Genomic DNA, 55,143 nt, shown 5'->3' with positions numbered 1-55,143 from the left:
CCGCGGCGACCACCGGGTAGCCGCGCAGGGTTTCCAGCTGCTGCACCACGTTCTGCAGCGCGAGCTGGTCGGCCTCGGCCGCCGGCCGGTGGCCGGCGAGCAGCAGCGGTGCCTCGCGTTGACGGCGCCGGAGCGTCGCTTCGCCGTGACGCAGCCAGCTCCCGAGCTGGTCGAGCCCGGCCGGGGCGCGGTCGAGCAGCGCCTTCATCGCGCCGCAGCCGGAGTGGCCGCACACCACGATTTCGGCGACTTCCAGCACGCCGACGGCGTACTCGATCGCCGCGCCGACCGAAGTGTCGGTGCCGCCGGGCGGGGGCACGAGGTTGCCGATGTTCCGCACGGTGAACAGGTCGCCCGGCCCGCTGGTGGTGATGAGGTTCGGCACGATCCGGGCGTCGCCGCAGGTGATGAACAGCGTGTGCGGCTGCTGGCCGTGCGCCAGCCCGTCCCACGTGTCGCGCAGCAGCGGCGCCGTGCGGCGCTGGAACTCCGAAGCACCGCGGCTCAACAGCGAACTGGCGGTTCGCTGGGCCGGCACCACGACGTGTTCGGCCTGCCACTGCGACCACGGCGCGAGCCACCGCGGCACGACCCGCGCGGCGACGCTGCGGCGCACGGTCGGCTCGCCCGAGCGGCCGCGTTCGAACCACGGGTGCCCGATCTCGTCCACGGTGACGCGCCCGGCGTGCGCCTGCTGCCAGCCGCGCAGGCAGTCGAACGCGGCGTGGTCGAGGTAGTCGACGAGCAGCTCGAGGGTGACGTCCGCGTGCGGCGGCACGTCGGCGAGCACGCGGGTCAGCCGCGGCACGGACAGGAACGTCAGCGCGCCTTCGATGACGACGCGGTGGCGGTCGCCGTCCCGTTCGACGTGGATGCCGGAGAAGATCATCCGCCGCAGCATCAGCGCCAGCGCCAGCAGGATCCCCGCCGCGACGCCGGTGAGCAGGTTGACGGCCACGGCACCGGCCAGGGTGACGGCGTACACCGGCAGGTCGCCGTGCCGCCGGACTTCCTTGAGCCCGTGGAGGTTCACCAGCTTCGTCCCGACGAACACCAGCAGGGCGGCCAGCGCCGCCAGCGGGATCAGCCGCAGCACGCCGGTGAGGGCCAGGCAGGCGGCGAGGATCCAGACGCAGTGCAGGATCGACGACAGCCGCGTGCGCGCGCCCGCCTCGAAGTTGGTCATGCTGCGCACGATGACGCCGGTGACGGGGAACCCGCCGAGCGCGCCGGCCGCGACGTTCGCCGCGCCCTGCCCGATGAGCTCGCGGTCGAGGTCGGTGCGCGGGCCGCCGCGGAGCTTGTCCACCGAGACCGCCGACAGCAGGCTTTCCAGGCCGGCGATGAGCGCGATGCTGAGCGCGGCGACGGCGAAGCTCCCCCAGCCGCCGTCCGGCAGCCGCGGGACGACGTGCAGGGCCGGCAGCCCGGCGGGGAGGTCGACGCGCGCCAGGGTCATGCCGGTCGCGACGGACAGGCCGGTGGCCAGCGCGACGGCGGCCAGCGGCGCGGGCACGCGGCGGACGGCTTTCGGCAGCCGCGGCCAGGCCAGCAGGACGCCGAGGGTGACGACGCCGATCAGCACGGCCTCGTCGTGGTGCGCGGCGACCTGCGCCGGCAGCGCCAGGACGTTGGCGAGCGCCGAGCCCTGCGCCGAGCCGCCGAGGACGACGTGCAACTGGCCGAGCACGAGCGTGACGCCGATGCCGGCGAGCAGGCCGTGGACGATCGCCGGCGATACGGCGAGCGCGGCGCGGGCGGCCCGGGTGAGGCCGAAGACGATCTGGAGCAGGCCCGCGGCGACGGTGATCGCGCAGGTGGCGGGCCAGCCGTGGGTGGCGATCGTGTCGGCCAGCACCACGGTCAGGGCGGCGGACGGGCCGCTGACCTGCAGCGGCGACCCGCCGAAGAGGCTCGCGACCAGCCCGCCGACGACGGCGGAGATCAGGCCGGAGAGCAGCGGCGCCCCGGCGGCGAAGGCCACGCCGAGGGAGAGGGGGACGGCGACGAGGAAGACGACGGTCGACGCGAGGAAATCGTGCTTGAGGTTCTCCCGTCGCTGGGAGGGCTGCGGGGGTCCGGTGTCGTGTTCACCACGAACGATCTCGATCATGGGGGCAGGATCGCCGAAATCGGGCGAAATGTCCGCTACGCAAGCATTTCTCGCGTTCGTCCGAGTACCGGGCGGACCGGCTTTCCCACGTCGGTCACACTCACCGCCTCCGCCGTTCGCGTGGTTTCAATCCGCGTGCGGCACGCACGGCGACGATGAGGGACCTTCGGGTCCCGGTGTGCCAGCGGTCACACCCGATGTCGTGAATTCACGCCTTTTCGGCGACGGCGAGCATCGCGCGGGTGATCACGGCGAGGTCGTCGCCGGTCGAAACGTACGGCGGCATGGCGTAGACGAGGTCCCGGAACGGCCGCAGCCAGGCGCCCTGCGCGGTGGCGACGTCGGTGGCGGTCGCCATGTCGACGGGGTGGTCGAGCTGCAGCACGCCGATCCCGCCGAGCACCCGGACGTCGGCGACGGCCGGCAGGTCGCGCGCCGGGGCGAGGCCGTCGAGGAGCGCCTTCTCGATCCGGCCGACGTCGCTGCGCCAGCCGCCGTCGGCGAGCAGCCCGAGCGAGGCGTTGGCGACGGCGGACGCGAGCGGGTTGCCCATGAAGGTCGGGCCGTGCGCCAGGACCGGCAGTTCGCCGCGCGCGATCCCGGCGGCGACTTCCGGCGTGCACAGCGCGGCCGCCATGCTGAGGTAGCCCCCGGTGAGCGCCTTCCCGACGCACATGACGTCGGGCGTGACCCCGGCGTGCTCGGCGGCGAACAGCGCGCCGGTGCGGCCGAAGCCGGTGGCGATCTCGTCGAAGACGAGCAGGACGTCGTGCGCTTCGGTGAGTTCCCGCAGGGCGCGCAGGTAGGCGGGGTGGTGGAACCGCATCCCGCCGGCGCCCTGCACGACGGGTTCGACGACGACGGCGGCGAGTTCGTCCGCGTGCTGCCCGATCGCGGCCGCCAGCGTGTCCACGTAGGACGGATCGGGCGGGGTGTCGAAACCGGACGGTGGCGCGGGCACGAAGACCTGTTCGGGCAGGACACCGCGCCAGAGCGAGTGCATGCCGCCGTCGGGGTCGCAGACGCTCATCGGGGTGAAGGTGTCCCCGTGGTAGCCGCCGCGCCAGGTGAGCAGCTTGTGCTTGCCGGTCCGGCCGCGGGAACGCTGGTACTGCAGGCACATCTTGACGGCGACCTCGACCGAGACCGACCCGGAGTCGCAGAGGAAGACGTGCTCGAGCCCGTCGGGCGTGAGGTCGACGAGGGTCTTGGCCAGGGTGACGGCGGGTTCGTGGGTGAGGCCCCCGAACATTACGTGGCTCATCCGCCCGGCCTGCGCGGCGAGCGCGGCGTCGAGGACGGGGTGCCGGTAGCCGTGGACGGCGGACCACCACGAGGACATCCCGTCGACGAGCTCCCGCCCGTCGGCCAGCTTCAGCCGGACCCCGCTCGCCTCGGTGACCAGCAGCGAAGGCACCTTGGCCGGCATGGGCGCGTAGGGGTGCCAGACGTGCCGGGCATCGAGGGCGAGCAGGTCGGCGGAGTCCATCCGCCGACCCTACGACACCCGCTCGGACCCGGTCGTCACAGCCGACCTCCGCAGCACCTCCTCGGCCGGGCCTCGCCCAGCCCACCTGCCCAGCGCAGCAACCATTCCCGGCCCGCCGGGCCCGGTAACCACTCCCAGCCACCGCCGCCGCAGCGGCACAGGAACTCCCCGGCCGGGCCTCGCCCATCCGACCCGCCCAGCGCAGCAACCACCCCCGGCCCGCCAGGCCCGGTAACCACTCCCAACGACCGCCGCCGCCGCGCAGGCACCATCCTGAGCGCGGCCCTCCCTGCCGCTCGCTCACCCCTTTCTCCGCCCGGCCGGCTCTCACAACCGCACCGGCAGCGCCTCCAACCCGTGCACGAGCGAGCTGGCCCGGTACACGAGCTCGGCCGGCTCGGCCGCCAACGCGATGTCCGGGAACCGGGCCAGCAGCCCGCCCAGCGCGATCTCCGCCTCGAGCCGGGCCAGCGGCGCCCCCACGCAGTAGTGGATGCCGTGGCCGAAGGCCAGGTGCCCGCCGACCGCGCGGGTGATGTCCAGCTTGTCCGGCTCCGGGTACCGCTCGGGGTCGCGGTTGGCGCCGAGCAGCGAGACCAGCACCAGCTCGCCCTTGGGGATCGTCACTCCGGCCACCTCGACCGGTTCCGCCGTGAACCGCAGGGTGGCCAGGTGGATCGGGCCGTCGAAGCGCAGGAACTCTTCCACCGCGCCCGGCAGCAGCTCCGGTTCCGCGCGCAGGCGGGCCAGCTGTTCCGGCTCGCGCAGCAGCGCCAGCACGCCGTTGGCGATCAGGTTGACCGTCGTCTCGTGGCCGGCCACCAGCAGCAGGAACGCCATCGACACCAGCTCGGGCTCGGACAGCGAATCCCCGTCGTCGGTCGCGTGCACCAGGTCCGAGAGCAGGTCCTCGGCCGGCTCGGCGCGCTTCTGGGCGATCAGGTCGGTCAGGTAGGCGAACATGCTCGCCGCCGCGGCCTGGACCTGTTCCGGGTGCACCGCCGCGCTCAGCAACGTCTTGGACCAGCCGGAAAACTCCGCGCGGTCCGCTTCCTGCACGCCCAGCAGCTCGCAGATCACCGTGATCGGCAGCGGCGCGGCGAACGCCGCCACCAGGTCGGCCCGCTCCTGCCCGGCCAGCGCGTCGAGCAGTTCGGCGGTGATTTCCTCGACCCGCGGCCGCAGCCGGGCCACCGTGCGCGCGGTGAACGCCTTGTTCACCAGCTTCCGCAGCCGCGTGTGGTCCGGCGGGTCCGAGTTCAGCATGTGCCAGCTCAGGTCCTGCCCCAGCCCGTTCTGCAGGGCTTCCGGCGGCAGCTTCGCTTCGAACACCTCGCGGATGCCCTGGCTGTTCTTCTGCAGCCGCGGATCGGCCAGCAGCGCCCGCGCCTCCGCGAACCCGGTGACCAGGTAGCACGGCAGCCCGCGCGGCGGCAGCCGCACCCGGCGCACCGGGCCGCCGCCGCGCAGTATTTCCGAGAACAGGTGCGCGTCCTGGGCGAAGTCCGCCGCCACCTCGACGATCTCGTCGGTCGTCATCTTCCAGCCCCCAGTCCTCACGGCGTCAGCGTTCGGCGAGTGCCGCCACGACGCGCTCGGTCACGTCCTGCCAGTATGCCCGCTGTTGTTCGCGTTCTTCCGCGCCCGCAAGCCATTCCTGGTGGAACCTCAGCGTCGTCTTGGCGCCCGAGCCGCTCAGCCGCACCTGCACGGTCGAGTCGTGGTCCCAGTCGCTCGGCCGCCACGTGAGCCGCACGCGGTCGCCGCCGACGAAGCTGCGGATCTCGCCGACCGTGCCGTTCGCCGTCTCGTACTCCGCACCCGGCTCGGTCGGCAGCTCGACGCCGGGACCGAGCCAGATCGCGACGCCCTCGCGGCTGACCAGGAACTCCCACACCGCTCCGGCCGGGTACGGCACGGTCCGCGAAACGCCGATGTTCCACCCGGCACCGGCTGTCTTCCCCACTGAAGAAGTCATGCCCGCATCCTCGCACCGGGGTACGACAAAACCGGCGGGCGGCCGGGGTGGAGGATGGGAACCTGTGCGCTACCGCCCGATCTCCCCCGCCGTCCTGGCCGAAGAACTCGCCGAGCGCATCGACGGGCTCGCCGGGCCGCGGCTCGCGGTCGCCGTCGACGGCGCAGCGGGCGCGACACCGGCCGCGGAACTCGCCGACGCGTTGGTCGATCCCCTGCGCCTGCGCGGCCGCGCGGCCGTGCGCGTGTCCGCGCGCGACTTCCTGCGCCCGGCGTCCCTGCGCTTCGAGCACGGGCGCACGAACCCCGACGCCCGCTACACCGACTGGCTCGACCTCGGCGCGCTCCGCCGCGAAGTGCTGGACCCGCTGAAGAACGCGGGCGAGGTCCTGCCGTCGTTGTGGGACGCCGACCGCGACCGCGCGACCCGCGCCGTGCGGGTTCCGGTGCCCGAAGGCGGGGTCGTGCTCCTCGACGGCGAACTGCTGCTGGGTGCCGGCCTGGCCTTCGACCTGGCCGTCCACCTGTGGCTCTCGCCCGCCGCCCTGCGCCGGCGGGTGCCGGACGCCTGGGCGGTCCCGGCCTACGAACGCTACGAAGAAGAAGCCGGCCCGAGCTCGCTCGCCGACGTCGTCGTGCGCGTCGACGACCCGCGGCACCCGGCGCTCTACACGCCTTAGCGGACGACGGCCACCGGATCGCCGTCCAGCAGGCCGGACAGCCGCCGCGCCATGACGTCCCACCGCCAGTTCGCCGTCACCCACTCGCGCCCGGCCTCGCCCATCCGGCGCGCGCGCACCGGGTCGGCGAGCAGGCTGACCAGGGTTTCGGCGAGCTGGGTGACGTCCCGGCCGTCGACGACGTGCCCGGTGACCTCGTCGAGCACCGTCTCGGGCGCCCCGCCGGAGTTGCCGGCGACCACCGGCAGGCCGGTCGCCGAGGCCTCCAGGTAGACGATCCCGAGCGCTTCGACGTCCAGCCCCTTGCCGCGGGTGCGCGCGGGCATCGCGAAGACGTCGCCCGCCGCGTAGTGCGCCGGCAGCTCGGCCCACGGCACCGACCCGGTGAGCACGACGTCGCGCTCCAGGCCCAGTTCGGCGACCAGCCCGGTGAGCGTCTTGCGGTACGGGCCGCCGCCGACGATCAGCAGCACCGCGTCCGGCACCCGCTCGCGGATCTTCGGCAACGCACGGATCAGCTGGTCCTGGCCCTTGCGCGGCACCAGCCGCGACACGCAGACGATCGTCGGCCGGTCGCCGAGGCCGTGCCGCGCGCGGATTTCGGCGCGCCCGGCCGGGTCCGGCCGGTACAGCTCGGTGTCGACCCCGGACGGCAGCAGCTCCAGCCCGGCCATCGGGCCGAACGCCGCGGCGAAGCGGCCGCGGGTGTACCGGCTGACGTAGGTGAGGACGTCCGCGGTGTCGCCGATGCGCCGCAGCGCCTGCCGCGACGCCGGCAGCATCGACCAGCCGACCTCGTGGCCGTGCGTCGACGCCACGACGCGGCGCGCCCCGGCCCGGCGCAGCGGGTGCCCCAGCAGCGCCAGCGGGGCCGCCGCCCCGAACCAGACGGCTTCGCAGTCCCGCGCCCGCATGATCTGCTTCGCCCGGCGAAGCACGTCCGGCGTCGGCAGCATCAGCGACGTCGGGTGGCGGACGACCTCGAACGGCGCTTCGGCGTCGAACTCCTCGTGCGACCCCGTCCGCGACTCCCACGAAGGCGCGTAGACGACCAGGTCGTCGCCCGGCAGCCGGGTGGCGAGGGAGTTCAGGTAGTTCTGGATGCCCCCGGGCCGCGGCGGGAAGTCGTTGGTCACCAGCAGGGTCTTGAGCACGCCCCAAAGGCTAGCCACCGACGAACCGGGGGCGGCACCGCGTCTGCGGTACCGCCCCCGGGATCGGGCACAGTGCTGGCGAAGGGTCACGCCGTCGGGCGGCGCGCTCCCGCGTACTGGCTCTGCAGCGGCGAGATCTTCACGACGTCACCGGTGTCGGGCGCGTGCACCATCTTGCCGTCGCCGATGTACATGCCGACGTGCGAAACGGGCGAGTAGTAGAACACGAGGTCGCCCGGCTGGAGCTGGTCCCGCGGCACCGCGGCGCCGAAGGTCGACTGCTCGCGGCTGGTCCGCGGCAGGGTGATGCCGGCCTGCTTGTACGCCCACATCGTCAGGCCCGAGCAGTCGAAGTTGGTCGGTCCGGTCGCGCCGTAGACGTAGGCGCTGCCCAGCTTGCTCAGCGCCGCGTTCAGCGCCGCCTGCGCGGCCGCGGTGGGCGCCTTGATGTCGGTGGGCGCCGACCCGCCGCGGTCCTTCTGCGCGGCCTTGTCGGAGGCGCTCAGGTTCTTGTTGGCCGCTTCGAGCTGGTCGATCTGGTCCTGCAGGTTCTTCTGCTTGGCCTCGATGTCCTGGGTCAGCTTGGCCGCGGCGTCCCGCGCGTCCTGCGCGCGCTTGGCGGCGTCACTGGCCTTGGCGGCCGCGTCGGTGGCCTGCTGGACGGCGCCGGTGAGGTTGCCCATCGCGGCGTTCTTGCCGGTCGCGATGACCTCCAGCGCCGAGGAGCGGTCGAGGAAGTCCTGGGTGGACGTGCCCGCCAGCAGCGCCGACAGCTTGTTCAGCTGGACACCGCTGGTGAACGACGCACCGGCGAACTTGTCGACCTCGGTCTGGTACTTCTTCTGGCTCTCGGAAGCCTTGGCGGCCTGTTCCTTGGCCGCGTTGACGTCGTTGTTGGCCTTGTCGAGCTCGCCCTGCTTCTTCTTCAGGTCGTCCTGGGCGGACAGCAGGTCCTCGTTGAGCTTCTCGGCCTGGGCCGCGAGGTCGCGGTACTTGGCGAGGGCGTCGGAACCGGTGGGTGGGGTCTGGAGCACGGGGACGGGGGCGGCGGTGGCCGACGGCTGCGCCACGGTGACGAGGGTGATCACCGAGGCCGCGGCCAGGGCACCTGAAACCACGCGCCTGAGGGAATGCGACTGCACGGTCGCGCGGGTCTCCTTTGCGTCTCGGCCGCCGACGGGGACCGGGGCACGAAGAGGCCGGGGAATTCCTCTTCACCGCTGTCCCGCCACCACGCGCCGGAGCCGTGCGCTTTTGCCGTGCACGAGCCGCAACAGGTGAAGCACGCGGTGGTGGTTCCGGTTCCCAGCTTCCCGACAAAGCTGCGTCCGGCGGCGATCCCGCGTCGCCGCCTCATCGACGGCCGGGGGCCACGAGATCTCGGACAGGTTACGAAAAGACCGCCACCGCGTCCACCACCTCGCCGCCAAAAACGCTGAGTGACAGCGCTGCACACCATCGGACCAGGGAAAGAGTCACGATGTGATGGGCGTTACACGCTGGGGTTTCTCCGGAGGGCCTTTCGGCTACTGACCGTTCACCGATTCAATCGACCATTCGGCGCGCCGTCACGAAACGGTGGAAATCAGGCGGTGCGCCGGATCGGTTCTTCGACCAGCCTCAGCCGGGGCACCATCCCGGCCTCGGCCAGCGCATCCACCGCCCGCCGCTCGTCGGCGTCCCACACCACCGCCGGTGGCGCGCCGAGCAGCACGCTCACGACGCAGTCGTGGCAGGAGATGCCGCGCACGGCGCAGCGGTCGCAGTCGACCACCAGGTTCTCGATGTCCGAAACGGCGATGTGCGAGACGTCCACTTCGGACAGCTCGGGGGTGTCGCTCACGTGTCCTCCTCACGTCGGTACCGACTCGAGGAGCACGGTAGGCGCCACCACCGACAATTTCGGGCGGTCAGACCCTCGACAAGCGGCTGACCAGCACCGATGAGGGTGCCGGGTGAGCGCCGCGGCCCCGCACGGAGTCCGCGACCGCGCGGTCGGACGTCGCGACGACCATGGGCCGCCCCGCGGGCTCGGCCGCGACGAGGTTGCGGATGACGTCGTCGGCCAGCACCCCGCGGTCGGAGAACAGCACCCGCACCCCGCGGGGCACCGAGGCGGGGACCGAGAGCACGCCGGCGCCGTCGAAGACGACGGTGACCTCGGCGGACGTGCGCGCGGCCAGCGCGGACAGCTGGTGGATCAGCCGGTCGCGCTGGTCGGCGAGGGCGAGTTCCGGGTAACCGGTCTTGGTGACGTTGTAGCCGTCGACGATCAGGTGCACGTTGGGCAGCGCGAGGTAGCGGTCCAGCGTGGACACGTCGGGGATCTTGCCGCCCTGGCCGGTCCCGGAGCTGGCGCCGCGGACCATGTCCGCCGGGCGGGCCCCGCGCGCGCCCAGGGCGAGCTCGCGGCGCAAGCCGGTCACGGCGCCGTCGATGGTGTCGATGAGCAGGGCGAGCCGCACTTCGTCGGCCTGCCGGGCCTCGCGCGCGGACTGGCGGGCGATCTCGGCGTCGGCGACGGCGCGCTCGGCGCGGGCGCGTTCCCCGGCGACGCGCTGGCGTTCGCGCTCGAGCTGGGTGGTGAGCGCGGCGATCTCGTCGAGGTGGGCGGCGGACCCGCGTTCGACGTCGGCGGCGGCCGCTTCGGCGGCGTCCCGGGCCTGGCGCAGCTGCACGCCTTGTTCGCGAAGGCGCTTCAGGAGCTTCTCGACTTCGCCCTCGCGCTCGCCACGAGCGTTCTCGGCGGCTTGCTTCGCTTCGGCGAGTTCCGCGCGGACCTGGGCGAGCTCGGCTTCGAGCCGCTGGGCACGGGCGAGCGCGGCGTCGCGCTCGGCGCGCAGGGCGTTTTCCCCGGCGTTCTTGGCGACCAGCCGGACGCGCCCGGCCGCCCCGGACTCGCCGAGCAGGACGGCGGCGGCCGCCGCGGCGACGGAGTCGGCGGCGTTGGGGTCGAGGGCGTCGGTGCGGTGCTCGCGCAGCCACTCGATGACGGCCGTCCGGAACTGGGACGAGTCGACGAGCGCGGCGATCAGGGCGGCGCCGCCGAGCTTGGCGCGCTTGGCCGGGGCGAACTTCGCGACCGGCCGCAGCTGGCGCGGCACGTCGGTGGCGGGCAGCTTGGCGACGGCGGCCGCGGCGAGCTCGGCGATGCGGTCGCGCACCGGTTCGGGCAGCGCCGGCCAGGTGGCGGGCTCGGGATGTCCGGCCTGGTCAGCGGCCTCCTCGGCCGGCTCGGCGCGCGACGCGACACCCGAGGGACCGACGGGGTCCCCCGGTGGCTCCGGCACGAGCGGCTGCGGGTGCATTGGTCCAGGGTAGTTCCCGGCCCGGCATCCCGCCCCGCGCGCCACACGGACCGTGCCGGGCCCGGCACGGTCCAAAACTGTCGGGGGTGGCCCCTAGAGTCCCGCCCATGCGTTCGGTCCAGGCTCAGCTCGCGTTCGACGAGCTCGGAACTCCCTTGCGGGACACGACTTTCGTCGTCTTCGACCTCGAAACGACCGGGGCCCCGCCCGGCCCGTCGGGGATCACCGAGATCGGGGCGGTGAAGGTGCGCGGCGGCGAGGTGCTGGGCGAGTTCGCGACGCTGGTGAACCCGGGCACGCCGATCCCCCCGCAGATCGTCTCGCTGACCGGGATCACCCAGGCGATGGTCTACGACGCGCCGCCGATCGAGGAGGTGCTGCCGGCGTTCCTGGAGTTCATCGGGGGCACGGTGCTGGTCGCGCACAACTCCGGCTTCGACACGTCCCACATGCGGGCGGCGTGCGAGGGGCACGGGTACGTGTGGCCGAAGCTGACGGTGGTGTGCACGGTCCGGCTGGCGCGGCGGGTGGTGCCGCGGGACGAGGTCGGGCGCTACAACCTGACGGCGCTGGCGCTGCTGTTCGGAGCGAGGACCCGGCCGACGCACCGGGCGCTGGACGACGCGCGGGCGACGGTGGACGTCCTGCACGGCCTGCTGGAGCGGGTCGGCAACCTGGGCGTCCACTCGCTCGAGGAGCTGATGGGCTACCTGCCGGAGGTGACCGTCGCCCAGCGCGCCAAACGGCACCTGGCGGCGGACCTGCCGTCGGCTCCGGGCGTCTACCTGTTCAAGGGCCCGAAGGAGGAGGTGCTGTACGTCGGCACCGCGAAGGACCTGCGGCGGCGGGTGCGGACGTACTTCACGGGTTCGGAGGGGCGGAGCCGGATCCGCGAGATGGTCGCGCTGGCCGAGCGCGTCGACCACGTCGTGTGCGCGCACGCGCTGGAGGCGGAGGTGCGGGAGCTGCGGTTGATCGCCGCGCACCGGCCCGCCTACAACCGGCGGTCGAAGAACCGGCACCAGGGCTGGTGGATCGGCCTGACGGACGAGGCGTTCCCGCGGCTGTCGGTGGTCCGCCTGCCGCGGCCGGGGGTGCTGGGCCCGTTCCGCAACCAGGCGGACGCCCGCACGACGGCGGACACGCTGGCCGGGGCGTCGGGGCTGCGGACGTGCACCCAGCGGATCTCGCCGCGGTCGGCGAACGGGACCCCGTGCGTGCTGGCGGAACTGGGGCGCTGCGGAGCGCCCTGCGCGGGACGGCAGAGCGTCGAGGCGTACAGCCCGGCGGTCGAGTCGGTTTCGGGGCTCATCGCGGGCCTGGACGGCAGCCCGCTGCACACGGCGGCGGCGCACGTGGAGCACTTGGCGGCGGGACGCCACTTCGAACAGGCGGCCCGCCACCGCGACGAGCTGGCGGCGCTGATCCGCACGCTGGGCCGGGCGCACCGCCAGTCCTCGCTGGCCTCGATCGCCGAGCTGATCGCGGCGGCCCCGGACGGCGCGGGCGGCTGGGAGCTCTCGGTGATCCGCTACGGCCGCCTGGCCTCGGCCGGCGTCGCCCGGCGCGGAGTGCCCCCGATGCCGGTGGTGGAGGCTTTGGTGGCGTCGGCGGAGACGGTGTTCCCGGAGCCGGGCCCGCTCCACGGAGCACCGCCGGAGGAGGTGGGCGTGCTGCTGCGTTGGCTGGCCCGCCCGGGCGTGCGGCTGGTCCGCACGACAAGGCCCTGGTCCGAGCCGGCAGCAGTGGCGGGCTGGCGCGGCTGGCTGGACCTGGTCGCCGAGGCCCACTCCCTGGAGCACGTCAGCTGACCACCCACCCCTCCCCCCGCCCTGCCCCGCCCCTCCCGGGCCCCGGCGTACCCGAAGGGTCGGCCCGCGTACCCAGAAGGTCGGCCTGCGTACCTGGAGGGTCGGTTTGTGCCGCAGCATCCAGCCGCACCTTCCGACCACCCGGCCACGCAAGCCGACCGCCCAGGTACGCGAGCCGACCCCTCAGGTACGCAAGCCGACCGTCCGGGTACGCGGGCCGACCGTCCGAGTACGCGGGCCTAATGGTGGGTGAGGCGGCCAGGTGCGGGAGGGGTTGAGCGGGTCAGGCGACTGAGGTGTTCCGCCCCCAGCGCGGCCGCGTGGGCCGCCACGAAACGGTCCAGCTCCGAGCCCGGCGCCGGTGCCGCTCCGGCCGCCAGCCGGGTGGCCGCCAGGGTGCACGCCTCGCCGACCTCCGCGTGGAGCGTGCCCAGGTCCGCGATGCGGTCGTGGGCCGCCAGCGTGCTCGCCTTGAGCTCGGACGCCAGCCGGGCGTCCGCCGCCAGCAGCACCAGCTCCGCGTACGCCACCACCTGAGCCGTCGTCGGGTGGGCCGGGGGTTCCGGGACGCTGATGTCGAGGAACATGCGGGCCGTGTCCGGCGGGATCGGCCCGGTCGTCATCGGACGCCACAGGCGGACCAGCGCCTCGTGCGCCGAATACCCGTCCTGGACCGCCGACAGCAGCTCGAGCCGCGCCGCGCGGTCGGCGGGCGCCGCTTCCGCGACCGCGTGGAGCACCGAACGCCGCCAGTTCAACGTCGCCAGTTCGCGGTCCAGCGCCGTCCGCTCGGCGGCCACGGCGTCGTCGAGGGACCGGCGGCCGGCGAGCACCTCGGTGATCGGGCGCAGGCCCAGCCCGAGCCCGCGCAGGCGGCGGACCAGGGTCAGCCGGTCGACCGCCGCGCCGTCGAAGCGGCGGTGGCCGCCCGCGCTGCGGACCGGCTCCAGCACGCCCTCGTCGCAGTAGAACCGGATCGTGCGGACGGGCACGCCGGTCCGGCGCGCCAGCTCGCCGATACCGAGGTGACTCCGATCACCTTCCGTCGAACCTCCAGCCGGATGGAATTCCTACGGTACGGCCATGGACAACGCCAGACTCGCCGAAGGACTCCGCGAGCACACCGCCGGGTTCGCCGGCGCCGTCGAGAACGCCGATCCCGAGGCGAAGGTACCCACCTGCCCCGAGTGGCCCCTGCGGGTGCTCGTCGGCCACATCGGCCAGGCCCACCGCTGGTCCGCGAGCATCGTCCGGGACGGGCCGTCGCCGGTCCCCGACCCGTTCGACGCCGACCCCGGCGAACCCGGACAGTGGCCGGGCTGGCTGGAGCAAGGCGCCAAGGACCTCGAAGACGCCGTCGAGGCCGCCGGCGACACCCCGGTGTGGACGTTCTTCGGTCCCCAGCCGGCGCGGTTCTGGCTCCGCCGGATGCTGCACGACACCACCGTCCACCACGCCGACGCCGCCCTGGCCACGGGCAAGACCTTCACCGTGGCGCCGGACTTCGCCGCCGACGCGATCAGCGAATGGCTGGACGTGCTGTCCGACCCCGGCACGGCGAACCTCAAGCCGGCCTTCGCCGAACTCCGCGGCACCGGCCAGACCCTCCTCCTGGACCCCGCCGACGGCCCGGGCTGGCTCATCACCCGCACCCCTGACGGCGTCCGGTGGGACCGCGGCACGGCGACCGCCGACGTCACCCTGGCCGGCCCGGTGGCCGACCTGCTGCTCGTGCTCACCCGGCGCCTGCCCGCGGACCGCGTCGCCATCACCGGCGACGCGGCGCTGGCCGAGCACTGGCTGGCCCGCACCGCGGCGTAGGGCTCACTAGGATCGCGGGCGACACCCGCAGACGAGTCTTGGAGGACCCAGGTGATCACCGCGATCGTGTTGATCCAGGTAGAGGCGGACGCGATCCCGGACGCGGCGCAGGCGATCGCCGACATCGAGGGGGTCGGCGAGGTCTACTCGTGCGCCGGGGACGTCGACCTCATCGCCACGGTGCAGGTGTCCACGCACGAAGGCCTGGCCGACCTGATCCCCGGCAAGATCGGGAAGGTGCCGGGCGTGCTGAACACCGTCACGCACATCGCGTTCCGGTCCTACAGCCGTGCCGACACCGAGTCGGCCTTTTCGATCGGCGTGGACGACTAGCGCCAGGAGGCCCCGGAAACGACGAAGGCCACCTCCCGGAGGAGGTGGCCTTCGTCGTGGGTGGACCTAGTGGTCCGACTGCTTCGCGCTCGACGCCACTTCGGCGGAGTCGAACTCGCCGTGCTGGCCGTGCTGGCCGTTCTCGGCTCCGGAGTGGCCGTTGCCGGTGGCCCGCTCCAGCGCCGCCGTCTCCTCGGCCGGGTCCGGGGACCAGAGCGTGCCCGGCACCGCGTGGCCGGCCGAGCCCAGCTTGTTCATCTTCTTCGGCACCGAAGCGCCCTGGTACTCGAGCGGGATCGCGTGGCCGTGGCTGTCGAGACCCGCCAGCGGCTGGTGGATCTCGATGAACTCACCGTGCGGCAGCCGCTTGATGATGCCCGTCTCGACGCCGTGCTCCAGCACCTCGCGGTCGGCCCGCTGCAGGCCCAGGCAGATGCGGTAGGTGAAGTAGTAGGCCAGCGGCGGCACGATCAGCACGCCGATGCGGCCCGCCCACGTCGTCGCGTTCAGGGAGATGTCGAAGCTGTCGGCGATGATGTCGTTGAAGCCGGACAGCTCGATGACCATGAAGAAGCCCAGCGCCATCGCGCCCAGCGCCGTGCGGACCGGTGTGTCACGGGGCCGCTGGAGCAGGTTGTGGTGCGCGGTGTCCTTGGACAGCTTCCGCTCGAGGAACGGGTAGGTCAGCAGCAGGCCGAACAGGATCGGCATGCCGATCGCGCCGGGGAAGAACACCGCCGGGATCGTGTAGTTCCCGAGGTAGACCTCCCAGGCCGGCCAGATCCGCAGCATGCCGTCGGCCCAGGCCATGTACCAGTCCGGCTGCGAGCCCGCCGACACCTGCGCCGGGTTGTACGGACCGAAGTTCCACACCGGGTTGATCTGGAACAGCCCCGACATCAGCGCCAGCACACCCACCACGAGCGTGAAGAACGCCCCGCCCTTGAGCGCGAAGTACGGCATGATCCGCACCCCGACGACGTTGGACTCCTTGCGCCGCACCCCCGGGAACTGCGTGTGCTTCTGGTACCACACCAGCGCCAGGTGCGCCCCGACCAGCGCGAGCATGATCCCCGGGATCAGCAGGATGTGCAGCGTGTACAACCGCGGGATGATCTGATCACCCGGGAACTCCCCGCCGAACAGCGCCCAGTGGATCCAGGTACCCGCCACCGGCACCGACAGCACGATGCCCGACAGCGTCGCCCGGATCCCGGTCCCGGAAAGCAGGTCATCCGGCAGCGAGTAGCCGAAGAAGCCCTCGAAGCAGCCCAGGATCAGCAGCAGCCCGCCGATCACCCAGTTCGCCTCACGCGGGCGCCGGAACGCACCGGTGAAGAAGATCCGCAGCATGTGCACGGCCATCGACGCCACGAAGATCAGCGCCGCCCAGTGGTGCAGCTGCCGCATGAACAGGCCGCCGCGGACGTCGAAGGAGATGTCCAGCGTCGTGCGGAACGCCTGCGACATCTCCAGGCCCTGCATGTTCTTGAAGCTGCCGTGGTAGACGACCTCCTGCATCGAGGGGTCGAAGAACAGCGTCAGGTACACACCCGTCAGCAACAAGATGATGAAGCTGTACAGCGCGATCTCGCCCAGCAGGAACGACCAGTGCGTCGGGAACACCTTGTTCATCTGGTGCCGCAGACCCTTGGCCAGCTGGTACCGCTGGTCGGCGTTGTTCGCGGCCTCGCCCACGGCCTTCTCGACAGCGCTCGACCCCTTGGTCGGCGTGGTGAGTGAACTCATGACTTACGCTCCCAAAAGGCCGGACCGATGGCCTCGATGAAGTCGCCTCGCGCGATCAAGTATCCCTCTTCGTCCACCGTGATCGGTAGCTGGGCCAGCGGCCGCGTCGCCGGGCCGAAGATCGGCTTGGCGTAGTGGAGGGCGTCGAACTGCGACTGGTGGCACGGGCACAGGATGCGGTTGGTCCGCTGCTCGTACAGGGAGGTCGGGCAGCCGACGTGGCTGCAGATCTTCGTGTACGCGTAGTAGTCGCCGAAGTTGAAGTCCTCCTGGCCGGCCCGCTTGACCACCTTCGCGGCGTCGGTCGGGCGCAGGCGGATCAGCATGACCGGGTTGTCGACGCGGGTCAGCGCCTTGGCCAGCGCCTCGGCGTCGTTGCGCTCGGACTCGCGGAACGGGAACACCGTCTCCATCGCGCCGGCGTCGAGGTCCTCGGCCTTGACCAGGGAGATCTCGGTCTGCTTGCCGTGCTCCACCTCGACCGGCTTGCCGGTGGCCCGGCGCATGTAGACCTTCTCGCCCGGGAAGTTCGGCTGCCAGCCGGTGTGCCACAGCGAGTCGCGGGACTCGCTGTCCTTCCACGGGTTCTTGATGAAGGACGCGACCGGCAGGGCGGCGGCGGCGAGGCCGAGCGTGCCGGCCCCGGCGATCGCCGAGCGCTTGATCAGCGAGCGGCGGGCGATGGTGCTGCGGTTCCCGGCGTCGGCCAGGTGCGCGAGGATCGTCGCGCGGTCGACCTCGGACGAGCCGGCGCCGTCCGCGTCGGTGCGCTGCTGGACCGCGACCTCGGCGGGCACGAACTTCTTCGTGTACAGGATCACGCCGATGCCCAGGCCGAGGATGGCCAGGCCGAGCGTGACGCCCAGCATCGGGGTGTACAGGCTGTACCAGAAGTGGGCGCTCTCGTTGTCCGGCGCCTCGTACTGCCACGGCCACCAGATGAGCGAGACGACGAACCCGATCCCGGCCAGCGCGGACAGCCCGAACCAGAACGCCACCAGGCGCTCGGCCCGCTTCTCCGCGCGGGTGCCCTCCACGGGCCACGGGGTCGGGTACTCGACGATCTCGACGCCGTCGAGCGCCCCGCCCAGCTTGACCAGCTGGTCCCGGTCCATCTCAGCCAGCTCCGCCTCCGTCGGCGGCTTCGGCCCCTCGGCACTCATGCCTTCGATCCAATCCACAGCGTCACGCCGATCAGCGCGGCGATCCCGACGATGAAGGCGATGACGCCCTCCGAAGCGGGGCCGACCCCGCCGAGGCCGTTACCACCCGGGTCATTGTTGCCGTCCGACACCGACTTCACGTAGGCGACGATGTCCTTCTTCTCCTCCGGCGACAGCTGCCGGTCGGAGAACTTCGGCATGTTCTGCGGGCCGGTGAGCATGGCCGTGTAGATCTGCTCTTCGCTGGCCGGGTCCAGGTTCGGCGCGTACTTGCCGGCCGACAGCGCGCCACCGCGGCCGGTGAAGTTGTGGCACGACGCGCAGTTGAGGCGGAAGAGCTCGCCACCGCGGGCCGGGTCGTCGCCGCGCAGGGCCTCGCCCTTCTCGGCGGGCCGCTGGACGCCGCCGCCGTGCGCCTGGATGTAGGCACCGACCGCGTCGATCTCGGCCTCGGTCAGCTTCGGCGGCTTGCGCTCGACCTGCGCCTCCTGGCGCGCGGCCGGCATGCGGCCCGAAGAAGTCTGGAAGTACACCGCGGCGTCGCCGATGCCGATCAGGCTCGGCCCGCGGTCCTGCACGCCCTCGAGGTTCGCGCCGTGGCAGGCGATGCAGGTGTTGTTGTAGACCTGCTCGCCGAGGCGCAGCTGCGCCGGCGTGCCCTGGGCCTGCGCGGTCTGCGGCTCCGGGGCGAACACGGCGTACAGGGCGCCGGCGCCCACCAGCGCGATGCCGAGCGCGAGCAGGCCGGCGAACCGCCTCCGCAGCTTCGACCGCGCGCGGTAGCGGCGCTCCGAGGATTTCGTGCTGGTGGTCATCTTGCGGCAACCCTTGCTGTCAGTTCAGGCCGATGGTGATGGTGGTGGCGGCGGGTGCGACCTACGGAAGGAGGTAGATCACACCGAAGAGGCCGACCCACACGATGTCGACGAAGTGCCAGTAGTAGGACACGACGATCGCCGACGTGGCCTGGGCGGGCGTGAACTTGCTCAGTTTCGTGCGGATGAGCAGGTACACGAAGGCGATGAGCCCGCCGATGACGTGCAGGCCGTGGAACCCGGTGGCGAGGAAGAAGACCGTGCCGAACGGGCCGGACGGGATCGTCATCCCCTCTTCGACCAGGTTGTGGTACTCGTTGGCCTGGCCGGCGACGAAGATCGCGCCCATGATCAACGTGATGATGTACCACCGGCGCAGCCCGTAGACGTCGCCGCGCTCGGCCGCGAACACGCCGAACTGGCAGGTCAGCGAGGACAGCACGAGGATCACCGTGAACGGGATCGCGTACGCCACGTTGAGGTGGAACTCCTCGCCGTGCAGCGGCGGCGGCCACTGGCCGGACGAGTTCTGCGCCTTGACGGTGAAGAACATCGCGAACAGTCCGGCGAAGAACATCAGCTCGCTGGAAAGCCACACGATGGTGCCGACACTGACCATGTTCGGCCGGTTCAGCGAGTGGACCCGCTGACTGATGGTGGGAGCTGCCGTTGTCACGCGTCGCATTATGTCCTCTCGCACCGCCGCTCCGCCGGGTGGGTCCACGGCGAGCCGTCTGCGTAACCGATCACACCGGATGCCCGCGAAGGGGAGAGCTACTCATGGGTTTACTCGACCGCCTGCTTGACCTGGTCAGGAAGCGGGAAACGCCCGGTCCGACGCCCGACGCGCCCGGGTTGAAGATCGTCGTGGAGGCCTTCGACCCGGTCGTCGCGGACTCCGCCGTCCTCGCCGCTTCACCCGGCTGGGTCAGCACGGCACCGGCCGTTCTGCGGCACCACCTGCTGCTGCCACCGGACCGGCTCGCCGAGGCCGCGTCGATCCTCGCCCAGGACGGCTACGACCTGCGGGAACAGAGTCCGGACGGCGAGCTGGTGCGCGTGCTCGCGCGGCGCGTCCAGGTGCTCGACGCCCTGCACTGCGCCCAGGAACGGTCCCGGATGGCCGGTCTCGCGCAACGGCTGGGCGGCGACGCGCTCGGCTGGGACGCGCAACAGCCGGAGCCGACCGCGTGATGTCGGTCTCGGCCGATACGATCGGGGTCGCGAAGCGTGCGGTAGCGATACGGAGGCGTGCCTGATGGGCGAGTCGATGCGGGTCCTGGTGTTCAGCCACAAGGCGGAGGTGCGCGAGGCGATCGTGAACGCGGTCGGCCGGCGGCCCGCCGCCGACCTGGCGCGCGTGGACTACGTCGAGGCGGCCGGCATCGCCGACGTGCTGGCCGAAGTGGACGCGGGGAACGTCGACCTGGCGATCCTCGACGGCGAGGCGCAGCCGACCGGCGGCATCGGCCTGTGCCGTCAGCTGAAGAGTGAAATCACCGACTGTCCCCCGATCGTGGTGGCCGTGCGGCGCAAGGACGACCGGTGGCTGGCCACCTGGTCGCAGGCGGACGCCGTGCTGGTGCACCCGCTGGACCCGCTGACCGCCGCGGAGACCGTCGCCGACGTGCTGCGCGCGCGACGGGTCCCCGTCGTGAACGGCTGAGCCCGGTGACCACCCCGGTCCCCCGCACCTGGCCACCCCTGCTCAAGCAGCTCGTCGCGGGCGTCGACCTCTCCGCGGAGGACACGGCGTGGGCGATGGACCAGATCATGAGCGGCGCGGCGAGCCCGGCCCGGATCGCCGGGTTCGCGGTGGCGCTGCGCGCCAAGGGCGAGACGCCCGAGGAGATCGCCGGCCTGGCGGCCACGATGCTGGCGCACGCCCGGCGGGTCGAGCTGGACCGCCCGGCGGTCGACATCGTCGGCACCGGCGGCGACGGCTCCAACTCGGTGAACATCTCGACGATGGCGACGATCGTCACGGCGGCGGCCGGCGCGCCGGTGGCCAAGCACGGCAACCGCAGCGCGTCGTCGAAGTCCGGCGCGGCGGACGTCCTCGAAGCGCTCGGGGTGACCATCTCGCTGCCGCCGGAGGACGTCCGGCGCAGCCTCGACGAGGTCGGCATCGGGTTCTTCCTGGCCTCGGCGTTCCACCCGGCCCTGCGGCACGCCGGCCCGGTGCGCAGCGAGCTCGGCATCCCGACGACGTTCAACCTGCTCGGCCCGCTGACCAACCCGGCCCAGCCGGGCGCGGCCCTGATCGGCTGCGCGTACCCGGACAAGACGCGGGTGCTGGCGGAGACGTTCGCCCGCCGCGGCACACGTGCCCTGGTGGTCCGCGGCGACGACGGCCTCGACGAGATCACCACGACGACGACGTCGACGGTGTGGGTGGTCTCGGACGGCGCGGTGGCCGAGCGCACCTTCGACCCGGCGTCGCTGGGCATCCCCCGCGCGACGGCGGAGGACCTGCGCGGCGGCGACGCGGCGGCGAACGCCGAGGTGGTCCGCGAGCTGGTGGGCGGCAAGCCGGGCCCGGTCCGCGACGCGGTCCTGATCAACGCGGCGGCGGCACTGGCGGCCTTCACGGGCTTCTCGGAGTCCCTGGAGGACGACCTCCGCGCCGGCCTCACGCGCGCCGCGGAGGCGATCGACTCGGGCGCCGCGGCCGCGCTCCTGGACCGCTGGATCGCCTTCCGCTGACCCGCTCGCCCGCCGGATCTCGCGTGACCGAAGCCGGAACTCGCGTGATCAGCGGCGGAACTCACGTGATCGGGGCCGGAACTCGCGAGTTCCGGCCCCGATCACGTTGGTCCCGTCTCTGGTCACGCGAGTCACGGGTCTGATCACGACCGGGAGGCCGGTTCTTCGCGGGTTTCGGGGGCCGGTGCGACGGCCGGGCGGCGGCGCTGGGGGGCCAGCGCGGCTGCCAGGACCGCGAGCATGCCCAAAGCCTCCGGCCAGCTCGGGCGGTGGCCGTAGAACGCGATGTCGACCACGACCGCGACCACCGGGTACAGGTAGGACAGCAGGGCCACCGTCGTGGTCGGCAGCTTGCCGATGCTCGCGTACATCAGCACGTACATCAGGGCCGTGTGCACCGTGCCCAGCAGCACCAGCCAGAGCAGGCCCGAGGTCGTCGACGGCAGCGGCGTAATCAGCAGCGTGGGCGCCAGCACCAGCGCGCCCACCGTCGTCTGCACCGCCGCCAGCAGGTGCGGGCGGATGTGCTTCAGCTGCTTCGCGACGAAGGACGCTCCGGCGTACAACACCGCCGCGCCGAGGGCCAGCGCGATCCCCGCCAGCTGCACCGGCTTGCCGTCCTCGCCGTGGGCGGACAGCGAGATCAGCGCCACCCCGCCGAACGCGATGCCGGCCCGGGCCAGGTGGCTCTTGGCCACCTTCTCGCCGAGGAAGGCCGCCGCCAGGCCGACCAGGATCAGCGGCTGCGTGTGGTAGACGACCGTGCTGACCGAGATCGACGACAGCGCGTACGAGGCGAACAGCAGCACCCAGTTGCCGACCAGGAACAGCCCGCCCAGCACGGCCAGCCCGAGGTCGCGGCGGGACGGCCGCCAGGCCTGCAGCCAGCCGCGCGAGAGGCACCAGAGGACCAGCAGGGCACCGCCGACGAAGCAGCGGGCGAAGGCCACCGCGGGCGCGGCCGCGCCGCTCTCCAGGACGACCGCGCCGATCGTGCCGGACATCGCCATCGCCGCGGACCACTGCAGCAGCGGGCGGGTTTCGGAGTTCGTCATGCCGACCAGGTTCGTCGCGTCCGGCACCCTCGACCAGTGTCAGAGATGACAGCGACCGCAAAACTTGTGACACACTGACCGGTATGGACGTCAACCGGGTCGCCGTGGTGCTCGCCGACCGCGTTTCGCCGTTCGAGCTGGGCGTCGCTTGCGAGGTGTTCGGCACCGACCGCACCGCCGACGGCATCGAAGGCTGGGACTTCGCCGTCTGCTCCCCCGGCGGGACCGCGGTCGAGAGCTGGTCCGGGTTCAGGCTGTCCGGCCTGGCGGACCTGGACTTCGCGGCGTCGGCGGACCTGCTGATCGTGCCGACGTGCGCGCCCCGGACCGCGCCACCGCCCGCACCGGTGCTGGACGTCCTGCAGGAGGCGGCCGGGCGCGGTGCGTGGGTAGCGGGGTTCTGCGCGGGCGTGTTCACCCTCGGCTACGCGGGCCTGCTCGACGGCCGCCGCTGCACGGTCCACTGGGTGTACGAGGCCGAGTTCCGGCGGCGGTTCCCGGCCGCCGAGGTGGACCCGCAGGCCCTCTACGCCGACGACGGCGGCATCCTGACCAGCGCGGGCACCGTCGCGGCGGTGGACCTGTGCCTGCACCTGGTCCGCCGGCTGCGCGGCGTCGCGGCGGCCACGACGCTGGCCCGGCGGATGGTCGCGGCCCCGCACCGCGCGGGCGGCCAGGCCCAGTTCGTCCAGGCGCCCGTGCCGGCGACGGCGGCGGGCGACGACGTCGTGGTCGCGGAGGCCCTGGAGTGGGTGGAGCGACGGCTGGACCAGCCGTTCACGGTGGCGGAGCTGGCCCGCCGCAGCGGTCTCGGCGAGCGGACCTTCCTGCGCCGCTTCTCCGCGGCCACGGGCACCACCCCGCACCGCTGGCTGACCGAACGACGCCTGGACCGGGCCCAGGCCCTGCTGGAGGAGGGCCGCCTGTCGGTGGAGGACATCGCGACGGCGTGCGGCTACGCCTCGGCGGCCGCGCTGCGCCACCAGTTCAGCCGCCTGCGGGGCACCAGCCCGTCCTCCTACCGGACGGCGTTCCGGGGCTGAAAACGGGACCGGCCGCCACGCGGGTGCGTCACGGCCGGTCCGGAAAAGAGATCGAGCTCAGTCGTGCGACGGGCCCGTGTGGTACTCGAACACCAGGCCGCCGATCGTGATGAGCAGCGCGACCAGGGCGATGACGAGCAGCCAGATGTGGAAGAACGCCAGCGCCACGGCGCCGAGCGCGGCGGTGGCCGCCATGCCGATGGGCCAGTAGCTGCCCGGGCTGAAGAAGCCCAGCTCGCCCGCGCCGTCGCTGATCTCGGCGTCCTCCCGGTCCTCCGGGCGGGGCTCGATGCGGCGGGCGACGAACTGCATGTAGCTGCCGGCCAGGAACGCGAGGCCACCGGTGAGGAACAGCGCGACGATGCCCACCGGCTCGGCCCCGTGGGTCGCGGCCAGCGCGGTCCACAGCCAGTAGACCCCCGCCATGAACACGGCGAAGATCGCCACGATGAAGAAGATGCGGGCTTCGACCTTCATGGGTCTTTTCCTACTCCTGTGTCTCGCCGGACGTCAGTTCGACGCGGTGCGCGCCGTGCGGTCGGTGTTGAACGGCTGGGTGGTCACCGCGTGCGGGGTGCACAGCTCGCCGCAGTTCATCTTCGCCAGCGCTTCGGCCGCGGTGAACGTCTGGCCGGTGGCCGGGTTCACCTGCTTGCGCAGCGCGATGTACTGGTCGAACTTGTCCGCCGACAGCGCGCGGACCTCGAAGTTCATCACCGCGTGGTAGGTACCGCACAGTTCCGCGCACCGGCCGACGAAGGAGCCTTCGCGGTCGATCTTGTTCTGGAAGGAACTGTCCTGGTTGTTCTTCTCCGGGTTCGGGAAGACGTCCCGCTTGAAGTGGAACTCCGGCACCCAGAAGGAGTGGATGACGTCGGTGGAGACCAGGTCGTACTGGATGGTCTTGCCGACCGGGAGCACCAGCAGCGGGATCTCGCCGGACGAGCCGACCGTGCTGACCTGGCCGCTGCCGTCGGGCTTGGCCGCGTTGGCGTCCTCGTACTTGAACTCCCAGTTCCACTGGAAGGCGACGACCTGGACCTTGACGTCCGGGTTCGGGATCTTGTCCAGGACCTTCGACTCCGTCGTCGCGGTGAAGAAGAACAGGACGCAGACCATGATCGTCGGCACGACGACCGTGAACAGCTCGAGCGGGATGTTGTACTGGAACTGCCGGGGCAGCTCCTCCGGCTCGCCGTCGGCCGTCTTCTTCTTGCGGTGGAACGTCGCGGTCCAGAAGATCAGGCCCCACACGATGACCCCGACGACCAGCGCGGCCACCACGGCCCAGGTCCACAGGTTGCGCATCTGGTTCGCCTGCTCGGTGACACCGACGGGCCAGCCGAACCGCAGGATCTCGTCGCCGGAGCAGCCCGTCGCGGTCAGCGCGACCAGCACGGCCAGCGCGGCGACGCGCACGGTCCGCTTCCCCAGGGTGCGCTCGGGTTGTCCCACTGCGCCTCGCCCTTTCACCCAGAGCCTCCTACGACCGATCTTCGTGACAGCCGGGAGCCTAGCCGAGTTCACGGGCTCCGCTGACCAAGGGGTAACCATCGACGCGCGTGGTACTCGCCACGGCGGCCCCGGCATACTGGGGCCTTCCCCCAGCCCGGTGAAGACCCTGAAGGTGTGTGAGTACCCGTGTGCGGCCTGCTTGGACTGATCTGCGCGACCGAGACCGGCGCGGCGAACGCGCGTGACGCCGTCGGCGCGGCCATGCGCTGCCAGCGCCACCGCGGCCCCGACGAGCAGGACACCTGGGCCGACGCCGAAGTCGTCTACGGCTTCAACCGGCTCGCCTTCATCGACGTCGAGCACGCCCACCAGCCGCTGGTCTGGGGCCCGCCGGAGGCGCCGGGCCGGTACACGATGAACTTCAACGGGGAGATCTACAACTACCTGGAGCTGCGGGCCGAGCTCGCCGAGCAGCACGGCGCGAAGTTCGAGACCGAGGGCGACGGCGAGGCCATCGTCGCCGGCTTCCACTACCTCGGCGCCGACTGGGTGAAGCGGCTGCGCGGCATGTTCGCCTTCATGATCTGGGACTCCCAGGAGAAGCGGGTCTTCGGCGCGCGCGACCCGTTCGGGATCAAGCCGCTGTTCTACTCGGCCGGCCCCGGCGGCGTGGCCTTCTCCAGCGAGAAGAAGAGCCTGCTGGAGCTGTCGGACACCCTCGGCGTCGCGCAGGAGCTGGACCGCAAGGCCCTCCAGCACTACCTGGTCCTGCAGTACGTGCCCGAGCCCGAGTCGCTGCACACGGCGATCCGGCGCGTCGAATCCGGCACGTCGTTCGAGGTGGTGCCCGGCGGTGAGGTGAAGTTCACCCGCTACTTCCACCCGCAGTTCAGCGCGAAGCCGGTCAACGGGCCTGGTGAGGCCGAGGAGCTGTACCAGCGGATCGCCGATGTGATGCGCGACTCGGTCGGCAAGCACATGATTTCCGACCCCGACGTCACGGTCGGCGCGTTCCTTTCCGGCGGCATCGACTCCACGGCCACCGCCACGCTGGCCAAGGAGCACAACCCGAACCTGATCGCGTTCACCACCGGGTTCGAGCGCGAGGGCTACTCCGAGGTCGACGTCGCCGCCGAGTCGGCCGCCGCGATCGGCGTGAAGCACGTGGTCCGCACGGTGTCGGCCGACGAGATGATGGCGGTGCTGCCGCTCATCGTCTGGTACCTCGACGACCCGGTGGCCGACCCGGCGCTGGTCCCGCTGTGGTTCATCGCCCGCGAGGCCCGCAAGCACGTCAAGGCGGTGCTGTCGGGCGAAGGCGCGGACGAGCTGTTCGGCGGCTACACGATCTACAACGAACCGATCTCGCTGGCGCCGTTCGAGAAGATCCCGGGCGGCATGCGGAAGCTCATCGGCAAGGTGTCGACGAAGATACCGGAGGGCACCCGCGGCAAGGACCTCCTGCGCCGCGGCGCGCTGCCGCTGGAGGACCGCTACTACGGCAACGCCCGCAACTTCCGCGACGACCAGCTGCGGAACGTCCTTCGCACGTACCAGGAGGGCGTCGGCTTCAAGGACGTCACGGCGCCTTGGTACGACGTCTCGCGCGGCTGGGACCCGGTGGCCCGCATGCAGCACGTGGACCTCTACACGTGGCTGCGCGGCGACATCCTGGTCAAGGCGGACAAGGTGACGATGGCGAACTCGCTGGAGCTGCGGGTGCCGTTCCTCGACGCCGAGGTGTTCAAGGTCGCGGCGTCGATCCCGCTGGACCAGAAGCTCGCCCACGGCACGACGAAGTACGCGCTGCGCCAGGCCCTGGCCAAGATCATCCCGGCGCACGTGCTGAACCGCCGCAAGCTGGGCTTCCCGGTCCCGATCCGGCTGTGGCTGCGCAACGAGATGTACGACTGGGCGCGCGGGATCATCAGCGACTCGAAGACCGAGGAGCTGCTGGACAAGAAGGCGATCCTGGCGCTGCTGGAGGAGCACAAGGCGGGCCAGCTGGACCGCAGCCGCCAGCTGTGGGCGCTGATCGTGTTCATGCTGTGGCACGGGATCTTCGTCGAGCACCGGATCAAGCCGGAGATCCCGGAGCCGGTGTACCCGGTCAAGCTCTGAGGCCCGTGTGACGAAGGCCCCGCACCGGCTCGGTGCGGGGCCTTCGTCGCGTCCGGGCTGCTTCAGGCGGCCGGAGCGGCCGGCCGGCGCGGGCGGGTGGTGCACTCCGCGCAGCGCGCGAGCCGGTTCACCAGTTCCGCGCCCCCGGAGCGGCGCACCGGACCACCTGAGCCGCGCCGGGCGCCTTCGCAGGTCTCAGCGCCCCTGCACCTCCGGGAAAGGCCCCGCACCGGCTCGGTGCGGGGCCTTCGTCGCGTCCGGGCTCAGGCGGCGGGCAGCACCGCCGAGATCTCCTCCGCCGCGTCCGGGCCGAAGGCCTCGCCGATGCGGGCCAGGGCCTCCGTGCGGTCGAACGTCCACTCCTGCGTGCCGACCGTCTCCAGCACCAGCACCGCGATCAGCGAGCCGAGCTGGGCCGCGCGCTCCACGCCGAGGCCGCCGTCGAGGCCGGCCAGGAAGCCCGCGCGGAAGCCGTCGCCGACGCCCGTCGGGTCCGCCTTCAGGCGTTCCGGGACCGCGCCGATCTGCAGGGCGATGCCGTCCTTGCCGACGATCTCGACGCCCTTCTCGCCCAGCGTCGTGATCCGGAGGCCGACCTGGTCGAGGACGTCGGCCTCGGTCCAGCCGGTCTTCTGGAGCAGCAGCTCCCACTCGTAGTCGTTGCTGAACAGGTACTTCGCGCCGGCGACGAACGCGCGCGCCTGCTCGCCGGTCATCCGGGCCAGCTGCTGCGAGGGGTCGACGGCGAACTCGTACCCGCGCTGACGGCATTCCGCGGCGTGGCGGATCATGCCCTCGGGGTCGTCCGGGCTGATCAGCACCAGGCTCAGCCCGCCGGCGCGCTCGGCGATCGGCTGCAGCTCGATGTTGCGGGACTCGGCCATCGCGCCGGCGTAGAACGTCGCGATCTGGCAGAGGTCCTCGTCCGTGGTGCAGACGAACCGCGCGGTGTGCGCGACCTCCGACACGTGCACGCCCGAGGTGTCCACGCCGTGCCGCTCCAGCCAGGAGCGGTAGTCGGCGAAGTCGGCGCCGACCGCGCCCACGAGGACCGGCTGGACGCCGAGCACCCCGAGGCCGAAGGCGATGTTCGCGCCGATGCCGCCCCGCCGGACCACCAGGTCGTCGGCGAGGAAGCTCAGCGAGACCCGGTGCAGCTGTTCGGCGACGAGCTGCTCGGCGAACCTGCCCGGGAAGTGCATGAGGTGGTCGGTCGCGATACTGCCGGACACCGCGATCCTGGCCTTTTCTGCCACCGGCTGCTCCTTCGTGTTCGACCTCACGGCAAAAGGCGCGAAGTTACCCCCGGGTCGTGACCCATCCGGGTAGTTCGCGCGTGCCCAGCCGACACTACCGGCTGGTACTCCTTCTCCAGTCGAGAGCGGATCAATAGCGTTACGAATCGTGAACGCCGTCACCGAACCCGAGACCCTGTCCGAGCTGATCGCCGACTGCGCGCTCATCCCGGCGACGCTCCAGGCCGAAAGCCTCCGGCTCGCGCCCGTCACGGCCCAGCCGTGGCAGGTCGACGAGGCGTGCCACGCCCAGGTGGCCGAGCTCGACGCGTACGTGTAGGTCCGCAGCGACGAAGAAGGCCCCGCCTCCCTGCCCGGGAGACGGGGCCTTCTTCACGCGTCACTCAGTGGAACGAATCGCCGCAGGCGCAGGAGCCGGTGGCGTTCGGGTTGTCGATCGTGAAGCCCTGCTTCTCGATCGTGTCCACGAAGTCGATGACGGCTTCCGACACGTACGGCGCGCTCATCCGGTCCACGGCGACCTTCAGGCCGTCGAAGTCGCGGAACAGGTCGCCGTCGAGCGTGCGCTCGTCGAAGAACAGCTGGTAACGCAGGCCGGCGCAGCCACCGGGCTGGACGGCGATGCGCAGGTGCATGTCGTCGCGGCCCTCCTGCTCGAGCAGGGCCTTCGCCTTGGAAGCCGCGGCGTCGGTCAGCGTGACGCCGTGGGTTTCCTCGGCGGTCTCGGCCTGCGTCGCGCCGGCGTGCTCAGCGGTCGTCATGGCACTCCTCATAAAGTCGAACTCGCTGCGGATACTCCTCGTGCTGACTGGTTCAACACGCGGGGCGTCCGATCTGTTCCCCCACCATCGTCGCACATGGATCGACCTGGTGAACGGCGGCGTGACGCCTGCAATACCCTGGTGAGGTGAGGTTCCTGCGCCGAAGCACCACAGACACCGCCGCCGAAGAGCCGGAGACGGCCGAAGCCGTCGAGGTCGCCGGCAAGTCGTACACCCCCGGCAAGGGCAAGGCGACGCCGAAGCGCCGCGACGCCGAGGCGAAGCGGCGCGGCCCGGTGGCGCCGCCGCCGACCACCATGCGCGAGGCGATGAAGCGCAACAAAGAGCTGCGCAAGGCGAACCCCCAGACCAAGGAGGAGCGCCGCGCGGCGACCAAGGCCAAGCGCGACGCGATGATGCGCGGCGACGACAACGCGCTGCTGCCGCGCGACCGCGGGCCGGTCAAGCGGTACGTCCGCGACCTGGTCGACAGCCGGCGCAACCTGCTGGGCCTGTTCATGCCGCTGGCGATCGTGGTGTTCCTGGCGCTGCTGGTGCCGCTGCCCCAGGTGCAGTCGTACATCACGCTGCTGTGCACGGCGATGCTGCTGGTGATGGCGATCGAGGGCGTCGTGAACGGCCGCAAGATCGCGAAGCTGGTGCGGGAGAAGTTCCCGAAGGAAGCGGTGAACGGCCGCTCGATCGGCTGGTACGCGTTCGTCCGGGCGTCCCAGATCCGCCGGCTGCGGATGCCGAAGCCGCGGCTGAAGCCGGGGGACCCGATCCCGGACTGAGCGGGTTTGGAGAAGCCGGGTCGAGCGCCGCTCGACCCGGCTTCTTGCTGTCCGAGACCCGGTGACCGAGACCGGGGTCACGCCGGGTCGTTAGCAACGCAAACGATTACCGCCTAAGCTCGTCACATGGAGTTTCGTCGTCTCGGCCGCAGCGGCCTCAACGTCAGTGAGATCTCGTACGGGAACTGGCTCACCCACGGTTCCCAGGTCGAGGAGGACCAGGCGCACGCCTGCATCCACGCCGCCCTCGACGCCGGCATCACCACCTTCGACACCGCCGACGTCTACGCCAACACCGCCGCCGAGTCGGTGCTCGGGCGCGGCCTCGAGGGGCAGCGGCGGGAAAGCCTCGAGATCTTCACCAAGGTCTTCTGGCCCACCGGTCCCAAGGGGCCCAACGACAAGGGCCTGTCCCGCAAGCACATCATGGAGTCGGCGCACGCCAGCCTGAAGCGGCTCGGCACCGACTACGTCGACCTCTACCAGGCGCACCGCTTCGACCGGCACACCCCGCTCGAAGAGACCATGCTCGCCTTCGCCGACCTCGTCCGCCAGGGCAAGGTGCTCTACGTCGGCGTCTCCGAGTGGACCGCCGAGCAGATCTCCCGCGGTGCCGCCCTCGCCCGCGAGCTGCACGTCCCGCTCGTGTCGAACCAGCCGCAGTACAACATGCTCTGGCGCGTCATCGAAGAGCAGGTCATCCCCGCTTCCGAGCGCGAAGGCCTGAGCCAGATCGTCTGGTCGCCGATCGCGCAGGGCGTGCTCACCGGCAAGTACAAGCCCGGCCAGGCCTACCCCGCCGGCTCGCGCGCCACCGACGAGAAGGGCGGCGCCGACATGGTCGCCCGCTTCCTCGACGAAGACGTCCTCAAGCGCGTCGCGCAGCTCGAACCGCTCGCCAAGGACGCCGGCCTGAGCCTCGCGCAGCTGGCCGTCGCCTGGGTGCTGCAGAACCCGAACGTCGCCTCGGCGATCATCGGGGCTTCGCGGCCGGAGCAGGTGCACGAAAACGTCAAGGCCGCCGGCAAGAAGCTCGACGCCGACCTGCTGACCGCCATCGACGACGTCCTCGGCGACGTCGTCGAGCGCGACGCGAGCCTGACCAAGAGCCCCTAGCCGATCCGGCCCTGGAACGGCACCCCGAGGTCGAACGCGTCCTCGGGGGCCATCCGGGGCTCCAGGCCGAACCCGCGCAGCAGGCGGCCGGCGCCCGCCAGGCGGTCGCCGCCGCGCCCGGGCACGCGCGCCGGGGTGAGACCGCGCGCGAGCAGCAGGCTTTCGACGTCGTCGATCAGCCGGTACGGGTCGTACTCACCCACGGACCCAGGTCTTCCCGGTGATCCGCTCGTAGACCTCGGTGTAGCGCTGCCGCGTCTGCTCGACGACGTCGGCGGGGATCTCCGGCCCGGGCGGGGTCTGGTCCCAGCCCGTCGACCGCGACCAGTCGCGCACGAACTGCTTGTCGAACGCGTGCTGCGGACGGCCCGGCTCCCACTCGTCGACCGGCCAGAACCGGGACGAGTCCGACGTCAGGACCTCGTCGCCGAGGGTCAGCGTGCCGTCGGCGTCGAAGCCGAACTCCAGCTTCGTGTCCGCGATGATGACGCCCTGGGCGGCCGCGTGTTCGGCGCCCTTCGTGTAGATCTCCAGCGTCAGCTCGCGAAGCCGCTTCGCGGTGTCCTCGCCGATCTCGTTCAGGACCTCCTCGAAGGTCATGAACTCGTCGTGGCCGGTGTCGGACTCCTTGGTCGTCGGCGTGAAGATCGGCTCCGGCAGCTTGTCGCCTTCGACCAGCCCCGGCGGCAGCGCGACGCCGGAAATCTCGCCGTCGCGCCGGTACTCCCGCAGGCCCAGACCGGCGAGGTAGCCGCGGGCGATGCACTCGACCTTGACCATCTTCAGCGGCTTGCAGCGCATCGCGCGCCCGGCGAACTCGGCCGGCACGTCGGTGGTGGACACGACGTGGTTGGGCACGACGTCGGTCATCCGGTCGAACCACCACGCGGAGAGCTGGTTGAGCAGCTTGCCCTTGTCCGGGATCGGCGTCGGCAGCGAGACGTCGTAGACCGAGACGCGGTCGGACGCGACCAGCAGGATGTCCCCGCCGTCGAGTTCGTACAGGTCACGGACCTTGCCCGCGTGGATGTGCTTCATTCGCCGTCCTCAGTCGTGTACTCGTAGAAAACCCAGTGGTCGGGCAAGGCGGCGGACTCACCGTACTCGACGACCGTGCCGTCGGCCGCCAGGAAGGTGCTCCGGCCGAGCAGCACCGGCGACCCCGCGGGCAGCCCCAGCTCGGCCGCCTCCTCCTCGCCCGCGCGGCCCGCCGCGTGCCGTTCCTGCGTCGTCGCGACCTTCGTGCCGAGCCGGGCGGCCGCGTGGGCCGCGGTGCCCTCGACGATCCGCTCCGCCACCAGCAGCGCCGGCGCCTTCGCCGACAGCGTGCCGTCGAACCACGACGTCGACGTCGACAGCGGCCGCGAGTCGGGACCGTACGTGGTGCGGCGGCGCTTGATCACCGGAGCGCCCTCGTCCAGGCCGAGTGCGGCCGCGGGACGTTCCGGCGCGGGCTCGAGGGCCGCCGAGCGGATCACGGCGTAGTGGCCCGGCGGATAGATCCGGCCCGTCTTCGCCGAGGCGGCACTGCGGTCGCGGGCCGTGCGGTGCAGGCCGCCGCGGTCGACGACCGTGCCGACGCCGCGCACCGGCCGCACGAGGCCCTGCGAGCGCAGCGTGGCCAGCACCTTGGTGGCCGTCGCCATGGCGACGGCCCAGGTGCGCGCGATCTCGCGGGCGGACGGCACCGCATCGCCCTCCTGCAGCCGGCCGGACAGGATGTCGTCACGGATCCGGCCCGCGATCTGCAGGTACGGCGGCTCAGGGCGATCCAGGGTGGGCAAGGCGGCTCCTCACAGGGACAACACGCACAAGTGTTCTAGCACGCCGGGGGGTGTCCCACAAAGGCCTGTTCAGAACCACCCAGGTGTACTAGTACACGCACTGGACTGTGCGCTAGTGCGCAAGTTACCCTCGAAAGTGTGTCCCCGACCACACCGCACGCCGGCTCCAGCGGCCAGGGCCTCGAGGAACTCCTCGAGGAACTCCGGCGCCGCAAGTGGGTGCTGCACCTGTTCGGCGGCCGCGAGGCGCCGGAGATGTACGCGGCCGTGCACCGCTGGCCGACCTGCGCGGACGTCATCATCCTCCGCGACGAGCACCGGGCCAGCGCCTACCGGGTGCCGACCTTCCCGGGCACGGACGTGTTCAGCCCGCGGGTGGTCACCTGGCAGTACCACGCCACCCCGGTCTGGACGCTGCGGGCGGTGCTCACCCTGGCGGAACCCGGCACCCCGGGCGCGCCGCTGCAGGCACTCCGGCCACAGCCGGACTGCCGGGTCCCGCCGGAACTGCGGCAGGACGTCACCATCCGGCCGACCGGAACGCCCCGGGAGGGGGATGACGGCGGCGGCCCGCCCGCCTGCGCCTAGCGGGCCAGCAACCGCTCCGCGACGACGAGGTCGTGGGGGTAGGTGATCTTGAGGTTCTCGGGCGCACCGGGGACCCAGCGGATCGGCAGGGAGGAGAACCGCTCCATGCACGAGGAAGTGTCCGTCCCGACGAAGCCTTCTCGCTCGGCCTTCTCGTAGGCCTCGAGCAGCGGTCCGGCCCGGAAGCCCTGAGGCGTCTGGACGCGGATCGCGCCGGGCACCTGGGCGACCAGGTGCCCGGCATCCACCTCGACGACGTCGTCCGCGGCCAGGCCCGGCACCGCCCCCCCGTCCTCGCGTGTCCGGGTCAGCACCGCACCGACCAGCTCGGGGTGGACCAGCGGCCGGGCCGCGTCGTGCAGCAGCACGGCGTCGACCCGGCCGCCGGTGATGCGCGGGGCGAGGTGGCGCAGGGCGTTGAGTTCGGACGCCTGGCGGGTGTCGCCGCCGTGCACGATCTCGACGTCGCCGCCGGCCACCTCCTCGGCCAGGTCCCGGTCCTGCGGCCGGATGACGAGCACGAGCACGCCGATGCCGGGGACCCGGCGGAAGGCGTCGAGCGACCAGGCCGCGATCCGCCGTCCGGCGAGCGGCAGGTAGACCTTGTTCAGCTTCGCGCCCACGCGCGTCCCCGCGCCACTGGCCAGCACCACCGCGGCCGCCGTCGTCTCCACGAGCCGCGAGATTACTGGGAGCGGGCGGGAGCGGCCGGACACGCCCGGCTCGGGAACTGGACGCCGGCCTCACGCAGGAGCGGCGGCTGCCGTCGTCTCCACGAGCCGCGGGACCACCGGCCACCGGTTCCCGGTAAGTTGGCCGCAGCGTTGCCCGTGGAACAGGAAGGGCCTGGTGTGGAGCCGGACGACATCGAGTTCCCCGAGATCACCCCGCCCGACGACCACGCCCGGTCCGACGCGATCGCCCTGCACGACAAGCTGGTCAAGCCCGCCGGCTCGCTCGGGCGGCTCGAGGAGCTCGGCGTGTGGATCGCGGCCTGCCAGGGCCAGTCGCCGCCGCGGCCGTTCACGCGCCCGCGGGTGATCGTGTTCGCCGGCGACCACGGCATCGCCGCCAAGGGCGTTTCCGCCTACCCCGCCGAGGTCACCGGGCAGCTGCTCGGCACGATGCTCACCGGCGGGGCCGCGATCAACGTCCTGGCCGCCGCCGCGGGCGCGAGCGTCCGCGTGGTCGACCTGGCCGTGGACACCGAAGCACCGGCCACGCGCGCGATCGGCGAGTTCAAGGTGCGCCGCGGCTCCGGGTCCATCGACGTCGAGGACGCCTTGACCGCCGATGAGGTGCGGAAGGCCGTCCGGGCCGGGATCGCCATCGCCGACGCCGAGGTCGACGGCGGGGCCGACCTGCTCATCCCCGGCGACCTCGGGATCGGCAACAGCACGCCGGCGTCGGTGCTGGTGGCGGCGCTGACCGGCAGCGAGCCGGTGGCCGTCGTCGGCCGCGGTTCCGGCATCGACGACGACGCCTGGATGCGCAAGGCCGTCGCCGTGCGCGACGCCCTGCGCCGGGCCCGCGCGGTGCTGGCCGACCCGGTCGGCCTGCTGCGCACCACCGCGGGCGCGGACATCGCCGCGATGGCCGGCTTCCTCGCCCAGGCCGCGGTCCGCCGGACGCCGGTGGTGCTGGACGGCCTGGTCGCCTGCGCCGCCGCGCTCGTCGCCGAGGACCTCGCCCCGGGCGCGCGCCGCTGGTGGGTCGCGGGCCAGCGGACGGCCGAACCGGCGCACGCACTGGCGCTGGAGCACCTGGACCTGGGCCCGCTGCTGGAGCTGGACGTCCGGCTCGGCGAAGGCACCGGCGCGGTGACCGCGCTACCGCTGCTGATGATGGCCGCCCGCGTCCTCGCCGAGACGGCCACCCACGAGCAGGCCGGCGTCTCCGGCCCGCTGATCCCCGCGCCCGCTTCCTGAGCAGGCGAAAGCAAAGCGGCCCCCGGTGCACACCGGGGGCCGCTCGCGTCCTGCCGCTCAGCCGAGCGCGACCATCCAGTGGTCCGAGTCGGGGCGGGTGCCCTCCTGGATCCCCGTCAGCTCTTCGCGCAGCTTCATCGTCAGCTCGCCCGGCTGCCCGTCGGCGATGGTGAACTCGCCGCCCGCGTGCTTGACGTGCCCGACCGGGGTGATCACCGCGGCGGTGCCGCAGGCGAACGTCTCGGTCAGCTCGCCGGACGCCGAGGCCTTCTCCCACTCGTCGGTGGAGATGCGGCGTTCCTCGATCTTGTACCCGAGCCGCGAAGCCAGCTGCAGCAGCGACTTGCGGGTGACGCCGGGCAGCAGCGACCCGGTCAGCTCCGGGGTCACCACCCGGGCGTTCTCGCCCGAGCCGAAGACGAAGAACAGGTTCATCCCGCCCATCTCCTCGACCCAGCGCCGCTCGACCGCGTCGAGCCACACCACCTGGTCGCAGCCCTTCTCGACGGCCTGCGCCTGCGCCACGAACGACGCCGCGTAGTTGCCGGCGCACTTGGCCGCGCCGGTGCCGCCCGGGGCCGCCCGGACGTACTCGGTCGACAGCCAGACGCTCACCGGCTTCACGCCGCCCGAGAAGTACGAGCCGGCCGGCGACGCGATGACCGTGTACACGTAGTCGGCGGCCGGGCTGTTGACGCCGAGGCCGGTGGACGTCGAGATCATGAACGGCCGCAGGTAGAGCGAATCCCCCGGCCGGGTGGGCACCCACCGGCTGTCGACCGCGATGAGCTCGCGCAGCGACTCGACGAAGAGCTCCTCGGGCAGCTGCGGCATGGCGAGCCGCTCGGCCGAATCGCGGAACCGGGCCGCGTTGGCGTCCGGCCGGAACGACGCGATCGACCCGTCCGGCTGGCGGTAGGCCTTCAGGCCCTCGAAGATGGCCTGGCCGTAGTGCAGCACCGAGGTCGCCGGGTCGAGGGTGAACGGCGCGTAGGGGCCGACCTGGGCGTCGTGCCAGCCCTCGGTCTTCGACCACTTGACGGTGACCATGTGGTCGGTGAAGTACGTCCCGAACCCGGGAGCGGCGAGTACCTCCGCGACACGGTCCGCGCTCGCAGGACTCGGGTGCGGGACATGGGCGAACTGTGTCGTGGTCGTCATGGCTAGACGATACCGCTTGCTCGGACGCGCGTTAGTCGGATGTCCATCTGTTCGCGAGTTCGCCGCGCCCGAGGGCGGGGCGTTCTAGGATGCCGTCGTGACCTACCACTCCACGGAGCCGGCCCGCCGGCCCAAGAGCACCGGCGCCGACGTCAAGACCTTCGTCACCGCGGTGTTGCTGACCTTCGGCGTCGGCCTGCTCGGCATGGTCGGCTGGGCCGTGCTGGACAGCGGGTTCGGCGGCTTCCTCGGCCTGGTCGCCGGCGTCTTCGGCGTCGTGTGGTGGCGGAAGATCCACGGCAAGGCGTTCCCGAAGGTGCTGCCGACCAAGTCGGTCGTCATCCTCGCGGTCGTCAACGCCGTGCTGGCGCTGGTCCTTCTCCTGACCGCGGGCTGAGTTCCGCCGGCAGCGCCGGCGCGGGCCAGCCGGGATCCGGGCGGAAATCGGTGTCCGTGCCGTCGAACGGATACGTGCCGCGCTCGGCCAGCGCCCCGATCCGCTCGCCCTCCGCGCGCAGCCGGTCGAACTGCTCGAGCGTCAGGCGGCCGACTTCCAGGGCGGCCTCGGCCTCGTCCTCGTCGTCCCAGCGCCAGCGGCCGTCGCGCTCGACGACGACGTCGAGCACGCCGTCGATCCGGTCGACCGCGCCCGGCGTGCGGCCCAGCGGGATCTCCAGGTTTACGTACCAGTTCTTGAACCGGCCTTCGAGGTCGAAGAACCACCAGACCGACGACCACTCGTCCTCGGGGATCCGGCGCAGCGTCGACGCGCCGTGCCAGGAGTCGGCGACCGGCACCCGCGGGATGCGGAACCGCTGGTCCAGCGGAGCGTCCCGCATCAGGCGCCCGTCGGCGAGCCGGCTGCCGACGATCGGCGTGCCCGCCGGGATCCAGCCGCGCAGGACGCGGCCGTCGTCTTCGAGGACGCGCAGCGGGTGGACCTGGCCGATCGAGCCGTCGGGGCGGTGGAACCGCTCGGCGACGGTCTCCCCCGGCCGCCAGCGTCGATCACTCACGCGACCCACTGTACCTGCGCGCGCGTACGCGCAGTAGCAGCTCGATCACGGTCGCCAGCCCCGCGGTCACGAGCACAGGCAGCACCGGCAGCAGGAACGCGGCCGCCGCGGTGACGGCGACCCCGGCGAGCCCCGGCAGCCCGGCCCGGGCGCGGACTTCGGTCCCCGCGGCGAACGCCGGTACCGCGGTCGCGACCACCGCGAAGGCGGTGAGCAGCGGCTGCAGCGCGTCCGCGTCGGCGGCGGAGAGCAGGTCGCGCAGCGAGGTGGGCGACAGCCCGAGCCGCACCGCGCCGAGCTGGTAGAGCGCGGCGAACGCGGCCAGGGTGGCCACCGCACCGAGCAGCAGCACGCGCAGCCCGGCGCGGCCGCGGCCCAGCGGCCGCAGGAACGGCAGCACCAGCACGGCGGCGACCAGCACGCCCGCGAAGTCCGGCGGCCGCAGCCCGTCCGACGTCCCCACCGGCAGCACCGCCACGCACACGGCGACCAGCGCGGCCCCCGCGGCGAGCAGCAAGCCGCACGCGGCCCGTACGACGATCGTCGGGATCTTCGGGCCGGCGAAGCCCGCTCCGGCGACGACCACGGCGAAGGCCGCGGCGGCCGGTCCGCGGTGCGCCGGGAAGACGTAGGCGCCGAACGCGATCGCGTAGACGGCCACTTCGGACAGCCGCGCGACGGCGACGGCGACCCGGTCGACCAGGGCGTCCCCGGGTTCCGGCAGGCCGGCCGTCACCCCCGCGGCGATCGCCGCCAGCACCAGCCCGGCCAGGAGCCACCAGCCCGCGCCCGCCGCGCCGGCCGCCAGCGCGACCAGCAGCCCACCGCCCAGCCGCACGCGGCCCTCCCTCGCCCTCTGTTCACCCGTGGTCAGGTCGTCATTAGCATGGCTCACGATCCCGGCCGGGCCGGTGCCCGGTACCACCGAGAACGCGCGAGGAGCCAGAAGTGACCGTGCCCAAGCTCGCCCTGTCCGACAACACCGGGGAGGCACTGGCCAAGACGCGCGCCGACGTGGTCGTCGTCGGCACCCTGCAGGGCGAGGACGGTCCGCTGCTCGCGCCCGGCGCCGCCGCCGTGGACGCCGCCTTCGACGGCAGGCTCGCCGGCCTGCTGGCCACCCTCGGCGCCAGCGGCAAGGCCGAAGAGGTCGTCAAGGTCCCGACGCTGGGCAAGCTCCCGGCCGGTGTCGTGCTGGCCGTCGGCCTGGGCAAGGCGGGCGACGGCGTCACCCCCGAACAGGTCCGCCGGGCCGCCGGTGCGGCCGGCCGGGCGCTGGCCGGCACCGACCGCGCGCTCGTCACGCTGTCCGAACTGGACCTGCAGGCCGCCGTCGAGGGCACGGTCCTCGGCTCCTACGTCTTCACCGCCTACCGCTCCGAGAAGGGCGACGCCCCGCTGGCGAAGGCCGACTTCGCGAGCCCGGCCGGCGGCACCGCCCGCGAGCACAAGGCGACGCTCAAGGCGGCAGGCACCATCGCCGAGGCCGTCATCGTCGCCCGCGACCTGATCAACACCCCGCCGAACGACCTCTACCCGGCCTCCTTCGCCGACCGCGCGAAGAAGCTGGCCGAGGACAACGGCCTCGAGTTCGAGGTCCTCGACGAAAAGGCGCTCAAGCGCAAGGGGTTCGGCGGCATCCTCGGCGTCGGCGGCGGCTCGTCGCGGCCGCCGCGCCTGCTGCGCGTCGGCTACAAGCCGGCCAAGCCGGGCAAGAAGGTCGCGCTGGTCGGCAAGGGCATCACGTTCGACTCCGGCGGCATCTCGCTCAAGCCCGCCGCGAACATGGACCACATGACCTCGGACATGTCCGGCGCGGCCGGCGTGCTCGCGGCCGTGGTGCTGGCGGCGAAGCTGAAGTACCCGCTGGAGGTCGTCGCGCACATCCCGCTGGCGGAGAACCTGCCGTCGGGGACGTCCTACCGGCCCGGTGACGTGCTGACGATGTACGGCGGCAAGACCGTCGAGGTCCTCAACACCGACGCCGAGGGCCGCCTGGTCCTGGTCGACGCCATGGTGCGCGCGGCCGAGGAGAACCCGGACTACCTGATCGAGACCTCGACGCTGACCGGCGCCCAGGTCGTCGCGCTCGGCAACCGCACGGCCGGCGTGATGGGGTCGGAGGACTTCCGCGACCGCGTCGCGGCGATCATGCGGGCCACCGGCGAAAACGGCTGGGCGATGCCGCTGCCGGAGGAACTGCGCGCCGACCTCGACTCGCGCCTGGCCGACCTGGCCAACGTGACCGGCCACCGCTGGGGCGGCATGCTCGCCGCCGGGATCTTCCTGCGCGAGTTCGTCGCCGACGGCCTCGACTGGGTGCACATCGACATCGCGGGCCCGTCGTTCAACGCGGGTTCGCCGTGGGGCTACACCGGCAAGGGCGGCACCGGTGTCCCGGTCCGCTCGATCGCCGCGGTGCTGGCGGACATCGCCGCCAACGGCTGAGTGGACGCGGGCGAGTACCTCGAAGCGGCGGTCAGGGACGTCCTGACCGCCGCTTCGTCCACTGTGGACGACCGGGTCGGCCACGCCGCGCTGCTGCTCGCCACCGCCGGCGCCCTCGGCGAAGCCGATCGGCTGGTCACGCAGTGGCTGGCGCGGACGGAACGCCCGGTGACCGCGCTGGCCGACGGCCCGGTGCGGGCCCGCGCCTGGGCGATGCTCTTCGAAGCCCGGGGCACGCGCCCGGACTGGGCCGAGGGCTTGCCGCCGCTCGACCTCGACGCCGAAGAGCGCGCGCACACGACGGCGCTGCGCCGGCCGGTCTCCGACCTCGAAGGCGTCCTGCCGCCGGGCCCGCTCGCCGAGGTGGTCAAGCACGTCGCCCCGACGCGGCCGGACCGGGTCCGGGCCGCGCTCGCCGACGGCGATCTCGAGCTCTGGGCGCGTTCGGCCGGGCCGCACCCCGACGTCGCCACCTTGGCGGCCACCCGGGCACTGGCGCCCGCCCTGGTGGCGGGCGCCGATCCGCTCGGCCTGCGCGACTGGGCCCCGAGCTGCGCGGGCGCCTTGATCGCGGCCCTGCACGAGCGGTACCCGCCCGAGCTGGGTACCTGGCCGCAGCTGATCGCCGAGATCCGGCGCCTGCGCGGCGGGGCGACGGCGCCACACCCGGCGTCGGAAGCGGCGATCCGCTCGGCGGAACTGCGCCTGGGCACCGAACTGCCGCCCGACCACCGCGAGTTCCTGCTGACCTGCGACGGCCTGCCCGCGGACGTCGTGTTCCCGCGCCTGCTCGGCACGGCGGACCTGCGCGCCGAGGACGGCGTCGTGGTCCTTTCGGACCCGGCGGTACTGCTGCTTTCGGCGGGGCACGTGGTCGAAGTCGACCCCGTCCTGGGCACCACCGTCCACGCGTCTTTCCGGGCGGCGTTGGTCCGGCACGCCGCGCTGCTCGCCCAAGCCACGTAGGTTGGGCCCGGTGACCACCCTCACCGTGGAGAAGATCACCCCGGACAACGTCGCCGCCGCGTGCCAGCTGGCCGTCCAGCCGCACCAGAAGAAGTTCGTCGCCCCCGTGGCGGTCTCGCTCGCCGAGGCCTACACGCAGCCGGACATCGCCTGGCCGCGGGTGGTCGCCGCCGACGGCGAACCGGTCGCCTTCGTGATGGCCCGCTTCGACCCGGCGGCCTCGCTCGACTTCTTCCGGTGCGGGATCTGGCGGCTCAACGTCGGCGCCTGCGTGCAGGGCCGCGGCTACGGCCGGTTCGCCGTCGAAGCCGTCCTCGACGAGGCCCGGCGGCGAGGCGAAAAGATCGCGACGGTGCTGTGGCTCCCGGGCGACGACGGCCCGGAACGGTTCTACCTCAAGCTGGGCTTCCGGCCCACCGGCCAGAGCCACCACGGCGAGGTGGTCGGCCGGCTCGCGCTCGAGTGCTAGACCTGCCCGCGCTTCTTCCGCTCGGTGTACTCGCGCATCCGCTTCGGGTAACCGACGCGCGCGACCTCGTACACCGGGATCGACCGGCGGTGCCCGAACTGCTGTGCGGCCTCCAGGCTGCCGATGCGGCGGCGCGTCCACTCGCCGTCGTGGGCGATCAACACCACAGTGGTCTCCGTGACGTTGGTCTTCGGCTCCACAAAGGCCTCGACACCCCTTCGGGTGGCGGCCCACTCGTCGAGGTGGCGGGTGTCCTCGCTGCTGGCTTTCCGCAGCGTACCGGCCCGTTTCCCACCCTTGGCCCGCCTGCGCAGCGAGTCGAAGAGCCCCACCTCGACCACCTCTCCCTCCGAGACCTACACCACTCATTATCCCGATGTCCGCGTGTGGTCGGCGTCGCACACCCGGCTAGCTCGCAGCCCCGTCCGGCGTAGTGACAAGATGGCGGTGTCGCGCGCGCGGTTATACCGGGCGCGGGCGCGACGACCGAGCATCACCCCACTGCTTGCCGAGGAGTTAATGAAGTGACCGACACCTCCGCCGACCTCGTGATCCTGGGAGGCGGATCGGGCGGCTACGCCGCGGCGTTCCGCGCGGCCGAGCTGGGCCTTTCCGTCACGCTGATCGAGAAGGACAAGCTGGGCGGGACGTGCCTCCACCGGGGCTGCATCCCGACCAAGGCCCTGCTGCACGCCGCCGAGGTCGCCGACGAGACCCGTGACGCCGAAGCGGTCGGCGTCAAGGCCGCCTTCGAGGGCATCGACATCGCCGGGGTCAACAAGTACAAGGACGGCATCGTCGCCCGCCTGTACAAGGGCCTGCAGGGCCTGGCCAAGGCGCACAAGGTGAACCTCGTCGAGGGGGCAGGCACGTTCGTCGGCGGCACGACCGTCGAGGTGGACGGCACCCGCTACACCGGCAAGAACGTCATCCTCGCCACCGGCTCGTACTCGCGCACGCTGCCCGGCCTGGAGCTCGGCGGCCGCATCATCGCCAGCGAGCAGGCCCTGTCCCTCGACTACGTCCCCAAGAAGGTCGTCGTCCTGGGCGGCGGTGTCATCGGCGTCGAGTTCGCCAGCGTCTGGGCCTCCTTCGGCGTGGACGTCACCATCGTCGAGGCGCTGCCGCGGCTGGTCCCGAACGAGGACGAGTTCGCGTCCAAGCAGCTCGAGCGCGCCTTCCGCCGCCGCAAGATCGCCTTCAAGACCGGCGTGAAGTTCACCGGCGCGAAGCAGGACGACAACGGCGTGAGCGTCTCGCTGGAATCCGGCGAGACCATCGAGGCCGACCTGCTGCTGGTCGCCGTCGGCCGTGGGCCGAACTCGGCCGGCCACGGCTACGAGGAGGCCGGCGTCAAGATCGAGCGCGGCTTCGTCCTCACCGACGAGCGGCTCCGCACGAACCTGCCGAACGTCTACGCCGTCGGCGACATCGTCCCGGGCCTGCAGCTCGCCCACCGCGGCTTCCAGCAGGGCATCTTCGTCGCCGAGGAGATCGCCGGGCAGAACCCGCGCGTGATCGACGAGAGCGGCATCCCGCGGGTCACCTACTCGCACCCGGAGGTCGCCTCCGTCGGGCTGACCGAGTCGCAGGCGAAGGACAAGTACGGCTCGGACGTCACGACGTTCACCTACGACCTGGGCGGCAACGGCAAGAGCCAGATCCTCAAGACCTCCGGCGGGGTCAAGCTCGTCAAGGCCCCGGACGGCCCGGTCGTCGGCGTCCACATGGTCGGCGACCGCGTCGGCGAGCTGATCGGCGAAGCGCAGCTGATCTACAGCTGGGAGGCGTTCCCCGAGGACGTCGCGCCGCTCATCCACGCGCACCCCACCCAGACCGAGGCCCTCGGTGAAGCGTTCCTCGCCCTCGCGGGGAAGCCGCTGCACGTGCACAGCTGACGTCCCACCAGCAGAATCCAGACCACGCAGAACTTGGAAGAGGAGTCAGCGAACGATGGCCTACTCCGTCACATTGCCGGAGCTCGGGGAGAGCGTCACCGAAGGCACCGTCACCCGGTGGCTTAAGCAGGAGGGCGACACCGTCGAGGTCGACGAGCCGTTGCTCGAGATCTCGACCGACAAGGTCGACACCGAGGTGCCCTCCCCCGTCGCGGGCACGGTCGTGAAGATCAGCGCCCAGGAGGACGAGACCGTCGAGGTCGGCGGCGAGCTCGCCGTCATCGACGACGGCACCGGCGGCGTGCCGGAGTCCTCCGGGTCCTCGGCCCCGGCGCAGGAAGAGGCCGCGTCCCCGGAGCCGGAACCGCAGCAGGAGTCCGCGCCGCCGGCCGAGGAGTCCGCGGACAGCGCGCCGAGCAAGCCGGACACCGCGCCGGCCGCCGGTGGCGAAGGCACCGAGGTGAAGCTGCCCGAGCTGGGCGAGAGCGTCACCGAGGGCACCGTCACGCGCTGGCTGAAGGCGGTCGGCGACTCGGTCGAGGTCGACGAGCCGCTGCTCGAGATCTCCACCGACAAGGTCGACACCGAGGTGCCGTCGCCGGTCGCCGGCACGGTCCTGGAGATCCGCGCGGGCGAGGACGAGACCGTCGAGGTCGGCGGCGTCCTGGCCGTCATCGGGGACGCGAACGCGGCGCCGAAGGCCGAAGCGAAGCCGGAACCCGAGCCCGAGCCGAAGCCGGAACCCAAGCCGGAGCCGAAGCCCGAGCCCAAGCCGGAACCGGTCCAGGAGACCAAGCCCGAGCCCAAGCCGGAACCGAAGCCCGAGCCGCAGGCCGCCCCCGCGGCCAAGGCGACCGAGTCGGCGCCCGCCGCCGCCTCGAAGGACGGCTCGGCGGACGGCCCGTACGTCACGCCGCTGGTCCGCAAGCTGGCGTCCGAGCACGGCATCGACCTCTCGACGCTGACCGGCAGCGGTGTCGGCGGCCGGATCCGCAAGCAGGACGTCCTGGCCGCGGCCGAGGAGAAGCAGAAGGCCGCCGCGAAGCCGGCGCCCGCCGCTTCCGCCCCGGCCGCCGCGGCGGCCCCGTCGGCTCCGGCCGCCCGTCCGGCGGCCGCGGTGTCGCCGGAGCTCGCCGCGCTGCGCGGGACCGTGCAGAAGGCCAGCCGGATCCGCCAGATCACGGCCACCAAGACCCGCGAGTCGCTGCAGATCGCCGCGCAGCTCACGCAGGTCCAGGAGGTCGACGTCACGAAGATCGCCAAGCTGCGGCAGCGCGCGAAGGCGGGCTTCAAGGAGCGCGAGGGCGTCAACCTGACGTTCCTGCCGTTCTTCGCGAAGGCCACGGTCGAGGCGCTCAAGCAGCACCCGAACGTCAACGCGTCCTACAACGAGGACACGAAGGAGATCACCTACCACGGCGCCGTGCACCTGGGCATCGCGGTGGACACCGAGCGCGGCCTGCTCTCGGTCGTGATCCACGACGCGGGCGAGCTGAGCCTGGCCGGTCTCGCGCACCGGATCGCCGACCTGGCGGGCCGCGCGCGGGCGGGTCAGATCAAGCCGGACGAGCTGTCGGGCGGCACCTTCTCGATCACGAACATCGGCAGCGTCGGCGCGCTGTTCGACACGCCGATCATCGTGCAGCCGCAGTCGGGCATCCTCGGCACGGGCGCGGTCGTCAAGCGCCCGGTGGTCGTCGCGGACGCCGACGGCAACGACACGATCGCCGTCCGGTCGATGGCGTACCTGCCGCTGACCTACGACCACCGCCTGGTGGACGGGGCCGACGCGGGCCGCTTCCTGACGACGATCAAGCAGCGCCTGGAAGAGGGCAACTTCGAGAGCGAACTCGGCCTCTGACGCACGGACGGCGAAGGCCGCCACGGGAAGTTTCCGTGGCGGCCTTCGCCGTGTCCGGGAGTGCGGGCACGCAGCGGATGCGCAACGATCGGGGTATGCGAGTACTCATCGCCGGGGCGAGCGGCTTGATCGGGTCGGCGCTGGGCGAACGCCTGGGCCGCGACGGCCACGAAGTCCGCCGTCTCGTGCGGCGTGAAGCGCGCGGAGGCGGTGAGTTCCGGTGGGATCCCCCGTCGGGGACCATCGCGGACGGCGCGTTCGAAGGCGTCGACGCGGTAGTGAACCTGGGCGGCAAGCGGCTGTTCCCCGGGCGGTGGAGCGCGATGCGCAAGCAGGAGCTCACCGACAGCCGGGTCGAACCGACCGAGGTGCTCGCCGAAGCCGTCGCCGAGCACGGCATCGGCGTGCTCGTCAACGCGTCGGCCGTCGGCTACTACGGCCACACGCACGAGTCCACTGTGGACGAGTCGGCGCCGCGTGGCGGCGGGTTCCTCGCCGAGCTCTGCGAGGCCTGGGAGGCCGCGACGGCCCCGGCGGGCGACGCGCGGGTCGTGCACCTGCGCACCGGGCTCGTCCTGTCGGCGGAGGGCGGCCTCTACGGCACGCTGCGGCCGCTCTTCCGGCTGGGCCTGGGCGGGCGCCTCGGCGACGGCCGCCAGTACATGTCGTGGATCTCCCTCGAGGACGAGGTCGGCGCGATCGCCCACGTCCTGACGGCGGACGTGGCGGGCCCGGTGAACCTGACCGGCCCGGCACCGGTGACCAACGCCGAGTTCACCCGGGCCGTCGGTCGCACCCTGCACCGCCCGGCGCCGTGGTGGGTGCCCGGCGTCGCGCTCAAGGCCGTACTCGGCCAAGCCGGGGAAGAAATGGCGCTGTTCGGGCAGCGGGCGGTCCCCGCCGTGCTGGAGCGGTCCGGGTACGTCTTCCGCCACCCGACCCTCGACCAGGCGCTCGCCGCGGCATGACGGTCGCCCTCAAACGCTGGCTCGTCGTCGGCTTCGCGCTGACGGCGGCGTTCGTCGCGCTGGGGCTCGGCGTCGCCCGGCACCCGCTGACGCTCGACTCGCAGGTGGCGGACGCGCTCCACGGCGTCTACACGCAGCCGCTCGGGCGGGCGGCGCAGATCGGCAGCGACGTCCTCGGCCCGGTGCTGCCCTGGGTCCTCGGCGCGGCGCTGCTCGCGCTGGCGTTGCGGTGGCGGCAGCACACCGGGTTGTGCGTGCGGCTCGCCGTCGTGCTGCTGCTGTGCCGGCTGACCAGCGTCGCGGCCAAGCCGCTGTTCCTGCGGGAGCGCCCGCGCGACTACCCGGACCTGAGCTACCCGAGCGGGCACGTGACGTCGGTGGCGAGCGTCGGGTTCGTGCTGGTGCTGCTCTGCGCGTGGCTGTGGCCGCGGCTGGTGAAACGCGTCCTGCTGAGCTCCGCGGTGGCGGTCGTGATCAGCGCTGCCTGCCGCGTCCTGCTGGGGGTGCACTGGGTGTCGGACACGATCGGCGCAGTGCTGGCGGTGACCGGTGTCGGGCTGCTCTCAGCGTGCGCCTTGCGGCTGCTTCCGCCGGGTGACGGGCGTAGCCTCGACGGGTGAGTTCTTCCCGCACTTCCTGCCGCGCCAGCACCGAGCCCGTCGACGTCCGGGAGCTCGGCACGATCGACTACACCGAAGCCTGGGAGCTCCAGCGGAGCGTCCTGACGGCTCGCGCGGACGGCACCGCGCCGGACACGATGCTCCTGCTGCAGCACCCGTCGGTGTACACGGCGGGCAAGCGCACGGAGGAGGCCGACCGCCCGGCGGACGGCACCCCGGTGATCGACGTGGACCGCGGCGGCAAGATCACCTGGCACGGCCCGGGCCAGCTGGTCGGCTACCCGATCGTCGAGCTCGGCGACCCGATCGACGTCGTCCACTACGTGCGGCGCCTGGAGGAGGCGCTGATCCACGTGTGCGACCAGCTGGGCGTGACCAGCGGCCGGGTGGAAGGTCGCAGCGGCGTGTGGATCCCGGCGGACGACCGCGGCATCGAGCGCAAGATCGCGGCGATCGGCATCCGCGTCCAGCGCGGCGTCACGATGCACGGCTTCGAGCTGAACTGCAACGCCGACCTGGCGGCGTTCGATTCGATCGTCCCGTGCGGCATCCGCGACGCGGGCGTGACCTCTCTGTCGTACGAGCTCCAGCGCGACGTCACGGTGGAAGCGGTCCTCCCCCTGGCCCGCGACGCGGTACTGGCAGCCCTGGAAGGCGAGCTGCCGGTGAGCGAGGACCGCTGGCTGCCCCGCCCGGCGGCTCCGGAAGCCGCCGGCGTCACCTTCGCCCTCCAGAACTGACCCTGAGATCCGAAAGCCGGGGCGGCCTCCTGTGGACAACAGGAGGCCGGTCCGGCTTTCGCGGTCCGGAACTGTCGGTGCCTTCCGCTAGCGTGGAAAACGGGGGCTGCTCAGTCCAGCTGCGGCGCGACCTCCGCGGCGATCAGCTCGAGCTGGTCCAGGTCCGAAAGATCCAGCAGCTGCAGGTACACCCGCGTGATCCCGGTCTTCTCCCGCCACTGCCCGATCCGGTCGACGACCTCCGCCGGTGTCCCCGCCAGGCCGTTCGTCCGCAGGTCGTCGACCTCCCGGCCGATGACCGACGCCCGCTGGGCGACCTCCGCGTCCGAGCGTCCCACCGCGATGACCAGGGCCACCGAGCGCAGGATCTCCTTCGGGTCGCGGCCGATCTCCGTCGCCGCCGCCTCGACGCGGGCGAACTGGGCCGCCGCCGTCTCAGCGTCGGTGAACGGCAGGTTGAACTCGTCGGCGAACCGGGCCGCCAGCGCCGGGGTGCGCTTCTTGCCGCCGCCGCCGATGATCACCGGCGGGGCCGGCGACTGGGCCGGCTTCGGCAGCGCCGGCGAGTCCGACAGCTTGTAGTACCGGCCGTCGAACGAATACGTCGAGCCCGGCGGCGTCTTCCACAATCCGGTGATGACCTCGAGCTGCTCGGCGTAGCGGTCGAAGCGCTCCTTCAGCGGCGGGAGCGTCAGGCCGTACGCCTCGTGCTCGGCGTCGTACCAGCCGGCCCCGAGGCCGAACTCGACGCGGCCGCCGGACATCTGGTCGACCTGCGCCACCGAGATGGCCAGCGGGCCCGGGTGCCGGAACGTCGCCGCGGTGACGAGCGTGCCGAGCCGGATCCGGCTGGTCTCCCTGGCCAGGCCGGCCAGGGTGATCCAGGCGTCGGTCGGGCCGGGCAGGCCGTCGGCCGAGCCCATCTTCAGGTAGTGGTCGCTGCGGAAGAAGGCGTCGTACCCGGCGGCTTCGGTCGCCTTGGCGACGCGCAGCAGGTCGTCGTAGCTGGCCCCTTGCTGGGGCTCGGTGAAGATCCTCAAGTCCACGACGTCAGCCTATAGAGACGTCGGGTTCCGTGCGCCTCAGCCGGACCAGCATGCGGACGATCACGTCTTCGATCTCGGCGCGGACCTTCTTCGGATCGGGTGAACTCGCGATTTCGGTGGCCGCGCTCGACAGCGCGCCGAACAGCAGCCGCGCGGTGACCTCGACCGGCACCGGCTCCACCTCGCCCGCGTCGACCAGGGACTGCAGGCCCGAGCGGACCAGGCCGAAGCTGCACCGCTCCTCGGCCTCGCGCCAGCGCTCCCAGCCCATCACGACCGGCGCCTCGTGGATGGCGATCCGCTGGTAGGCGGGGTCGAGGCAGGCGCGGAAGAACGCGTTGAGCCCGGCGAGCGCCCGCTCCCACGGCGTGCCCTCGCCGGTCATGATCTTCTCCAGCCGGTCGAAGACGATGCTCTCGACCTGCTCGAACGCGGCTTCGAAGAGCGCCTGCTTACCGCTGAAGTGGTGGTACAGCGCCCCTTTGGTGACCCGCGCGCGTTTGGCGACCTCGTCGAGCGAGGTACCCGCGTAGCCGCGTTTGGTGAACAGTTCGACCGCGCTGTCGACCAGCGCGGACCGCGTCGACTCGGAATAGTCGAGTCGTCTGGACCTCATTGTCGCCACCTTCACAACTTTACGCCCGCAACCGGTCTCCATACTCATGGTATGTTCGGCGCGTCAGGTCCGTACCGGGAGTATGCCGCAGACCCGCGGTATGACCCGGGCCACGGAAGGGGAGCCACAGATGAGCTGGACCGACTTCTACCGACGTCAGGAAATCCTCGAAGCGACCGTCCGCCTGGCCGCCCGCAACCCGGGTGAGCCGCTGCCGCTGGAGGAGGTGCCCGGCGCCGAGGAGCACTTCGGCACCGAGGAAAACGTCCTCACCGCCTTGCAGTACCAGTGGACGCGGACGCTGAGCGGCCGCCTGCGCGCCGAGGTCGCCGACCCGGACGACGCCGACGGCCTCGGCGACCACGTCGACGCCGTCACCCGCGCCTGGCGCGCCGCCGTCGAAGAGCACAGCGACCTGCGCACGGTTCTCGACGGCGCTTACGCGCGGCACGCGTCGCTGCGCCGGATGCACGAAGGCGAGCTGCGGATGCTCGCCGTCACGGCCGGGCTGGCCGACCCGCGCGAGCCGGCCGACGAGCTGGTCAAGGTGGGGCGCGCGTTCGAAGCGCTGCTGCACGCGAACCGCTCGGGAACCACCCGCCGCCGTCCCGTCATGGGACACCTGCGGCGCCTGCTCGCGCCGAGTGCGTGAACAGGGTTTAGTACACGTATGACGGAGCGCTGGACCGAAGCCGACATCCCCGACCAGACCGGCCGGACCGTTCTGGTCACCGGGGCGAACTCCGGACTGGGACTGCGCACCGCCGAGGTGTTCGCGAGCAAGGGGGCTCGTGTGCTCCTCGCCTGCCGTTCCGCCGAGCGCGGCGCGAAGGCACTGGACGTCGTGAAAGCGGCCGCCGCGGGCGCCGAACCCGAGCTCGTCCCACTGGACCTGAGCGAGCTCGCCTCGGTGCGCGCGGCCGCCGCGTCGGCCCGCGAGCTGACCGGCGACACCCTGGACGTCCTCGTCAACAACGCCGGCGTGATGGCGACCGCCCGCGGCCGCACCGCCGACGGCTTCGAGCTGCAGTTCGGCACGAACTACCTCGGCCACGCGGCGCTGACGTGGCTGCTGATGCCCGCGCTGCGCGGCCGGGTCGTCATGCTGTCGAGCCTGGCCGCCGTCGGCGCCCGCATCCACCTCGACGACCCGAACGCCGAGCACCGCCGCTACAACCCCGCCGCCGCGTACGGGCAGTCGAAGCTCGCCGACCAGGTGTTCGCGCTCGAACTGGACCGCCGCCTGCGCGCGGCCGGCTCGGCCGTGATCAGCGTCGCCGCCCACCCCGGCTACACCGCCACGGGCCTCGGCAGCGGGATGGCGCGCTCGTACGCCAACCCGGTCGTCCGCTCGATCATCGCCGGCGGGCACCGGATCGGCGAAGTCCTGTTCGCGCAGAACGTCCGCCAGGGCGCGCTGCCGCAGCTGTACGCGGCCACGGCGGACGGTGTCGAGGGCGGCGACTACATCGTCCCCGGCGGCCTCGGCGGCGCGCGCGGAAACCCGGTCAAGAGCCGTCCCCTGGCCGCTGCGCGCAACGAGTCCCTGGGGGCCGGGTTGTGGGACGTCACGACGAAGCTGACCGGCGTCACCCCCGATCCCGCGTAGCCCGGACGGGCGTACGGTTGATGCCGTGAGTGCTGCGCCTGAAGGCCGGAAGCTGTTGCGTCTCGAGGTTCGCAACAGTGAGACGCCGATCGAGAAGAAGCCGTCGTGGATCAAGACGCGGGTGCGGATGGGTCCGGAGTTCACCGAGCTCAAGGGTCTGGTGCGCCGCGAGGGTCTGCACACGGTGTGCGAAGAGGCTGGTTGTCCCAACATCTACGAGTGCTGGGAAGACCGCGAGGCGACGTTCTTGATCGGTGGGGATCAGTGCACTCGGCGGTGTGACTTCTGTCAGATCGACACCGGCAAGCCCGCTGCTCTCGATCGTACGGAACCGCGGAAGGTCGCGGAGTCCGTGCAGGCCATGGGGCTGCGGTACTCGACGGTCACTGGTGTGGCCCGGGATGACCTTCCCGATGGCGGTGCGTGGTTGTACGCCGAAACTGTGCGTCAGATCCATGCGTTGAACCCCGGTACCGGGGTGGAGTTGCTGATTCCGGATTTCAACGCGGATCCGGCGCAGTTGGCTGAGGTGTTCGGGTCGCGGCCGGAGGTTTTGGCGCACAACGTGGAGACGGTGCCGCGGATTTTCAAGCGGATCCGTCCTGGGTTCCGGTATGCGCGGTCGCTGGAGGTCATCACGAAGGCGCGTGAGGCCGGTCTGGTGACGAAGTCGAACCTTATTCTCGGGATGGGTGAGACCCCCGAAGAGGTCGCTCCGGCGATGCAGGATCTGGTCGATGCGGGTTGCGAGATTCTGACGATCACGCAGTATCTGCGTCCGTCGCCGCGGCATCATCCGGTGGACCGGTGGGTGAAGCCGGAGGAGTTCGTGGAGCACTCCAAGGCTGCGGAGGCGATGGGTTTCGCGGGGGTGATGGCGGGGCCGTTGGTGCGCTCGTCCTACCGCGCGGGACGCCTCTACGCCCAGACCAAGGCCCACCGCGGCGAAGTCCTGCCCGAGAACCTGCAGCACCTGGCGGCCGAAGGACCCGCAGCTCAGGAAGCCGCGTCCCTCCTGGCCCGGTGACCGACGTCATCCCACCATCCTTAAAGGATCGGTAAAGTGGCGGCATGGCCCTGGTTTCGGACCTCCTCAGCTGGTTGCAAGGACTCCCGGAACCGGGGCTCGTCGCCGCGACCGGCGGCCTGGTGTTCGCCGAGTGCACGATCGGGCTCGGCTTCCTGGCCCCCGGCGAATCCGGGCTGCTCATCGCCGCGACGACGGCGAACACCGTCCCCCGGTTCCTGGCGCTCTGGCTCGTCGTCACCCTCTGCGCGACGGCGGGCGACGCCCTCGGCTACGGCATCGGCCGCCGCTTCGGGCCGCGCCTGCGCGAGACGAAACTGATCCGCAAGTACGGCCTGGCAGCCTGGGACAAGGCCACCGCCGTCCTCGAACGCCGGGGCGCCTGGGCGGTGTTCTTCGCCCGGTTCCTGCCGGTGATCCGGACCTTGACGCCGGCGTCGGCCGGGACGTCCGGGCTGCCGTTCCGCAGGTTCCTGCCCGCGGCCGCGGCGGGTGCGTTCTGCTGGTCGCTGGTCCACATCGGCATCGGCGCGGCGCTCGGCGAAGCCGCCAAGCGCATCGAAGGCGCCTTGAACACCGGCGGCCTGATCGTCGTCGGCGTGCTCGCCGCCGCGGCCGTGTTCTTCCTGCTGCGCCTGAAGAAGCGCAAGGTGCTCGCGGAACCCGAACGTGAGCGCGTGCCCTGACCGCGGGCTTACTACATTCGGTCGCATGAGTCTCGCGGATCTCCCCCGGCCGGTCGGCTTCGTCCTCGGCGGGGGCGGCAGCCTCGGCGCCATGCAGGTCGGCATGCTGCGCGCCCTGTTCGAGGCCGGGCTCACCCCCGACGTCGTGACCGGGACGTCGGTCGGCTCGCTCAACGCGGCCGTGCTGGCGCGCTCCGGCGAAGACGCACTCGCGCGGCTGCACGACATCTGGGCGCACATGACGCGGGCGGAGGCGTTCCCCGGCGGCGTGCTCAGCCGCGTCCGGACGCTGACCCAGAGCAAGACGCACCTGTTCCCCAACACCGGCCTGGCCGGGATCGTCGCCGACCACCTCGGCGCCTCGACGCGCTTCGAGGACCTGGCGTTGCCGCTCGGCGTCGTCACGACGCAGGTCCACACGGCCGAGCCGCTGCTGATCCGCTCCGGACGGCTGCTCGAGCCGCTCCTGGCCAGCTGCGCGATCCCCGGGATCTTCCCGCCGGTGGAGCACGACGGGCAGCTGCTGTACGACGGCGGGCTCGTCGCGAACGTCCCGATGCGGCAGGCGCTGACCATGGGCGCGAAGTCGCTGGTGGTGCTCGACTGCGCGTTCCCGGGGAAGCTGCCGGAGGCGCCGCGGACGTTCGCCGAGGTGATGATGTTCACCGCGATGATCAGCATGCGCAACCAGGCCGTGCTGGAGGCACCGCTGGCGGCTGCGCAGGTGCCGGTGCTCTACCTGCCCGGGCCCGCGCCGGTACGTGTGAACCCGTTGGACTTCGGGCACACGGAAGCACTGGCGGAAGAGGCGTACACGGCGGCCCGCGAGTACCTCGGGGCGCTTTCGGTGAGCGGCCCGGGACTCTACGGTGCACCGGGCCTCGTCGTCACGTGATCCACGTCACGCCGATGCACCGATCCAGCGCCAAGAACGTCATCGCTATCGCGTAGTTTTGATGACGAATGCCCGCCGATCCCGATTCCCAAAAAAGAGATAATATGCTCCCCAAGAAGATTTTACTTTCGGTGGCCGGAATCCTCGCCGGAGCACTGCTGCTTTCCGCCTGCTCGTCCGGTGACGACGGTGGTACGCCCGGCGGTGGGGCGCCGGCGTCGGGGTCCGCCGCGCCGGCCGACACCCCGGTCGCGGTGACGTTCGAGCCCGCGGGCGGCACGGCGGTGAACCCGGCAACGCCGATCGTCGTCAAAGCGGCCAACGGGAAGCTCCTCGACGTCACGGTGACCAACGCGGCCAAGGGGAAGGCGGTTGCCGGCAAGCTGGCGGCCGACGGGTCGAGCTGGACGTCCAGCGAGCCGCTCGGCTACGGCTCGACGTACAAGATCGTCGCGCACGCCCAGGGCGCCAACGGGAAGCCGGTCGAGCAGGACAACCAGATCACCACGATCGCGCCGAAGAAGCAGGCGAACGCGAACCTGATCCCGGCGCCGTCCGCGGTGGCGAGCACGGGCGTCGGCGTCGGCCAGCCGATCGTGTTCAGCTTCGGCAAAGTCGCCGTGAAGAACAAGGCGGCGGTCGAGAAGGCGCTGACGGTGGAGTCGACCCCGAAGCAGGACGGCGGCTGGTACTGGATCGACGACTCGAACGTCCACTACCGGCCGAAGGAGTACTGGAAGGCCGGCACGACGCTGAAGGTGACGGCGAAGATCTACGGCGTCGACTTCGGCGGCGGGGTGTTCGGCGCGGAAGACCGCTCGGAGACGTACAAGGTCCACGATTCCTGGATCGCGAAGGCGGACGGGAACAGCGAGCAGATGCAGATCTTCCACAACGGCGCCATGGTGAAGTCGATGCCGATCTCGATGGGCAAGGACGCCACCCCGACCCACCTGGGCGCGCACGTGATTTCGGACAAGCAGGCGAACTACACGATGGATTCCTGCACGTACGGCGTCTGCCCGCCGGATCCGAAGGCGTACCGCTCGAACGAGAAGTTCTCGGAGCGCATTTCCAACGACGGCGAGTTCGTCCACGAGAACCCGAACAGCGTGGGCCAGCAGGGCAGTTCGAACGTGTCCCACGGCTGCATCAACCTGAACGACGCGAACGCCCAGTGGTTCTTCCAGAACATGGGCCTGGGCGACGTCGTGGAGGTCACGAACTCGGGCGGCCCCCAGCTCCCGGTCTGGGACCTGTACGGCGACTGGTCCAAGTCCTGGGCCGACTGGCAAGCCGGCTCCGCGATCAAGTAACCACCGTCCTTCCCGCTTTACGAAGAGGGGGGTCAGGAGCTCCGCTCCTGACCCCCTTCTTCGTACCCACCCGACCGTCCAGGCACGCCATCCGACCTCGCAGGTACGCAAGATGCCCGCCTAGACGGCGAGATGCCCCTCCAATCACGCGAGATGCCCGCCCAATCACGCGAGTTCCGCCTCCAATCACGCGAGATGCGGGTCTGATCACGCGAGTTCCGCCTCCAATCACGCGAGATGCGGGTCTGATCACGCGAGTTCCGTCCCGGGTCACGCCGGCGGCGAGCGCGGAGGGGAACCACGTGTGCTTGGCGGGGCATATGCGTGATTGGGGAGGCATCACGGCGGCCGGCCGGGCGTGCCCGGGACCGGAACCCGGGTGACTGCGGCCGGGACTCGCGTGATCCTCGGCGGGATTCGCGTGTCTGGGGCCGGAACTCGTGTGATTGAAGCCGGAATTCGCGTACCTCGCCGGTCGGTCGGCGTACCCAGGCAGTCGGCTTGCGTACCCAGACGGTCGGCTCGCGTACCTAGACCGTCGGCTTGCGTGCCTGGAGGGTCGGGGCGCGGGCCGGGAGGGTGGGGGTGGGTATGAAGAAAGGGCCTGGGCCGGGAGACTTGCGTCTCGACCGGGCCCAGGCCCTTTCTCAAGTAAGTTCGGCGGTGTCCTACTCTCCCACAACCCTTCGGTTGCAGTACCATCGGCGCTGTCAGGCTTAGCTTCCGGGTTCGGAATGGGACCGGGCGTTTCCCTGACGCTATAACCACCGAAACACTCCGA

57 protein-coding genes and 1 rRNA gene (1 of these 58 only partly in view) are annotated in these 55,143 nt (G+C 71.8%); 29 read left to right on the top strand and 29 right to left on the bottom strand.

Translation table 11 applies throughout. The annotated features are described in order from the left end of the window. The 4 genes from ACLJPY_RS12880 to ACLJPY_RS12865 form a co-directional block, all read right to left on the bottom strand. Positions 1-2,113, bottom strand: the 5' portion of a protein-coding gene (locus ACLJPY_RS12880) for a bifunctional SulP family inorganic anion transporter/carbonic anhydrase (protein ID WP_410588401.1). The gene continues 119 nt to the left of window position 1, outside the view; only the first 2,113 of its 2,232 coding nucleotides appear in the window; the start codon lies at positions 2,111-2,113; its stop codon lies off the left edge, out of view. Positions 2,114-2,321: 208 nt separating this feature from the next. Then, the gene (locus ACLJPY_RS12875) at positions 2,322-3,602 is read right to left on the bottom strand and encodes an adenosylmethionine--8-amino-7-oxononanoate transaminase (RefSeq protein ID WP_410588399.1); all 1,281 of its coding nucleotides are present in this window, start codon (positions 3,600-3,602) and stop codon (positions 2,322-2,324) included. A gap of 327 nt (positions 3,603-3,929) precedes the next feature. Then, positions 3,930-5,141 carry a cytochrome P450 family protein gene (locus ACLJPY_RS12870; protein ID WP_410589183.1) on the bottom strand — a complete coding sequence of 404 codons (1,212 nt, stop codon included), beginning with the start codon at positions 5,139-5,141 and terminating at the stop codon, positions 3,930-3,932. Between the two features lie 25 nt (positions 5,142-5,166). Next, the gene (locus tag ACLJPY_RS12865; RefSeq protein WP_410588398.1) at positions 5,167-5,580 is read right to left on the bottom strand and encodes an SRPBCC family protein; all 414 of its coding nucleotides are present in this window, start codon (positions 5,578-5,580) and stop codon (positions 5,167-5,169) included. A 64-nt stretch (positions 5,581-5,644) separates the two neighbouring features. Here ACLJPY_RS12865 and ACLJPY_RS12860 point away from each other — a divergent pair, with 64 nt between their 5' ends. Beyond that, positions 5,645-6,259: a uridine kinase gene (locus ACLJPY_RS12860; RefSeq protein WP_410588397.1), complete on the top strand. Its 615-nt coding sequence runs from the start codon at positions 5,645-5,647 to the stop codon at positions 6,257-6,259. Here the strand turns inward: ACLJPY_RS12860 and ACLJPY_RS12855 are convergent. The 4 genes from ACLJPY_RS12855 to ACLJPY_RS12840 all read right to left on the bottom strand — a co-directional run bounded on the left by ACLJPY_RS12855 (position 6,256) and on the right by ACLJPY_RS12840 (position 10,721). Continuing rightward, the gene (locus ACLJPY_RS12855) at positions 6,256-7,413 is read right to left on the bottom strand and encodes a glycosyltransferase family 4 protein (protein WP_410588396.1); all 1,158 of its coding nucleotides are present in this window, start codon (positions 7,411-7,413) and stop codon (positions 6,256-6,258) included. The two genes, ACLJPY_RS12860 and ACLJPY_RS12855, sit on opposite strands and share 4 nt — an antisense overlap. An 86-nt stretch (positions 7,414-7,499) precedes the next feature. Further along, entirely contained in the window at positions 7,500-8,555 is a 1,056-nt protein-coding gene (locus ACLJPY_RS12850) for an NlpC/P60 family protein (RefSeq protein WP_410588394.1), read from the bottom strand. Between the two features lie 443 nt (positions 8,556-8,998). Continuing rightward, positions 8,999-9,256 carry a hypothetical protein gene (locus tag ACLJPY_RS12845; RefSeq protein ID WP_410588393.1) on the bottom strand — a complete coding sequence of 86 codons (258 nt, stop codon included), beginning with the start codon at positions 9,254-9,256 and terminating at the stop codon, positions 8,999-9,001. 67 nt (positions 9,257-9,323) lie between these two features. Further along, the gene (locus tag ACLJPY_RS12840; RefSeq protein WP_410588392.1) at positions 9,324-10,721 is read right to left on the bottom strand and encodes an NYN domain-containing protein; all 1,398 of its coding nucleotides are present in this window, start codon (positions 10,719-10,721) and stop codon (positions 9,324-9,326) included. 107 nt (positions 10,722-10,828) lie between these two features. On the opposite strand from ACLJPY_RS12840, the gene ACLJPY_RS12835 reads away from it, so the two are divergent. After that, on the top strand, positions 10,829-12,532 hold the full coding sequence (locus tag ACLJPY_RS12835; RefSeq protein WP_410588390.1) for a DEDD exonuclease domain-containing protein: 1,704 nt from the start codon (positions 10,829-10,831) through the stop codon (positions 12,530-12,532). Positions 12,533-12,771: 239 nt separating this feature from the next. On the opposite strand, the gene ACLJPY_RS12830 is transcribed toward ACLJPY_RS12835, so the two are convergent. Further along, on the bottom strand, positions 12,772-13,524 hold the full coding sequence (locus tag ACLJPY_RS12830) for a MerR family transcriptional regulator (protein WP_410588389.1): 753 nt from the start codon (positions 13,522-13,524) through the stop codon (positions 12,772-12,774). A gap of 91 nt (positions 13,525-13,615) precedes the next feature. Here ACLJPY_RS12830 and ACLJPY_RS12825 point away from each other — a divergent pair, with 91 nt between their 5' ends. Continuing rightward, complete coding sequence (locus tag ACLJPY_RS12825; protein WP_410588388.1) at positions 13,616-14,353, top strand: maleylpyruvate isomerase family mycothiol-dependent enzyme; 738 nt, start codon at positions 13,616-13,618, stop codon at positions 14,351-14,353. Positions 14,354-14,404: 51 nt separating this feature from the next. Beyond that, complete coding sequence (locus ACLJPY_RS12820) at positions 14,405-14,686, top strand: Lrp/AsnC family transcriptional regulator (protein WP_410588387.1); 282 nt, start codon at positions 14,405-14,407, stop codon at positions 14,684-14,686. Positions 14,687-14,752: 66 nt separating this feature from the next. On the opposite strand, the gene ACLJPY_RS12815 is transcribed toward ACLJPY_RS12820, so the two are convergent. The 4 genes from ACLJPY_RS12815 to ACLJPY_RS12800 all read right to left on the bottom strand — a co-directional run bounded on the left by ACLJPY_RS12815 (position 14,753) and on the right by ACLJPY_RS12800 (position 19,098). Further along, positions 14,753-16,435: a cytochrome b gene (locus tag ACLJPY_RS12815; protein ID WP_410588386.1), complete on the bottom strand. Its 1,683-nt coding sequence runs from the start codon at positions 16,433-16,435 to the stop codon at positions 14,753-14,755. Beyond that, positions 16,432-17,598 carry a ubiquinol-cytochrome c reductase iron-sulfur subunit gene (locus ACLJPY_RS12810; RefSeq protein ID WP_410588385.1) on the bottom strand — a complete coding sequence of 389 codons (1,167 nt, stop codon included), beginning with the start codon at positions 17,596-17,598 and terminating at the stop codon, positions 16,432-16,434. Before ACLJPY_RS12810 ends, ACLJPY_RS12815 begins: the two co-directional genes overlap by 4 nt. Next, a complete protein-coding gene (locus tag ACLJPY_RS12805) occupies positions 17,595-18,413 on the bottom strand; it encodes a c-type cytochrome (RefSeq protein ID WP_176175746.1) in 819 nt (272 codons plus the stop codon). The genes ACLJPY_RS12810 and ACLJPY_RS12805 overlap by 4 nt, the downstream gene beginning before the upstream one ends. Before the next feature lie 61 nt (positions 18,414-18,474). Beyond that, the gene (locus tag ACLJPY_RS12800; protein WP_410588384.1) at positions 18,475-19,098 is read right to left on the bottom strand and encodes a heme-copper oxidase subunit III; all 624 of its coding nucleotides are present in this window, start codon (positions 19,096-19,098) and stop codon (positions 18,475-18,477) included. A 95-nt stretch (positions 19,099-19,193) separates the two neighbouring features. On the opposite strand from ACLJPY_RS12800, the gene ACLJPY_RS12795 reads away from it, so the two are divergent. The 3 genes from ACLJPY_RS12795 to trpD all read left to right on the top strand — a co-directional run bounded on the left by ACLJPY_RS12795 (position 19,194) and on the right by trpD (position 21,119). After that, complete coding sequence (locus ACLJPY_RS12795; protein WP_410588382.1) at positions 19,194-19,607, top strand: hypothetical protein; 414 nt, start codon at positions 19,194-19,196, stop codon at positions 19,605-19,607. 64 nt (positions 19,608-19,671) lie between these two features. Further along, a complete protein-coding gene (locus ACLJPY_RS12790) occupies positions 19,672-20,079 on the top strand; it encodes a hypothetical protein (RefSeq protein WP_410588381.1) in 408 nt (135 codons plus the stop codon). Positions 20,080-20,084: 5 nt separating this feature from the next. Further along, the gene (gene trpD / locus ACLJPY_RS12785; protein ID WP_410588380.1) at positions 20,085-21,119 is read left to right on the top strand and encodes an anthranilate phosphoribosyltransferase; all 1,035 of its coding nucleotides are present in this window, start codon (positions 20,085-20,087) and stop codon (positions 21,117-21,119) included. A gap of 143 nt (positions 21,120-21,262) precedes the next feature. Here the strand turns inward: trpD and ACLJPY_RS12780 are convergent, their stop codons facing one another. Then, on the bottom strand, positions 21,263-22,174 hold the full coding sequence (locus ACLJPY_RS12780) for a DMT family transporter (RefSeq protein ID WP_410588378.1): 912 nt from the start codon (positions 22,172-22,174) through the stop codon (positions 21,263-21,265). Between the two features lie 83 nt (positions 22,175-22,257). Here ACLJPY_RS12780 and ACLJPY_RS12775 point away from each other — a divergent pair, with 83 nt between their 5' ends. Continuing rightward, a complete protein-coding gene (locus ACLJPY_RS12775) occupies positions 22,258-23,217 on the top strand; it encodes a GlxA family transcriptional regulator (protein ID WP_410588377.1) in 960 nt (319 codons plus the stop codon). A gap of 57 nt (positions 23,218-23,274) precedes the next feature. On the opposite strand, the gene ACLJPY_RS12770 is transcribed toward ACLJPY_RS12775, so the two are convergent. Then, positions 23,275-23,694 carry a cytochrome c oxidase subunit 4 gene (locus ACLJPY_RS12770; RefSeq protein WP_410588375.1) on the bottom strand — a complete coding sequence of 140 codons (420 nt, stop codon included), beginning with the start codon at positions 23,692-23,694 and terminating at the stop codon, positions 23,275-23,277. A 33-nt stretch (positions 23,695-23,727) separates the two neighbouring features. Continuing rightward, positions 23,728-24,672, bottom strand: a complete 945-nt coding sequence (locus ACLJPY_RS12765) for a cytochrome c oxidase subunit II (protein ID WP_410588374.1) — start codon at positions 24,670-24,672, stop codon at positions 23,728-23,730. A gap of 186 nt (positions 24,673-24,858) precedes the next feature. Here ACLJPY_RS12765 and asnB point away from each other — a divergent pair, with 186 nt between their 5' ends. Continuing rightward, positions 24,859-26,793: an asparagine synthase (glutamine-hydrolyzing) gene (asnB, locus tag ACLJPY_RS12760; RefSeq protein WP_410588373.1), complete on the top strand. Its 1,935-nt coding sequence runs from the start codon at positions 24,859-24,861 to the stop codon at positions 26,791-26,793. A gap of 263 nt (positions 26,794-27,056) precedes the next feature. Here asnB and ACLJPY_RS12755 read toward each other — a convergent pair whose 3' ends face one another. Further along, a complete protein-coding gene (locus ACLJPY_RS12755; protein ID WP_410588372.1) occupies positions 27,057-28,049 on the bottom strand; it encodes a carbohydrate kinase family protein in 993 nt (330 codons plus the stop codon). Positions 28,050-28,197: 148 nt separating this feature from the next. Here ACLJPY_RS12755 and ACLJPY_RS12750 point away from each other — a divergent pair, with 148 nt between their 5' ends. Further along, on the top strand, positions 28,198-28,368 hold the full coding sequence (locus ACLJPY_RS12750) for a hypothetical protein (RefSeq protein WP_410588371.1): 171 nt from the start codon (positions 28,198-28,200) through the stop codon (positions 28,366-28,368). Positions 28,369-28,432: 64 nt separating this feature from the next. Here ACLJPY_RS12750 and ACLJPY_RS12745 read toward each other — a convergent pair whose 3' ends face one another. Next, positions 28,433-28,810, bottom strand: a complete 378-nt coding sequence (locus tag ACLJPY_RS12745; protein ID WP_004562664.1) for a HesB/IscA family protein — start codon at positions 28,808-28,810, stop codon at positions 28,433-28,435. Positions 28,811-28,956: 146 nt separating this feature from the next. Between ACLJPY_RS12745 and ACLJPY_RS12740 the strand changes: the two genes are divergently transcribed. Continuing rightward, positions 28,957-29,604 (top strand): DUF3043 domain-containing protein, encoded by a 648-nt coding sequence (locus ACLJPY_RS12740; RefSeq protein ID WP_410588370.1) that lies wholly within the window; start codon positions 28,957-28,959, stop codon positions 29,602-29,604. A gap of 126 nt (positions 29,605-29,730) precedes the next feature. After that, positions 29,731-30,720, top strand: coding sequence for an aldo/keto reductase family protein (locus ACLJPY_RS12735; protein WP_410588369.1), 990 nt, complete (start codon positions 29,731-29,733; stop codon positions 30,718-30,720). On the opposite strand, the gene ACLJPY_RS12730 is transcribed toward ACLJPY_RS12735, so the two are convergent. From ACLJPY_RS12730 to ACLJPY_RS12720, 3 genes are read right to left on the bottom strand one after another with little or no spacing between them, the layout of a single operon-like run. After that, positions 30,717-30,923, bottom strand: coding sequence for a hypothetical protein (locus ACLJPY_RS12730; RefSeq protein WP_410588368.1), 207 nt, complete (start codon positions 30,921-30,923; stop codon positions 30,717-30,719). The two genes, ACLJPY_RS12735 and ACLJPY_RS12730, sit on opposite strands and share 4 nt — an antisense overlap. Continuing rightward, positions 30,916-31,758: a phosphoribosylaminoimidazolesuccinocarboxamide synthase gene (locus tag ACLJPY_RS12725; RefSeq protein WP_410588366.1), complete on the bottom strand. Its 843-nt coding sequence runs from the start codon at positions 31,756-31,758 to the stop codon at positions 30,916-30,918. The genes ACLJPY_RS12730 and ACLJPY_RS12725 overlap by 8 nt, the downstream gene beginning before the upstream one ends. After that, complete coding sequence (locus ACLJPY_RS12720) at positions 31,755-32,504, bottom strand: GntR family transcriptional regulator (protein WP_410588364.1); 750 nt, start codon at positions 32,502-32,504, stop codon at positions 31,755-31,757. The genes ACLJPY_RS12725 and ACLJPY_RS12720 overlap by 4 nt, the downstream gene beginning before the upstream one ends. 138 nt (positions 32,505-32,642) lie before the next feature. On the opposite strand from ACLJPY_RS12720, the gene ACLJPY_RS12715 reads away from it, so the two are divergent. After that, complete coding sequence (locus tag ACLJPY_RS12715) at positions 32,643-33,092, top strand: hypothetical protein (protein WP_410588362.1); 450 nt, start codon at positions 32,643-32,645, stop codon at positions 33,090-33,092. Here ACLJPY_RS12715 and ACLJPY_RS12710 read toward each other — a convergent pair. After that, on the bottom strand, positions 33,089-33,766 hold the full coding sequence (locus ACLJPY_RS12710) for a 2-C-methyl-D-erythritol 4-phosphate cytidylyltransferase (RefSeq protein ID WP_410588361.1): 678 nt from the start codon (positions 33,764-33,766) through the stop codon (positions 33,089-33,091). The genes ACLJPY_RS12715 and ACLJPY_RS12710 overlap by 4 nt on opposite strands. A 177-nt stretch (positions 33,767-33,943) precedes the next feature. Between ACLJPY_RS12710 and cobT the strand changes: the two genes are divergently transcribed. Then, on the top strand, positions 33,944-35,020 hold the full coding sequence (gene cobT, locus ACLJPY_RS12705; protein WP_410588360.1) for a nicotinate-nucleotide--dimethylbenzimidazole phosphoribosyltransferase: 1,077 nt from the start codon (positions 33,944-33,946) through the stop codon (positions 35,018-35,020). 57 nt (positions 35,021-35,077) lie between these two features. Here cobT and ACLJPY_RS12700 read toward each other — a convergent pair whose 3' ends face one another. Next, the gene (locus ACLJPY_RS12700) at positions 35,078-36,181 is read right to left on the bottom strand and encodes a branched-chain amino acid aminotransferase (protein ID WP_410588358.1); all 1,104 of its coding nucleotides are present in this window, start codon (positions 36,179-36,181) and stop codon (positions 35,078-35,080) included. Between the two features lie 97 nt (positions 36,182-36,278). Here ACLJPY_RS12700 and ACLJPY_RS12695 point away from each other — a divergent pair, with 97 nt between their 5' ends. After that, positions 36,279-36,578 (top strand): hypothetical protein, encoded by a 300-nt coding sequence (locus tag ACLJPY_RS12695; protein ID WP_410588356.1) that lies wholly within the window; start codon positions 36,279-36,281, stop codon positions 36,576-36,578. Here the strand turns inward: ACLJPY_RS12695 and ACLJPY_RS12690 are convergent. Continuing rightward, positions 36,535-37,197, bottom strand: a complete 663-nt coding sequence (locus ACLJPY_RS12690) for a DUF402 domain-containing protein (protein ID WP_410588355.1) — start codon at positions 37,195-37,197, stop codon at positions 36,535-36,537. The genes ACLJPY_RS12695 and ACLJPY_RS12690 overlap by 44 nt on opposite strands. Beyond that, positions 37,190-38,035, bottom strand: coding sequence for a hypothetical protein (locus tag ACLJPY_RS12685; RefSeq protein ID WP_410588354.1), 846 nt, complete (start codon positions 38,033-38,035; stop codon positions 37,190-37,192). Before ACLJPY_RS12685 ends, ACLJPY_RS12690 begins: the two co-directional genes overlap by 8 nt. A gap of 110 nt (positions 38,036-38,145) precedes the next feature. Between ACLJPY_RS12685 and ACLJPY_RS12680 the strand changes: the two genes are divergently transcribed. From ACLJPY_RS12680 to ACLJPY_RS12670, 3 genes are read left to right on the top strand one after another with little or no spacing between them, the layout of a single operon-like run. Then, positions 38,146-39,645, top strand: coding sequence for a leucyl aminopeptidase (locus tag ACLJPY_RS12680; protein WP_410588353.1), 1,500 nt, complete (start codon positions 38,146-38,148; stop codon positions 39,643-39,645). Further along, on the top strand, positions 39,646-40,611 hold the full coding sequence (locus ACLJPY_RS12675) for an SMI1/KNR4 family protein (RefSeq protein WP_410588351.1): 966 nt from the start codon (positions 39,646-39,648) through the stop codon (positions 40,609-40,611). 10 nt (positions 40,612-40,621) lie between these two features. Continuing rightward, positions 40,622-41,080, top strand: coding sequence for a GNAT family N-acetyltransferase (locus ACLJPY_RS12670; protein WP_410588350.1), 459 nt, complete (start codon positions 40,622-40,624; stop codon positions 41,078-41,080). Here ACLJPY_RS12670 and ACLJPY_RS12665 read toward each other — a convergent pair. Further along, positions 41,077-41,421: an oxidoreductase gene (locus ACLJPY_RS12665; RefSeq protein ID WP_410588348.1), complete on the bottom strand. Its 345-nt coding sequence runs from the start codon at positions 41,419-41,421 to the stop codon at positions 41,077-41,079. The two genes, ACLJPY_RS12670 and ACLJPY_RS12665, sit on opposite strands and share 4 nt — an antisense overlap. A 183-nt stretch (positions 41,422-41,604) precedes the next feature. Between ACLJPY_RS12665 and lpdA the strand changes: the two genes are divergently transcribed. The 5 genes from lpdA to lipB all read left to right on the top strand — a co-directional run bounded on the left by lpdA (position 41,605) and on the right by lipB (position 47,167). Further along, positions 41,605-42,978: a dihydrolipoyl dehydrogenase gene (gene lpdA, locus ACLJPY_RS12660; protein WP_410588346.1), complete on the top strand. Its 1,374-nt coding sequence runs from the start codon at positions 41,605-41,607 to the stop codon at positions 42,976-42,978. Positions 42,979-43,033: 55 nt separating this feature from the next. Then, positions 43,034-44,839, top strand: a complete 1,806-nt coding sequence (sucB, locus tag ACLJPY_RS12655) for a 2-oxoglutarate dehydrogenase, E2 component, dihydrolipoamide succinyltransferase (protein WP_410588345.1) — start codon at positions 43,034-43,036, stop codon at positions 44,837-44,839. A gap of 95 nt (positions 44,840-44,934) precedes the next feature. Continuing rightward, positions 44,935-45,807 carry a TIGR01777 family oxidoreductase gene (locus ACLJPY_RS12650; protein WP_410588344.1) on the top strand — a complete coding sequence of 291 codons (873 nt, stop codon included), beginning with the start codon at positions 44,935-44,937 and terminating at the stop codon, positions 45,805-45,807. Next, positions 45,804-46,427: a phosphatase PAP2 family protein gene (locus ACLJPY_RS12645; protein ID WP_410588342.1), complete on the top strand. Its 624-nt coding sequence runs from the start codon at positions 45,804-45,806 to the stop codon at positions 46,425-46,427. Before ACLJPY_RS12650 ends, ACLJPY_RS12645 begins: the two co-directional genes overlap by 4 nt. Further along, a complete protein-coding gene (lipB, locus tag ACLJPY_RS12640) occupies positions 46,424-47,167 on the top strand; it encodes a lipoyl(octanoyl) transferase LipB (protein WP_410588340.1) in 744 nt (247 codons plus the stop codon). Before ACLJPY_RS12645 ends, lipB begins: the two co-directional genes overlap by 4 nt. A 110-nt stretch (positions 47,168-47,277) precedes the next feature. Here lipB and ACLJPY_RS12635 read toward each other — a convergent pair whose 3' ends face one another. Then, positions 47,278-48,213: an LLM class F420-dependent oxidoreductase gene (locus ACLJPY_RS12635; RefSeq protein ID WP_410588338.1), complete on the bottom strand. Its 936-nt coding sequence runs from the start codon at positions 48,211-48,213 to the stop codon at positions 47,278-47,280. Positions 48,214-48,217: 4 nt separating this feature from the next. Beyond that, positions 48,218-48,829 carry a TetR/AcrR family transcriptional regulator gene (locus ACLJPY_RS12630; RefSeq protein ID WP_410588336.1) on the bottom strand — a complete coding sequence of 204 codons (612 nt, stop codon included), beginning with the start codon at positions 48,827-48,829 and terminating at the stop codon, positions 48,218-48,220. Positions 48,830-48,959: 130 nt separating this feature from the next. Between ACLJPY_RS12630 and ACLJPY_RS12625 the strand changes: the two genes are divergently transcribed. From ACLJPY_RS12625 to ACLJPY_RS12600, 6 genes are all read left to right on the top strand, one after another. Next, entirely contained in the window at positions 48,960-49,481 is a 522-nt protein-coding gene (locus ACLJPY_RS12625; RefSeq protein WP_410588334.1) for a hypothetical protein, read from the top strand. A gap of 18 nt (positions 49,482-49,499) precedes the next feature. Beyond that, positions 49,500-50,438, top strand: coding sequence for an oxidoreductase (locus tag ACLJPY_RS12620; RefSeq protein WP_410588333.1), 939 nt, complete (start codon positions 49,500-49,502; stop codon positions 50,436-50,438). Between the two features lie 25 nt (positions 50,439-50,463). Beyond that, positions 50,464-51,465 carry a lipoyl synthase gene (gene lipA / locus ACLJPY_RS12615; protein ID WP_410588332.1) on the top strand — a complete coding sequence of 334 codons (1,002 nt, stop codon included), beginning with the start codon at positions 50,464-50,466 and terminating at the stop codon, positions 51,463-51,465. 44 nt (positions 51,466-51,509) lie between these two features. Next, positions 51,510-52,151 (top strand): DedA family protein, encoded by a 642-nt coding sequence (locus tag ACLJPY_RS12610; protein ID WP_410588331.1) that lies wholly within the window; start codon positions 51,510-51,512, stop codon positions 52,149-52,151. 25 nt (positions 52,152-52,176) lie between these two features. Continuing rightward, the gene (locus tag ACLJPY_RS12605) at positions 52,177-53,046 is read left to right on the top strand and encodes a patatin-like phospholipase family protein (protein WP_410588329.1); all 870 of its coding nucleotides are present in this window, start codon (positions 52,177-52,179) and stop codon (positions 53,044-53,046) included. 104 nt (positions 53,047-53,150) lie between these two features. After that, entirely contained in the window at positions 53,151-54,362 is a 1,212-nt protein-coding gene (locus tag ACLJPY_RS12600) for a L,D-transpeptidase (RefSeq protein WP_410588327.1), read from the top strand. 655 nt (positions 54,363-55,017) lie between these two features. Here the strand turns inward: ACLJPY_RS12600 and rrf are convergent. Next, positions 55,018-55,134 (bottom strand): 5S ribosomal RNA (rrf, locus tag ACLJPY_RS12595). Positions 55,135-55,143: the final 9 nt, after the last annotated feature.

The sequence above is a fragment of the Amycolatopsis sp. lyj-23 genome (genome assembly GCF_046549135.1).
GTDB lineage: Bacteria > Actinomycetota > Actinomycetes > Mycobacteriales > Pseudonocardiaceae > Amycolatopsis.
Note: the sequence above shows the minus strand (reverse complement) of the source record. Positions and strands in the feature narration are given on the sequence as shown.

What these genes read in the sequence shown, in the direction of transcription:
- ACLJPY_RS12840 (WP_410588392.1), bottom strand. Translation starts at nt 10,721, where the DNA reads ATGCACCCGCAGCCGCTCGTGCCGGAGCCACCGGGGGACCCCGTCGGT.
- ACLJPY_RS12790 (WP_410588381.1), top strand. Translation starts at nt 19,672, where the DNA reads ATGGGCGAGTCGATGCGGGTCCTGGTGTTCAGCCACAAGGCGGAGGTG.
- ACLJPY_RS12745 (WP_004562664.1), bottom strand. Translation starts at nt 28,810, where the DNA reads ATGACGACCGCTGAGCACGCCGGCGCGACGCAGGCCGAGACCGCCGAG.
- ACLJPY_RS12805 (WP_176175746.1), bottom strand. Translation starts at nt 18,413, where the DNA reads ATGACCACCAGCACGAAATCCTCGGAGCGCCGCTACCGCGCGCGGTCG.
- sucB (WP_410588345.1), top strand. Translation starts at nt 43,034, where the DNA reads ATGGCCTACTCCGTCACATTGCCGGAGCTCGGGGAGAGCGTCACCGAA.
- ACLJPY_RS12645 (WP_410588342.1), top strand. Translation starts at nt 45,804, where the DNA reads ATGACGGTCGCCCTCAAACGCTGGCTCGTCGTCGGCTTCGCGCTGACG.
- ACLJPY_RS12810 (WP_410588385.1), bottom strand. Translation starts at nt 17,598, where the DNA reads ATGAGTGCCGAGGGGCCGAAGCCGCCGACGGAGGCGGAGCTGGCTGAG.
- ACLJPY_RS12870 (WP_410589183.1), bottom strand. Translation starts at nt 5,141, where the DNA reads ATGACGACCGACGAGATCGTCGAGGTGGCGGCGGACTTCGCCCAGGAC.
- ACLJPY_RS12865 (WP_410588398.1), bottom strand. Translation starts at nt 5,580, where the DNA reads ATGACTTCTTCAGTGGGGAAGACAGCCGGTGCCGGGTGGAACATCGGC.
- ACLJPY_RS12605 (WP_410588329.1), top strand. Translation starts at nt 52,177, where the DNA reads ATGAGTCTCGCGGATCTCCCCCGGCCGGTCGGCTTCGTCCTCGGCGGG.
- ACLJPY_RS12815 (WP_410588386.1), bottom strand. Translation starts at nt 16,435, where the DNA reads ATGAGTTCACTCACCACGCCGACCAAGGGGTCGAGCGCTGTCGAGAAG.
- ACLJPY_RS12625 (WP_410588334.1), top strand. Translation starts at nt 48,960, where the DNA reads ATGAGCTGGACCGACTTCTACCGACGTCAGGAAATCCTCGAAGCGACC.
- ACLJPY_RS12600 (WP_410588327.1), top strand. Translation starts at nt 53,151, where the DNA reads ATGCTCCCCAAGAAGATTTTACTTTCGGTGGCCGGAATCCTCGCCGGA.
- ACLJPY_RS12875 (WP_410588399.1), bottom strand. Translation starts at nt 3,602, where the DNA reads ATGGACTCCGCCGACCTGCTCGCCCTCGATGCCCGGCACGTCTGGCAC.
- ACLJPY_RS12630 (WP_410588336.1), bottom strand. Translation starts at nt 48,829, where the DNA reads ATGAGGTCCAGACGACTCGACTATTCCGAGTCGACGCGGTCCGCGCTG.
- ACLJPY_RS12775 (WP_410588377.1), top strand. Translation starts at nt 22,258, where the DNA reads ATGGACGTCAACCGGGTCGCCGTGGTGCTCGCCGACCGCGTTTCGCCG.
- ACLJPY_RS12795 (WP_410588382.1), top strand. Translation starts at nt 19,194, where the DNA reads ATGGGTTTACTCGACCGCCTGCTTGACCTGGTCAGGAAGCGGGAAACG.
- ACLJPY_RS12770 (WP_410588375.1), bottom strand. Translation starts at nt 23,694, where the DNA reads ATGAAGGTCGAAGCCCGCATCTTCTTCATCGTGGCGATCTTCGCCGTG.
- ACLJPY_RS12835 (WP_410588390.1), top strand. Translation starts at nt 10,829, where the DNA reads ATGCGTTCGGTCCAGGCTCAGCTCGCGTTCGACGAGCTCGGAACTCCC.
- ACLJPY_RS12780 (WP_410588378.1), bottom strand. Translation starts at nt 22,174, where the DNA reads ATGACGAACTCCGAAACCCGCCCGCTGCTGCAGTGGTCCGCGGCGATG.
- ACLJPY_RS12735 (WP_410588369.1), top strand. Translation starts at nt 29,731, where the DNA reads ATGGAGTTTCGTCGTCTCGGCCGCAGCGGCCTCAACGTCAGTGAGATC.
- ACLJPY_RS12725 (WP_410588366.1), bottom strand. Translation starts at nt 31,758, where the DNA reads ATGAAGCACATCCACGCGGGCAAGGTCCGTGACCTGTACGAACTCGAC.
- ACLJPY_RS12650 (WP_410588344.1), top strand. Translation starts at nt 44,935, where the DNA reads ATGCGAGTACTCATCGCCGGGGCGAGCGGCTTGATCGGGTCGGCGCTG.
- ACLJPY_RS12825 (WP_410588388.1), top strand. Translation starts at nt 13,616, where the DNA reads ATGGACAACGCCAGACTCGCCGAAGGACTCCGCGAGCACACCGCCGGG.
- ACLJPY_RS12800 (WP_410588384.1), bottom strand. Translation starts at nt 19,098, where the DNA reads ATGCGACGCGTGACAACGGCAGCTCCCACCATCAGTCAGCGGGTCCAC.
- ACLJPY_RS12620 (WP_410588333.1), top strand. Translation starts at nt 49,500, where the DNA reads ATGACGGAGCGCTGGACCGAAGCCGACATCCCCGACCAGACCGGCCGG.
- ACLJPY_RS12610 (WP_410588331.1), top strand. Translation starts at nt 51,510, where the DNA reads ATGGCCCTGGTTTCGGACCTCCTCAGCTGGTTGCAAGGACTCCCGGAA.
- ACLJPY_RS12700 (WP_410588358.1), bottom strand. Translation starts at nt 36,181, where the DNA reads ATGACGACCACGACACAGTTCGCCCATGTCCCGCACCCGAGTCCTGCG.